This is a genomic window from Hominimerdicola alba (genome assembly GCF_900109655.1).
Lineage (GTDB): Bacteria > Bacillota > Clostridia > Oscillospirales > Ruminococcaceae > Hominimerdicola > Hominimerdicola alba_B.
This window is the reverse complement of sequence record NZ_FOAT01000001.1, coordinates 115,344-173,014: the sequence shown is the minus strand read 5'-3', so window position 1 is coordinate 173,014 and position 57,671 is coordinate 115,344. Positions and strand designations below refer to the sequence as shown.

The window sequence follows — 57,671 nt, the reverse complement described above, 5'->3', positions numbered from 1 at the left end:
GACTGCACCGGCAGGATATCCACCCTTGATGCGGTATCGAACCTTGTTGAAAATGCCATCGTGGACGAACCTCCCGCAAATGTCAAGGACGGCGGAGTTATCCGTGAGGGCTTCAACGAACAGCTTGACGGTCTGAGAAATATCATTTCGGGCGGTAAAGGTCTGATCGATGATATAGCCGAGCGCGAAAAGGAAAAGACAGGCATCAAGAATCTGAAAATCGGCTATAACAGGGTCTTCGGATATTATATAGAGGTCACAAAATCCTACTACGATCTGATACCCGATCATTATATCAGAAAACAGACTCTTGCCAACTGCGAAAGATTTATAACCGATGAACTGAAAGTTGCTGAGAACACCATTCTCGGTGCAAGTGACAAGATACTTACCCTCGAGCAGGAGATCTTCGGCGAGGTAAGAGAGTTCATCGCCACTCAGCTTAGACTAGTTCAGGAAACTGCTACCGCTGTGGCTGAGATAGACGTTCTCTGCTCTTACGCGACTGCGTCGATCAAGAACAATTATACCAAGCCCGAGATCGCTATCGACGGTATCATCAATATCAAAAACGGCAGACACCCTGTTGTTGAACTGATGCAGCAGGACGAAGTTTTTGTGCCGAATGACACCTATCTTGACCTGACTGGCAACCGTATGGCTGTTATAACAGGTCCGAATATGTCGGGTAAATCCACATATATGCGTCAGGTTGCACTGATAACCCTTATGGCGCAGATAGGCTGTTTTGTACCTGCGGACTATGCAAAGATCTCGGTAGTTGACCAGATATTCACGAGAATAGGCGCATCCGATGACCTTACCGCAGGACAGTCAACATTTATGGTTGAAATGAGCGAGGTAGCTGACATCGTAAAGCACGCCACAAAGAACAGCCTTGTCATTCTCGATGAGGTTGGCAGAGGTACTTCTACTTTTGACGGAATCGCCATAGCCCGCGCGGTATCGGAGTTTATCTCAACTTCCCGCTCTCTTGGATGCAAGACCCTTTTTGCTACCCATTACCATGAGCTTATTGCTCTTGAAGACGAACTTGAAGGTGTGAAGAATTATTCCGTTGCGGTGAAGCGCCAGGGAGATAATATCAAGTTCCTGCGTAAGATAGTAAAGGGTGGAGCAGATGAAAGCTTTGGTATAGAAGTTGCTAAGCTTGCGGGTCTGCCGAACAAGATAATCGGCAGAGCAAAATCGCTCCTTGGAGAAATGGAAGCTGAGTCAATAAAAGCGAAAGCTGCAGTTGCAGAAAGCGACAGCGGACAGATATCCTTCGACAGGATTAGCGACAGCATAGTTACGGACAAACTCCGCAAGACCAACATCGACGAAATGAACGATGAGGAACTCAGGGAGTTTGTAAAAGATCTGCTGAGGTATGTATGAGACTTAAAGATATAAACATATTCTGCCGCAGTGACGATAAACAAGAAGACACAAAGCTTGTGCGAAGTGAGTCGGCTCATGTGGCGGATATGTTTGTAAAGCTTATGAGATACTATGAAAATGACAGCTGTAAAATGCTCAATATCTGTATGGATGCTTTTGCTGACAGTGAGAGTTTGGAGCAACAAGAAAGCTTTCCCATATTGCATATCCCCTTTGACAATTGCTCATATCTGAGCTTGGATAACTCCGAAAAAAGCAGTTTCTGGCTCAGAACGATCATGGACGCTGTTCAGTTTTACGGCGGTGAAAGGGGCTGGGATATGTCTTTTTTCGAACGTGTGAAGAAACAGATAGCCGAGAGCGGATTTGTCAATCATTTCAGGTACGGGAAGTATGTCACCTCACCCGATAAAAAGCATAAGGCAGCTGTCGAGGTCGAGCAGAGCATTAACTGTGCGAAATTGTATTTGGTTATATATAAAGGCAGGAAAGAGCTTTGTCGGATGAGATATGCTTCATCGAGTGCCCCATGGTAAAGTTATACTGACAAATTGGGAACACTCGAATGGCAGGATGAAAATGAGGTCATAATCCGTGACCGAAAGGGTAATGAATTATTCAGATATAGGCTTTGAGCCATAGAACAGGAATGTAAAATGTCAGAGATAAGAGTTTTGAGCAAGGAAGTTTCCGAACTTATCGCCGCGGGTGAGGTCATCGACAGACCCGCCTCGGTGATAAAGGAACTTCTCGAAAACGCCATAGATGCAGGTGCAACAGTCATCACCGTTGAGATAAAGAACGGCGGCAGGACTTATATGAGAGTGACCGACAACGGCAAAGGCATAGCACCCGAAGATCTGCCCACAGCCTTTCTTCGTCATGCCACCAGTAAGATATCTCAGAAAGATGACCTTGACCGCATAATGACCCTTGGTTTCAGAGGTGAAGCTCTTGCTTCTATTTGCGCGGTAGCAAAGGTCGATGTGCTGACAAAGCGCCGTGATGACAATTACGGCACTCATTATTCTATTGAGGGCGCAGTTGAAAAAACGAGCGAACAGTGCGGCTGTCCCGACGGCACAACTTTCGTGGTCAGAGATATTTTCTATAACGTTCCCGCAAGGCTGAAATTTCTGAAAAAGGACAGTTCCGAAGCAAATCACGTAGCCGACCTTGTTACAAAGCTGACCCTTTCACACCCTGATGTTTCTTTCAAACTCATACGTGATAACAAAGCCGAGATAATCACAGCGGGAGACGGCAAGATATATTCCGCAGTTTATTCCGTTTACGGCAGAGAATTCGCAAACAGCCTTATCGAAGTTGATTACACATGGCAGGGGATACACGTTTACGGCTACACGGTGAAGCCACTTTCTGCAAAGCCTAATCGAAAGTTTCAGAATTTTTTCGTAAACAGCAGATTTGTAAGGTCAAAAGCCTGCGCAGCTGCCATCGAAGAAGCCTACCGCAACAATATTATGGTTGGCAAATTTCCCGCCTGCGTGCTTTATATCGATGTCCCGCCCAACACCATTGACGTTAACGTTCATCCCACAAAAATAGAAGTTCGTTTTTCTGATGAAAAGCTGATACATGAAGCGGTCTATTTTGCGGTGAAGAACTGTCTTATGGAGAAGGACGAGCCTAACGAGCTGAAACTTGAAAACCACAGGAATTTTACCGATCACGAGCTTTATGATTTTCCACCCGAGGACAAGAGTGTTCAGTTGGAATTTACTGTTGAGGAAGAAACTCTCCCCGATGCTGACAAGGTTTTGCAGGAGATCACTGAACAGCCAGCACAGAAGCCTGTTCAGGTGCAGTTAGTTCCCGAGCCTGTAGCAGCAAAAGAGATACCTCTCCCGGAACCGCCCGAGCCCAAGTTTTATCAGCCGAAGATAACCAAAGTGGAGAACATCCCCATCGATGAAGAAGCAAGGAAATCGGGTGAAGACCTTTTCCTTGCCAGTCTTGAACAGCCTGTTCCTCAGCCTGAGCCTAAAAAGCCCGAAAGGATAACTGTCGAGGAGATAAATAAGGTACTTCAGGATATCCCACTCCCGGAGGCCCCCGAAGAAGAGAAAAAAGATGAAAGCTTCCACTTTATAAATGACAGAAGCTTTATCCGTTCCGTAGTTCAGGAAGTCAAAAAAGAACCTGAAAAGCCAAAGCCTGTAGTCATCGGCGAGCTTTTCAGAACTTACGTTGTTGCTCAGGTCGGTGATGAGATGCTGCTGATGGATAAGCACGCCGCCCACGAGAGATATATTTTTGAAAAGATAAAAAGTGATCTCAGTGAGCTGGAAACTCAGATGCTTCTTGAACCTGTGATGGTCATGCTTTCATATGAGGAATTTGATGCACTGGCAGCTAATGTTGACAAACTTGGCAAGCTTGGATTTGAAGTTGAGCCCGATGTTGCACCGACAGTTGCAGTTAAGGGCGTTCCGATAATTCTTGGAGATTCGGAAAATCCCACGGATATAATCACCGAGCTTGCAAGGAATTTCATTCAGTGTAGGAATGACCCACAGCTGGAGATCTTCGATGACCTTTATCATTCCATTGCCTGCAAGGCGGCAATAAAAGCAAATGACAACAACAGCACTATCGAGCTTCAGGCTTTGCTGAATGCCGTCTACGGAAACGAAAATATTAGGTATTGCCCCCACGGCAGGCCTGTGCTGATAACCCTCAGCAAAAAGGATATAGAAAAGCAGTTCAGAAGACTTGTATGACAGGTATACTATTATAATATATAGAGGTGAGCGCATGGATAAAAACAAAATACCGCTTCTTGTCATAGCAGGGCCTACCGCCTCTGGCAAGACAGCCCTTGCCGTTGAAATGGCGAAGCTTTATAACGGCGAGGTAATATCCGCTGATTCCATGCAGATATACAAGGGTCTGAACATCGCCACAGCTAAGCCCACCGTTGAAGAGATGCAGGGGATACCTCATCATTTGATAGATTTTCTTGAACCCGATGAACCTTTCAGCGTGGCAGACTATGTTTCTCTGGCAGGTCAGAAGATAAGAGAAGTCAGGGAACGAGGCAAACTTCCTATAATATGCGGCGGAACAGGTCTTTATATCAGCTCACTGGTGGATAATATAATATTCGATGACACAGGCAGTGATCCCGTTATCCGTGAGAGACTTGAAAAACAGGCAAAAGATGAGGGCGCACACGCTCTCTGGCTGAAGCTTAAAGATATAGACCCCGAAACAGCGGAGAAAGTTCATGAGAACAATCTTCCTAGAGTCATCAGAGGCATTGAAGTTTTTGAACTTACGGGAACAAAGCTATCTGAGCATAAGGTAAACAGCAGGAGAGAGGAATCTCCTTATAAGGCTTGCATTATTGGTCTTACCGCCGAAAACAGACAGTACCTCTATGACCGCATCGAAAAAAGAGTACGTATAATGGCAGAAAACGGCATGGTGGAGGAGTGCAGGGAAGTCTGGCAGAAAGGCGGACTTGCAACTGCGGGGCAGGCGATAGGCTACAAAGAGCTTGTGCCTTACTTTGAGGGCAAAGCCGAACTAAATGATTGTCTGGAAAAAATAATCCTCGAAACAAGGCATTATGCTAAAAGACAGCTCACCTGGTTTAGGCGAGTTGCTGATATTTCGTGGGTGAAAATTGATAATTTTGACGAATCGAAAAAAATAATTGAAAATGTTCAAAATATAGTAGCCAAATCCGAAATAATGTGTTATAATATAGTGTGATGTATAATAAAATGCATCTCTATGGTTTGAATGCCGCCGTTGGTTTCTTTTGCGGTATTCGTATGGTATGGTGAGCATATTTCTGCACACCCTATTTCAGACACACGAAGATAAAGAGAAGGAGTGTTTATTGTGAATAAGAATATCAATCTTCAGGACGTATTTCTGAATCAGGCAAGAAAGGAACAGGTGATGGTCAAGTTCATTCTGATGAACGGCTATCAGTTTAAGGGTATAGTAAAGGCATTCGACAGCTATGTAGTATTTCTCGATTGCGAAGGCAAGCAGAACGTTGTGTACAAGCACGCGATATCTACAATAGTTCCAGACCGTTCCATCAATATCCTTGATGCAGCAAAGAACGAACATACAGAAGGATAAGGAAGTAATGCACAGATGAATTCATTGACCGTAAAGATACTTGCGGCTCTGGTTTCACTTTTGATGCTGACCACCATATGTACTCAGGTCTACTATTTTCTGCACGATAAACACGATACCGAAGAAGCAGTGCTTGCCACTGTAAATGAAGATATCGTCTTCGACGGAATAATAGTCAGGGACGAGAGCGTGGTAACATATAACGGCACAGGAATACTTGATTATAAGTATCCCGACGGCAGCAAAGTCTCGGTGAACAATACTATCGCTGAGGTATACACATCTGAAAAGGCTATATATGCCAAGGACAGAATAGCCGAGATAGATGCTGAGATAGAACAGCTTGAAAAAGCTCAGGATCCCGCAACTACCAATTATGCCGAACCCGATGCGCTTATTTCGGGAGTAAAGAACGGTTATAACGATCTTCTTGAAGCGGTGGAGAACAGGGAACTTGACAGGATACCCGATATAAGATCAAGGATAGCGCTGAACAGTAATATGTACAGCGTGATTACAGGTACCGAAGCAGGATTTTCCGAAGCTATCGATACACTTAAGTCCGAGCGGAACAACCTTATTGATATGGCAACCGAGCCGGATGATGTTATAAAGTCTGACAGGACAGGATATTTTGTATCCTATGCAGACGGCTACGAAGATAAACTCAAGACTTCCGATGTTGGAAATCTGAGCGAAAGTGATATTCGTGATGTCATAAAGGGTGGAAAATCAGCACCTGCCAATGCAATAGGCAAGACCTTCGACAGTTATAACTGCAAGATCGTCGGTATAGTAAAGGCAGATTCAAGGATCACTGACGACGCTGAGGTATCACTCAAACTGAATTCTTCAAGAACAGTATATAACTGTAAAGTAGATTCTGTGAAATCCAGCGGTGATAATATGATCATCGTACTTGACTGCGACAGAGTTGATCAGACTCTCGTAGATTCCAGAGTTCTTTCCGCAAAGCTTATTTTTGACGAATATCAGGGCATCAAAGTGCCAAGAAGCGCTCTCAGGTTCCAGGGAGACGAAAAGGGCGTTTACGTGATACTAGGCAAGGATATCTCCTTCAAGAAGATCAAGGTCATATATGAGGGCGACGATTTCGTTCTTTCGGAGAATACTTCTGATCAGGATTATCTGTTGCTTTATGATCAAATTCTGCTAGAGGTGGTATCAAATAAAGATGTGTCAGTCAACAGTGAGACCGAAGGGGACACAGTGTCCTCAGAATGAGTTCGGTGAAGTATTGGAAAACTACAAGCGAATTTGTGATAATGTGGAAAACGCTAGAGCAAAGTATCGCAGCAGTGATGAAAAGATAGACATTATGGCTGTGACAAAGACTGTTGCTCCCGAAAAGATCAATTTCGCGATAGAGCAGGGAATTACTCTGCTGGGTGAGAACAGAGTACAGGAATATCTTTCAAAAAAAGACAGTTATATCAAAACGGCGCAGGTGCATATGATAGGACGCCTGCAAACAAATAAGGTCAAATATATTATAAACGAAGTCTCAATGATACAGTCAGTCGACAGTATCAAGCTCGCAAAAGAGATAAACAGACTCGCCGCAAAGAATGACAGGACCATGGATGTTCTGCTCGAGATAAATATCGGCGATGAAGCGAGCAAGAGCGGTGTTGCAGAAGAGGGGCTGGATGAGCTCATCTATGAGACCGCACAGCTGGAAAATGTCCGCATCAAAGGACTTATGGCTATACCGCCCGTGGGCTGCGGTGAGGATATGTTCGACCGTATGCACAGCATCTTTCTCCGTGTAAAGGAAAGATCTGTGCCCAACGTTTCCATGGAGATACTCTCGATGGGAATGTCCGGAGATTATGAGCTTGCAATAAAGCACGGCTCAAACCTCGTACGTATAGGTACCGCACTGTTCGGTGCCAGAAATTATTTGGAGGGTTAGATAATGGGCATATTAAAAGGTTTTACAAATCTTTTTATAGGTGAAGACGAATCCGACGAAGTTGATTTCGGACAGGATTTCGGTTCGCCTAAGAGCAGCAAAGGTTCATCAGCAAAAGACGGCTTCTTTGATGATAATGATTTCAGCGGTTCAAAATCCAAGTCAGGCGCACGTTCAAAAGAGAATGATGTCTTCACAGAAAGACCATTTACTTTTGAAGAAAGCTTTACAAGATCCAAGACCGGGAGCGAGTCCTCATTCAGTACAGGGACAAGCTCAGCAAACAGATATGAGGGGGAGCACACTATGAGCTTTGATCAGACAACTACTTTACAGATCGTACTTGCCAGACCTGTTGATTTCTCCGAGGTAAGGAGCATCGGCGACGATATAAACGCGTACAAAACGGTAATACTTAATCTTGAAATGGTAAAGAGCGATGACGCTAAGAGAATACTTGATTTTCTCTCGGGCGTTGCTTACGCTAACAAGGCTCAGATAAAGATGATGGCACAGAAGACTTTTGCCATCATGTCAAAGAATGTAAAGTTCGACGGCAAAGATCTGCTGACCGAACTTGAAAATAACGGTTACAGCTTCTGATGAAGCTTAGGAATTTTTCATTCCTTAATGAACTGAGCGATGACGATAAGCGCCTGCTTTCAACTTTTCTTGACTGGACGGAAATGGCAGAAGAAAAGTACATAACAAAGTATTCAGCATTTCTCGATGAAAGGCAGTGCAGGCTTTGCGAAAAGGTCATGGCTTCGGTAAAATACGAAAATTACTTGCTGTGGGGCGGATATGAAAACGCTGAGAGAAAAATGCTCTGCGTGTATCCGCAGTACAGCGATGAAAATATCATTGAAACATTCCCGATGCAGGCGGTGACATTCAGATTTCGTCCCGAGGACAAGCTGAGCCACAGAGATTTTCTGGGTTCACTTATGGCTTTGGGCATTACCCGCGGCTGTGTCGGTGATATCCTTGTAAGCATTGGTTTGGCTACGGTATTTGTTAAAGATACTGTTGCACGGGACGTTCTCGGGATATCAAAAATTGGCAGAGTTGGTGTCAAGACTGAAGAAGGCTTTGACGCACAGTCTGTTAAAGAACCCGAATTTCGGGAAATAACGGGTACAGTTGCTTCGCTAAGACTGGACAGCGTGCTGTCACTTGCACTTAGGATCTCGCGTGAAAAGGCTTCCGGCCTGATAAAAGGCGGGGTTGTCGAAGTTTCTCACGAAAAAACAGATCAGCCAAGCAGAACTGTTGAGTCTGGGGATAAGATCTCCGCAAGAGGTCACGGAAAGTTCCTGCTCAGATCCGTTGACGGTGTAAGTCATAAGGACAGAATTCATATCACTATTTGTAAATATATTTAGGAGGACATAATAATGATGACAGCAAAAAGTATCAAAAGCGCAGCTTTTGAATCTGAAAAAAATGGTTACAGCCCGGCGCAAGTAGACAGATTTCTGGCTGAGGTAGCAAAAGAATTTGCAGCACTTGAAGCAGAAAATGCCGACAGCGAAGCTAAGATATCCAAGCTGGTAGAAAAAGTCAGCGAGTATAAAGAGGACGAGGACGCTATCAAGGGTGCTCTTCTTTCTGCACAGAAAGAAGCAGCCAAAATAATCAACGACGCTAAGAACAAAGCAGCTGCAATCGTTGACGGTGCTAAGAGCGAACAGAGAAAGCTGGCTGAGCAGTCCGCAGCAGAGTGCGAAAAGATCGTAAGAGAGCACAAGGAAAGATGTGCTGCACTCATCAAGGAGAACACCGAGATCACTGAGCAGAAGATCAATGCTCTCAGAGATGCTTATGATGAGGAAAAAGCAGCTTACGACGAGCTGAGAGCCGAGGTTACTTACTTCAAGTCCGAACTCACTTCTCTCTATCAGGAGCAGATCAAGCTGGTCATGAAATTGCCTACACTCACCGACGAGGAGCTTGAAGCTTACGAAAACGGCGAAGGTGAATATTACGATGACGAAGAAGAGTATGAGGACGCAGCTGACATGACAGAAGGTTTCGGTGACGAGCCTGTCCAGGAACAGCCCGTTCAGCAGCCCGTACCTGTTCAGCAGGCAGCTCCCACTGCATCCACAGCAGAACTTGACAAGGTACTGAACACAGGCTCTTTCGACCCCGTAATACACAAGCCCAATCCTGAAGATCTCCAGTTCGGCAAAAAGAACGGTTAATAGGTCTATGAAGGCTCTGTTTTTGCAGGGCCTTTTGATGGTTTAAAATACTCTCGGAGGGCAGGTGTGAAATGTTCGCACTTTCACTTTTGCTTGCGGCATTTCTGATCGTTACAGATCAGGTGCTGAAAGTAGTTGTAAATAATAAGATCGAACTTGGCAAAGTTATTGAAGTTATCAAGTTCGGTGATGCAAAGATATTCAGCTTGACACATATAAGGAACTCAGGTGCAGCGTGGAGCATTATGTCAGGAAAGACCTGGTTTCTGGTGTCACTGCCGATAATCGTGTGCATTGCAGGCATATTCTATATGTACAAGGTGCGCAAAGGCAGTAAACTTGAAATAGTTTCGGTGGCTATGATAATCGCGGGCGGTGTAGGCAATCTCATCGACAGAGTGAGGATGCATGAGGTCATTGACTATATCAAATTTGAGCCCATAGATTTCCCGATATTCAATTTTGCAGACATCTGTATAGTGCTGGGAGCTATAGCTTTCTGTCTCTCAATCGTTATTTCAGATGTCAAAAAGAGTAAATCAGATAAACTTGATAAGAAAAAGGTAAAAGCAGATGCCTGATCGTTTTGAATTTACCGCAGTGACTGAAAATATCGGCGAAAGGATAGATAAAACTCTGTCCGAACAGCTGTCTGATATGTCGCGGTCGGCACTGCAAAAACTTGTGACCGAGGGATGTGTTCTTGTTAATGGCAAAGCTGTCAGCAAGAATTACAAGATGAAAAACGGTGATAACGTTACTGTTGATATCCCCGAGCCCGAAGAACTAAAAGCCGAACCACAGGATATCCCGATAGATATCGTATACGAGGACGACTCGCTGTTAGTGGTAAATAAGCCTCAGGGAATGGTAGTCCATCCCGCGGCAGGCAATCCTGACGGTACTCTCGTAAACGCGCTGATGTTCCACTGTAAAGGCAGATTATCTTCTATCAACGGCGTTATCCGCCCGGGTATCGTCCACAGGATAGATAAATTCACAAGCGGTCTGCTGATGGTTGCAAAGACCGATAAGGCTCATAATTTTCTTGCCGAACAGATCAAAGATCACAGATTCACCCGTGAATACAACGCCATATGCGTCGGCAGGTTCAAAGACTTGACAGGTACTGTCAACGAACCGATAGGCAGAAGCAAGTTAGACCGCAAGAAAATGTGCGTGACTTATCAGAACTGCAAGGAAGCTGTTACTCACTACGAAGTTCTCGAAGACCTGGGTCAGTATTCACTGGTCAAATTCAGACTTGAAACAGGGCGTACTCATCAGATAAGGGTTCATTCCGCCTTTATCGGACATCCCGTAATTGGTGACGATGTCTACGGTAAGGCGTATAAAGGACTTGCAGGTCAGTGTCTTCACGCTAAAAAGCTGGGATTCATTCACCCCGAAAGCGGTGAGTATATGGAGTTCGACAGTGAACTGCCAGAATATTTTGTCAAGGTGCTTGATAAGCTAAGGAAAGGATAACATTTTTAATGTTTGAAGATATATACAAGGTACTGCTTATAACCGATATGGACGGTACATTTCTGCCGTCAAGCAAAATACCGGGACAGCGAAGCATTGAAGCGATAGCAGATTTCCAGAGCAAAGGCGGAAAATTCTCTATTGCCACAGGCAGAGCTATTCAGGCAGCACAGCAGTATTTTGAATCTTTCAGTGTCAATTGTCCCATAATCATGAGCAACGGCGGAATGGTCTACGACCTTGACCGCCAAAAGCAGATACATGATGTTTTCGTACCAGATTTCACCAGGGGTATCGTCTCAGAGATACTCAGAGATAATCCCGATGTTGGGTGTGAAGTACTTACACTTGATGCTGTATATGTACCGCAGATGACTCCGCTGGAAGCAAAACACAATGTCATCTGTAAAGTAAAACCCGTTCTATGCGGGGTAGATGAAATGCCAGGCGATTGGTACAAAGTGCTCTTCGCCATTGAACCCGAAAAGATGGATAGACTTATGGATTACGTAGAGAAACGCGGCTGGACAGGCGTAGACTTTGTCCGAAGCGCTCCCGAGTATTATGAGATCCTTCCACAGAATATCTCGAAGGGTTCGGCTCTTGAAAAAATGCGGTCGCTCTGCGGCATGGAGGATTACACCTTCGTTGCTATGGGCGATTACAATAATGATATTGAAATGCTCCAGGCTGCCGATGTGGCAATATGTCCTTCAAACGCAGTAGAGGAAGTCAAGAAGGTCTGCGACCTTGTGCTTGATGTTTCCTGCGAAGAGGACGCTGTTGCAGCGGCACTTGAGTATATATACGGACGTCTGGGTATATGACTGTAAGGCATAGAAGCCGCGTGTATGTGAAGCCATGTGTGCTCGGCTGAATGTATGCGTATCTTCTTGCCACAGCATTACAGACAATCCGAAACAATCAGATAATTTGGAGGTTTTTTTATGGACGCTACACTTAAAAAACAGCTTGAGATAACTGCCACCAAGGTACGTCTCGGCATCATCGAGGGCGTTTATAACGCTAAGTCGGGTCATCCCGGCGGCTCTCTTTCGATAGCCGATCTGCTGACCTATCTTTATTTTGCAAAGCTTAATGTATATCCCGATAAGCCCGATGAGGCTAGCAGAGACAGATTCGTTCTGTCCAAGGGTCACACTGCACCCGCACTTTATTCCACACTGGCTCAGAAGGGATTTTTCCCCGAGGATGAACTCAAGAGCCTTAGACATATCGGTGCTCTGCTCCAGGGTCATCCCTGCATACATATCCCCGGTGTTGATATGTCTTCCGGTTCTCTCGGACAGGGCGTATCCGTAGCCGCAGGTATGGCACTTTCCGCTAAGTATCAGGGCGCTGATTACAAGGTTTACACTGTTCTCGGCGACGGCGAGATACAGGAAGGTCAGGTATGGGAGGCTTCAATGTTCGCCGCTCACTACAAGCTTGACAATCTCGTTATGATCGTTGATAACAACGGTCTCCAGATCGACGGTAAGGTAAGCGATGTAATGTCTCCTTATCCGATAGTTGACAAGTTCAAGGCTTTCGGTCTTCACGTTATCGAAGCTGATGCCCACGACTTTGATTCCCTTGACAAGGCTTTCAACGAGGCTGAAACTGTCTGCGGACAGCCCACTGTCATCGTTATGAAGAGTACAAAGGGCAAGGGCGTTTCCTTCATGGAGGATAACGTTTCGTGGCACGGTACTGCACCTAATGCCGAGCAGTATGCACAGGCTGTTGAGGAGCTTACCGCACATCTGAAAGAACTGGAGGGCTAAGTCATGGCTGATGTAAAGAAGATAGCAACTAGAGAAAGCTACGGCAACGCGCTTGCTGAGCTTGGTGATAAGTACGATAAGCTGGTAGTTCTGGATGCCGACCTGGCAGCAGCTACCAAGACAGGTATCTTCAAGAAGAAGTTCCCTGACAGACATTTTGACTGCGGTATCGCAGAGAGCAACATGATGAGCGTGGCTGCCGGTATGGCTGCAACAGGTCTTATACCTTTCGCTTCCACATTTGCAATGTTCGCAGCAGGCAGAGCTTTCGAGCAGGTAAGAAACTCCATCGGTTATCCTCACCTGAACGTTAAGATCGGTGCTACTCACGCAGGTATCTCTGTTGGTGAGGACGGCGCTACACACCAGTGCAACGAGGATATCGCCCTGATGAGAACTATCCCAGGCATGACCGTTATCAATCCTGCTGATGATACCGAGGCTAGAGCTGCCGTTGAGGCTGCTATCCTCCACGAGGGTCCTGTATATATGCGTTTTGGCAGACTTGCTGCTCCCGTTATCAATGACCCTGCAACCTACAAGTTTGAACTTGGCAAGGGCGTTCAGCTGAGAGATGGCAAGGATATCGCAATATTCGCAACAGGTCTGATGGTAGGCGAGGCTATCGAGGCTGCCAAGACTCTGGCTGATGAGGGCATCGACGCTGCTGTTATCAATATCCACACCATCAAGCCCATCGATGAGGATATCATCGTAAAGAACGCGCAGAAGTGCGGTGTTGTTCTGACTGTTGAGGAGCACAGCATCATCGGCGGTCTGGGTTCTGCTGTTGCAGACGTTCTGACTGCTAAGTGCCCCACAAAGCAGTTCAGAATTGGCGTTAACGACGAGTTCGGTCACTCCGGACCTGCAGTTGATCTGCTGAAGGAGTTCGGTCTTTGTGCTGAAAATATCGTTGCTAAGGCAAAGGAAGCTGTAAAGGCTAAGTAATTTTCCATAAAATATCACACCCCTGTGTATTTCTGAGTAGAATACACAGGGGTGATTTTTTTGAGCAGAAAAAGAATATCGCGAAAATGCAAAGCGTCATACATCTTTCTTGGGACGCTGATCGTTATAGCATTGGTGGGAATATGTATAATCGGGGAACTGCGGGAGCATTTAGCCGAGATTACCGAGTACCGCGGCAGGGAAGCCGCCACCGATATCATCACATCGGCGGTGGAAAGAACTATCTCACAATGTCCCTGCGAGGATATATACAAGCTTACCACCGATGGGAACGGCGCTGTAATTTCTGCGAAGCTGAATGCCGATTCAGCAAACCGCGTAAAAAACATACTCACCGAGGAAGTAGAAAAGGGGATAGACAAACTGGGCGAAGATGGCATAGCCATACCCATAGGCACGCTGATAGGCATACCTCTGCCGGCGGTGGGGAACAACTCCGTTGACCTCAGTGTTCAGCAGATAGGTGCTGTAAAAAGCGAGTTCCGCTCCACCCTTGAAACTGCGGGGATAAACCAGTCACGGCTGACGGTATACGCTGTTGTCACGGTGGATATCCGCGCCATATTGCCCGACGGTCACACGGATATCAGCGTTACCGAGGAACATATCATCACCGACTGCCTTATCGTTGGGGAAGTCCCGCAGTCATATTTCGGGGGATAGATAGATCAGTACGCCAAACATTGTAATAATTTGGTAAAATTTATAAATATTTTACACATAATGAGCTCTAAATCTTTGAATTATTATGTCCGCTTTATTAATATCACTAATGATACAGCGCAATCTTTGTATCATTCCTACAAAGATTCTGATTAATTAACCTTATACCGTTGACAACCCAGTTAAGTTGTGATATATTTATTAATATGAAATACAAAATCTGTCAAAAGTATTAAGATTCATTGATAGGAGTGTGAGTAAATATGCTGTTAAATTGTTATCAGACTAACATCAATATTACATCACGCTGTTTTGTATATCATAAGTCAGGTCTGCGCTCTGCGGGATAGCTTTGTCCCTTGGGGCGCTGTTTATAAATAACTGAACAAGGAGGACGTCGGAATGAGAAATTTAAAACTTCCTAATGTAGCGGTGCGAGCCGCGAACGTTTGGAAAATGAGTTAATAGTCTTAAAAAAATTGAAAGGACAGGTGAAATTATTATGGCAAGGAATTTATCTAAGGATCTAAAAAGGTTAGTTGCAGGTTTATGTGCGGTTCTGGTAGTAGGCGGCGCTGTGCCTCTGCAGCCACTGGTTGATTTCAGCAGCACTATAAAAGCGGCGGCTATTAATAGTGAAGCTACCTACACCAAGAACAGCCCCGAACTTGTTGATGGCGTAACACTAAAAAAAGGTGAGTCGATAGATTTAACAGGTACGACACATCAATGCCGCTTCTCTATTGAAACAAAAATCGACTTTTATTCTGACGGGTCTAATATTGTTAATAGGAGCTGGTGGGCTGGTGTTACCAGCATATATGTCGATGATCAGGGTAATGTCAAGGCTGATGTTAATCCTGGTAATAATCCATATACATCTACTTTCATTCCAGAGAACGGCTACACTTTCAAGATTAAGTATAACGCTCAAAATAATTGTATCGATGTTGAGCAGGTGCTCAATTATGTAAAGGCAGAATCTATTTCTGATCTTGATAAAATGATGTATTGCCCAAGTGAAGGTGATGCATTTGATTGGGCATATAGGCACTTAAATGAGGTCGGTCCCGATTCAAACTTCCTGGTAATAGTAAGAAAATTAGAGGGTAACTACGATGTTTTTTGGTATGATCCCTCAGAAAAACATATATTACACCTCAGTGCAACTGAAACAGATATTTCCGAATATATGGATGGAGGCAACACTGTCTATTATATCCCCAATGGTGTAAATACAGCCACTTTATCACCCAGTGGTTTTGTAGAAGGTGAAGACTATGCGGTTGTAGATAATGTTACTGAAGTATCTCCCGGAGATGTTGTAACTATCTATTCCAATAAGAAGTTCAAAACCGACAAGGACTATACTACTCTTGATTTTGAAAAGAATCCTGATACAGAGGGTGATTATGAAGATTTCAAGTACAAGTGCACAATGAGAGTTATCGATCAGGCAACTTTCGGTGAAAACGAAGTCATTTCCTTTATCGAAGAACCTAAGGTCGATTTTGAATTCGTAGATCTGGAAGATACAGATTATGTAGTTGTAGAAAAGATGGATACTCCCGAAGATGACGGCGATAACAGCGTATACGTTACCGAGCACGCTGATATATTCACCAAGAAGCGTATCGATCTCGATGAGAGAATCTTTCAAAATTCACCTGTCAGGTTCGTTGACTGCGTGAAAGAGATACCTGAAGATGGTTTCTTTACCGTAAATAATGAGAACTATCTGTACAGATATCACGTAACATTCCCTGATTACCCATACCCCGAAGGCATCACCGCTACTTTCACAGCTGAAAAGAACGTTGATCTGGAATTCGAGAATATGGCAGAGAACAAGAAGTTTGCAGTTAAGGGCGACTTGCCTTATGCATATGTTGCCGATGGTTCTGTTATCTACTCCGACCAGACAATAGCAGGCGATATCAGCCAGGTTCAGCTGAAAGAGAGCACAACTTCCGGCGGTTATGAGTATAACGGCGAGACTTATAAGTATAAGTACGAAGCTACTTATTCCGATGAACTGGCAACCGGTGAGACCGTAACATTCTTCCACGTTCACGAATTCGGCAATCCTCATGTTGATATCGAAAAACAGCCCGACATAATCGTAGCTGATTGTACTGGTGAGAAGGGCGAAGACGTTGGTACAGTTGAGATAGCACAGCTCAAGCCTGATGAAGTTTACTATTACGGCGATCTGCCTACGGCGGATGATGTTGTTATCATGCCTGAACAGATGCCTAATGGTATAACCAATATTAAACCCGTCAGCCTCTCTATCAAGAAAAAAGGCAAGACTACTACCCAGGATTATTTCACCGATTTCGGCACATATGAACTTTCCGCTATCGTCAATGTTGTATGCGGCGGCAAAACATATCCTATCTCCATCACCAAGGAAGTTGAGTACGCACCCCGCGCAGTGGAAAACTGCGAATTCTTCCTGCAGGTACCTGATGATGAAGTGATGGTAGCATCTGAAGAGCAGCCCGAATCCGAGCAGCAGGAATCTTACGAACAGCAGTCCGAACCCGAGCAGCAGGAATCTGACGAGCAGCAGGGTAATTACAAATACATTCCTCTGGAAGTTGAAAACGGCATCATCACTCTGCCTGAGAATTCCTTCGTATACAACAAGGAAGAGCAGAAGCCTGTTATCGTTGTAAAGAACACCGTTAACGGCGAGGTAGTTGAACTCACCGAAGAGGAGATATCCAGCACCGTTGAAGGCAAGACAGGCGCTAACAAGGATAATGAGTTCTACGAATTCAAGATATCCGCTGTTCAGCCCGAGGGCGAAGAAGCTCCTCCCGCAAACTACGTTGACGAAGTTACCGTTAAGTGGAGAATAGAAAAGGCTGCCAACAATGTAACATTCGCCGCCAAAACCGATACAGTTTACGATGCAGAAGCTCTGGACGACACCGACTTCACATTCACCGATCCCGATGACACCCTGGAGGATTCCAACATCAAGGTCGAGGTAAAGGGTAAGGTAACCGAATTTGAGCCCGGTACAGTAACAGGAACCAGCGGCGTTATGTATTATCTGACATCTGCAGATAACAATAAGAAGCTTGGTCCTGTTGATAACGGTCAATATCGTCTGCCGGATAATTATACGTATACGGTGCATGTTAAGAGTCTAATTAATAATGAAATAAACGATTACTCATATATCGATACTAATGGTTTGCTCGGCTTATTCTGCAAATCTAATGGAGATAATAAATATGCTTGGAAGTTATCATATAACGGTGCTTCATCAGGGTTTGCAAACGAAACTTATACTATAATGGTTGAGATCGATGATGAACAACGTACAGTTGATATCACGAGATACACCCAGGACGCTTATCAGAAGATGCTGGAAGATATGAACGAGAATTATGATATCACCAGCGCAGGCACTCAGAAGGGTACTATCACCATTACTTCCGATAACTATCAGGATAAGGTAATGGACTTCGAGACCGAGATCGCCAAGAAGGAAGTTACTGTAGCTCCCAACGGCATCAAGGATAACGATACCAACACCATTACATGGGGCGAGCTTATCAAGGACAGCGATGTTCTGTACAGCCAGGACGGCGTTGTTGATAAGGATAAGCCTGAGAACGGCGAGTACAACTTCGGTCTGATCTTCACAGCTGAGAATTACAACTTTGAAGATGCAAGCAAAAACAATGTCGGCGAGTACAAACTCGTACCCAGCCAAATCTTTGCTGAGTACAACGAAGCTGATAATAACTATTATCTGGTACTGCCCAAGGAAGAATCCGAAGAGCAGGAAGAACTCGCAGAGCCTCACTATATGCTGAGTACCGAACAGGGAGAGCCCGGCGAGAGCGAAGAGGTCATTGAAGATGAGCCTGAAGAGGAGACAGAAGATGTCAAGCTCGATACCCTGACAATAGTTCCTTACGAACTGACAAAGGCTAATGTTTCCATCGTTGATACAGAGTATAAGTTTGATACCTATACAAAGACTCCTAACGTTACAGTTACTGTTCCTTACAGCGTAAAGAATTCTGAACAGCCCGAGAGCCACGAACTGTCCCTCGGAACTATCGACGATCACGCAGGCAAGGAAGCTTTCGTAAAGGGCGTAAGATACGATAATATCGTAGGCGAAAAGAACTTAGCTGTTCTTACCGACGATACCACCAGCAAGAACTTCACCGCAGGTGATAAGGGTCTTGAGTTCAAGTGGTACATCCAGAACGGTTCAATGACCATCAAGGTCGGCAAAATGATCAGCAAGATCTACGACGGCGTAGCTGTTACCGAGCCCACCGCAACTGTTACCAATCAGGTAAATGAGCCTGTTGCAAATGTTGATATCAAGAAACAGTATCAGAAGAAGGACGAAAAGACCGGCGAGTTCGGTGAAGCCTTCGATGAAGCACCCAAGGACGCAGGTACATACAGAGCAGTTGTAACAGCAAATGCTGACAGCTACAACGAAGCTGTAGAGTACTCCAAGGAGTTTACTATCTCCAAGAGAGAAGTAATAGTTAATCTGTTTGGTCTGCCTGAAGTCAACGGTTACAACGATACGGCCGTTGATTACACGATAAGTGAAGCTAATCCCGATAATCCTGATGATAACACCGGCATAATCAATAATGAAGTAAATCCCGGAGGCACTGTCACGATCAAGGCAGGCAAGAAGGATGGGGATCACATCACAAATGCTGATCTGACCAAGATAGCTGAAGCACTGGGCGATAACTACACATTCACTTATGATAAACCTCTTACTCTGAGAGATGCTAAGCTTGACAGACTTGTAGTTTATAAGGCTTACATGGACAATGGCGAGACCATCGATCCTAATGATTACTTCACTGCATACGATGAGAACGGAAAAGATATCACCGATCAGTGCAGAGTAATCAACATCGACAATATCGACCAGCTTGGCGATTACACCATCGAAGTTAACGATGGCAGTCTGGCTTATCCTCTCACCGGTGTTCTGTACGTTAAGCCCAAGTCCGATGAGATATCAGAACGCATCGCAGATCTTCCCGATCCCGAGAACGTAACTGTTGAAGACGAAAGACCTATAACAGATGCACGCGAAGCTTACGATGCACTCTCCGATGAGCAGAAAGAAAACGTAAGCGAAGAAGAAGTTAAGAAGCTTGAAGATGCTGAGAAGGCTCTCGAAGCAGCTAAGAAAGCAGCAGCAGATCAGGCAGCAGCAAAAGCAGCAGCAGATGCTATCGCTGAACTTCCCGATGCTGATAAGGTTACCGTAGAAGATGCTGACGATATCGAAGCAGCACGCGAGGCATATGATGCTCTGACAGATGATCAGAAGGCTCTGGTAGATGAAGATACCGTACAGAAGCTCGAAGACGCTGAGGAAGCACTTGAAGCAGCTGAGAAGCTTGCTGCAGATCAGGCAGCAGCAGATCCTGTTAAACAGGCTATCAACGCTCTTCCCGCAGCTGAAGATGTCAAGGTAGAAAATGCTGATGCTATCGCAGCAGCTCGCCAGGCATATGATGCTCTGACAGACGATCAGAAGGCTCTGGTAGATGAAGATACCGTACAGAAACTCGAAGATGCTGAGGAAGCTCTTGAAGCAGCTAAGAAGGTAGCAGCAGATGAGGCTGCAGCAGATGTGGTTAAGCAGGCAATCAATGCACTTCCCGCAGCAAAAGATGTCACCGTTGAAGATGCTGATGCTATCGCAGCTGTACGCGAAGCATTTGATGCCCTGACAGATGATCAGAGGGGTATGGTCGACGGCGACACAAGGCAGAAGCTTGATGATGCTGAAGAAGCTCTTGAAGCAGCTAAGAAGGCAGCTGAAGATCAGGCAGCAGCTAATGCAGCAGCAGAAGCTATCAACGCTCTTCCCGCAGCTGATAAGATCACAAAGAATGATGCTGAAGCTGTAGCTAACGCACGCAAGCTGTTTGATTCACTTACAGATGAGCAGAAGGCAATGATAGATGCTGATACCTTAAAGAAGCTGACAGATGACGAAGCAGCTGTAACAGCCAAAACACGCAAGAAGGGCGATGTCAATGGCGATGGTAAAATAAATACAACCGATCTGATGAAGGCAGCAGCTCATGCAAAGGGCAAAAAGCTTCTTACAAAAGAAGAGTTTGAACGAGCAGACATTAACGGTGACGGAAAAGTCAATAATACCGATGTCACTCTGATAGCTGCACACGTTAAGGGCAAAAAGCTTATCAAGTGAAAATCCAGATAATTTCTCATTTTTCACGTCCTACTAACTTATAAGACATTCCCCCGTGTTTTCACCTCACGGGGGAATGTCTTTTATCTGTCTATTTTATAGTGTGATCAATTTGATATTATTAATCCTCTGTCCAGATATCACTGCCGCACTTTTCTATGATGGCTGCTTTTAACTTCCAGTCTATCTTCTCATTATCACATAGTACCAGACGTTTATTATTCGCAGTCTTAGCAATGACTTTGTATGTGTAGTATGTTTTTCTCGACGGCTTGGATCTGGTATGCGATGTTTTCTTTACACAGATCTCTTTGATATCTGTATACTCCACCGCCGTAATACCCATGTTCGTACCAATAACTATTTTCGGCGTGATATACACTTCGTTATCCTTTATCCATTCCGATGCAGGAAGATTTGCCTGATCATCTATCTCTTGGTGGGTGTATCTGACGCTTCCACAGGCAGGTCTCAGATTTTTAATAGCATTTCGTGATTTCGAAACCACTTCCCAGATTAACGCTAAAACCAGTACAAAAATTCCGAATGCCATACCGACACCATGATCTTTTTGCAACTTATCTCTAAAATCTATTCTATCGCAAGACAAATAAAAGCTAGAATAATTTGAGCTCTCCTTGTTGGAATAGCCCTTATTGATAAAATAATTTAGTGAATCGATAAATAATACTAAATCACTTTTATTTTCTCGCACAACACCTTTTACTTTGACATAGCCGTTCGTATTCAGTTCTTTAATTTCATCATCTATGTTCGTCATCAGGATCAATTCTTCACCTGTTCTAACAGCATAAAAGCCCTCATATATCTCAACAGGTGGTTCGGTTATCTCGTATGTGTAGATAGTTTTATCATCCTGTACTATATTGTCGAAATCTATCCTTCTTTCGACGTATATATCTGAATATGTCCTGTATATACTCAAAGCTATCAAAAATAGACCTAACAGGAGCATACCTATAGTGATGCGGAAACATATCGCATACATCCGTACAGTTTTTTGTATGTTTTCATTTGTATATTTGTATTTCACTTTGGTCACCTCGTTATAAGTGCTTTTTCAATCATGTTTCTTCTCTGTTCTCAATATCAAATCATTTTGAAATTTAAATATAATTATACCACACTCGTCTAGAAACGTCAATTGATATCGAAAATAATATAGTTATTATCTTAACCTTGATTTTTCGGGGATATTATGTTATACTAAATCAAAAGCTTTATCGAAAGGCGGCAGGAAAAATGTCTGAAAAAGAAAACGCAAAAAAACGCATAGATGAACTTGTTGAGACTCTCAATTATCATGCACATTTGTATTATGTTGAGGACAGGAACGAGATTTCCGACTATGATTATGATATGCTCCAGAACGAGCTGAAAAAACTTGAAGCTGAAAATCCAGAACTTATCCGTCCTGACAGCCCTACTCAGCGTGTGGGCGGTGAGGCTGTATCCGGTTTTGAAAAAGTCACCCACAAAGTGCAGATGGGTTCTTTGCAGGACGTTTTTTCCTTTGAGGAAGTCAGAGATTTCGTTGACAGAGTAAGGGAAAGTGTCAGCGACCCGAAATTTGTAGTTGAACCCAAAATAGACGGTCTATCTGTTTCACTGGAATACCATGAAGGTCAGCTGACTGTTGGTTCGACCAGAGGTGACGGATTTGTTGGCGAGAACGTAACCGAGAATCTCAAAACTGTCCGCTCGATACCTGTTACTATCGACAGCACACTGCCGATGATAGAAGTACGCGGCGAGGTTTATATGCCGAGAAATGTCTTTCTGAAACTTATCAAAGAGCAGGAAGATAACGATGAACAGCCTTTCAAAAATCCTAGAAATGCGGCAGCAGGTTCACTTCGTCAGAAAGACCCCAAAATAGCCGCCAAGCGTAAGCTGGATATTTTTGTATTCAACGTTCAGCAGATAGAGGGCAGAGAGATAACCGCTCACAAGCAGTCTCTCGATATGCTGAAAGAGCTCGGTTTCAAGACCGTCCCCGATTACAAGCAGGTGACCACAGCCGATGAAATAATCGACCGTATCAACGAGATAGGGGAGAGCCGTTTCGAGCTTCCTTATGATATCGATGGCGTTGTTATCAAGGTCGATGATTTCAAGCACCGTGATGTCCTCGGTTCTACCGCAAAAGTTCCGAAGTGGGCAGTTGCATACAAATTCCCGCCCGAAGAGAAGAATACAAAGCTTCTTGACATCGAACTGAATGTTGGCAGAACAGGCGCAGTGACCCCCGTTGCAGTATTTGAACCTGTTTTTCTCGCAGGCACTCAGGTATCTCGTGCGACCCTGCACAATCAGGATCTTATAATCGAGAAAAACATCAATATCGGCGACACAATACGTGTCCGCAAAGCGGGGGATATCATTCCCGAAGTCCTTTGCTCAGTGGAGAAAAATTCCGAGGGTGCATTCATGTTACCCGATGAATGTCCCGTTTGCCATACAAAGCTTGAAAGATCCGATGACGAAGCAGCAGTGCGCTGCCCCAACGTTGAATGTCCCGCCCAGATCTTCAGAAGCATAGTACACTTCGCCTCAAAGGGCGCCATGAACATCGATGGTCTCGGACCTCAGATAGTTCGTCTGCTTCTGGATAAGGAACTGATTTCTTCCGTTGCTGACCTTTACCACATCAAGGAAGATGACCTTATGGCTCTGGAAAGCTTCAAGGAAAAATCAGCCCATAATCTTGTTACTGCCATAGAGAAATCCAAGTCCAACACCCTTGACAGACTTATATTCGGTCTCGGCATCAGGAATATCGGTCAGGCATCGGCAAAACTTCTCTGTGCAAAATTCGGTGGACTTGACAGCATAATGTCAGCGACGGCAGAGGAGATATCGGAGATCGACGGTTTCGGTGATGTAATGGCGCAGAGCGTTTACATCGCTTTCCATGAAGAGCACATGATATCCCTTATACAGCGCCTGAAAGACTGCGGAGTGAATACCGAGTACGAAAAAGTTCAGCATGACGACCGCTTTGCAGGCAAAACCTTCGTCCTCACAGGAACTCTGCCGACGCTGAAAAGAAATGATGCCAAGGAGCTTATCGAGAAATTCGGCGGAAAGGCAAGCGGCTCTGTTTCCAAGAAGACCGACTACGTCCTCGCAGGTGAAGAAGCCGGAAGCAAGCTCACAAAAGCACAGCAATTAGGCATAAAGATCATCACCGAGGAAGAATTTATGGAGATGATCAAATAACCGTAAAATACAGTAAAAACACTGTCCCCGAGCTCATTGCTTCGGGGACTTTTTTGCGTAAAAAACAGAATGCTACTGTGCATAAATTTTATATATCTTGACAAAATCAATAAAATGTGATATAATACAAATTGTTAAAACACCAAACAAATATTGATCCTACTAAGGAGGTTAATTGCAATGAATCATCGTTTAGGTCGAAAGGCTGCCGCAGGCATACTTTGTCTGGGGCTAGTCTGCCAGAATGCAGGACTTATCCCTGCTTCCGCTGCTTCAAGCAGTGTAACCATCAATGAGGTCTGCTCAAAGAACACGACTATTGCAGCTCCCGACGGAAATTTCTATGATTGGGTCGAGCTGTACAACTCAGGCAACTCTGCTGTTGATCTGTCAGGCTGGGGACTTTCTGATAAGGCTACCAAGCCTTTCAAGTTCAAGATACCCAACGGCACAAAGATCGCTGCGAAGTCCTATCTTGTGATCTACTGTGACAGCACAGCAGGGGAGACCAACACTTCTATCGCGCCTTTCGGTATGTCAGGTTCGGGTGAGACCCTCACTCTCTCCGATGCAAACGGCAACGCCGCCGATACCCTGACTTTCGGTTCCATAGCTTCTGATACTTCATACGGACAGTACCCCGATGGCAGCGGCAATTTCTTTGACCTTACCTGCACACCGGGCAGAACTAATGTTGCTCCACAAGGTTCTGCGGCTGTTGCTACTCCTGCTTTCTCTCTTGAAAGCGGCTACTATGAGGCAGGAAAGACCGTATCAATTCAGGTACCCTCAGGCACAACGGTTTATTATACAACTGACGGTACTGTTCCTACAACTTCTTCCCAGAAATACACATCGCCCTTTACACTTAACGATGTATCCAACAACACAAACAAACTCAGTGCTGAGAGAAATATTTCTACATACAGCTACAATCCACCCTCTTCGCCTGTTGACAAAGCGAACATCATCCGCGCAGTTGCAGTGGATTCTCAGGGCCGTGTAAGTGATGTCATCACCAGAACATATTTTGTCGGCAAGACAAATTCGGGCTACTACAAGGATATGAAGGTAGTTTCCCTTGTAACAGACCCAGATAACCTGTTCAATTATGATACAGGTATCTACGTACTTGGCAAGCACTATGCTGAAGATAATTCCACCGGTGGCAATCAGGGTGGAAACCAAGGTGGCTTCCCCGGAGGTATGCCCGGCTGGGGCGGCGGAATAGGCGGAGGATTCAGCTTCAAGCAGCCATGGGAGATGGAAGCTAACTACACCCAGTCAGGCAAGGAGTGGGAGCGTCCTGCTACCATGACAGTTTTCGATAAGGGTAAGAAAGTTATCGATCAGGACGTTGGTATCCGCATCAAGGGCGGTGCTTCACGCCATAACGCGCAGAAGAGTTTCAACATCTACGCAAGACTTGATTACGGCGCTCCTGAAATGACTTATGATTTCTTTGACGGCACTTCCGTAAAGGCAAAGAACGGTAAGACTATCAAGAGCTATACCACCATCTCTCTCCGTGACGGCGGCAACGATAATAACAACGCTATCTTCCGTGATTCTCTAAATCAGAGCCTTGTTGCAGACCGCGACTGCGCTCATCAGGCAATGAGCGAGTGTATCGTCTTCATCGACGGCGAGTTCTGGGGTATCTATCAGATATGCGAAAAGCTGAATGATGCATACATCAGCGATCACTACGGTGTAAAGAAAAGCGATGTGGCTATGGTTAAAGAAGGCGAACTTGAGGAAGGCTCAGATTCCGATCTTCAGGACTGGAACAACCTGGTACAGGGCGCTGCAAACGGCAGTCTCAGCTATGCACAGATATGCGAAAAGATAGATATCCAAAGCTTTATGGATTACTTCGCTTCGCAGATCTACTGGTCTAATCAGGACTGGCCAAAGCGTAACATAGCTTCATGGCGCTCCAATACTATCGACAGCTCTAATCCTTATGCAGATGGCAAGTGGCGCATGATCTTCTTTGATACCGAGTACGGTCAGGGACTATATGGCAGCCAGAATACTTCTGCAAATTACGATAATTTCAGCCGTCTTGCTCAGGATCAGAGTGATGTGAGCAAAATGTTCAACGCTCTCCTCAAAAACGATCAGTTCGCCAAGGACTTCGCACGTACCATGATGGATCTGGCAAACTATAACTTTGAGCCCAACAGGGTTGCTGAAAAGGCGAAGTACTACTCTGATAATTTCAGCCAGCAGGCAGCTGATACATTCAAGCGCTTTGGTTCAAACAATAATGCACAGTCTTATCAGAACCAGTGGAACACCATTGTGAACTTTTACAGACAGCGTTTCGATCCCGCTGAGCGTTCTCTCCGTCAGGCTGCTAAACTCTCCGCTGAACCATCAACTCTCACCGTGCAAAACAGTAGCAATTCAGGCGAGATACAGCTCAACACTCTGAAACTTGGCGCAATAAGCAGTTGGTCGGGCAAGTACCACAAGGATTATGACCTTACTCTGACAGTTGCACCAAAGGAAGGCGTTTCCTTTGACCACTGGGAGATCAGCGGTGCACAGCTGACAAGCGGTTCCAAGAATTCGGGCACTATAAAAGTCAAGCTCACAAGCTCGAACGCTACAGTCAAGGCTGTTTACAGCGGTCAGGGCGGCGGACAGACCGTTAAGACAAATTATCCTACAAATATCAAGGTAAATTACAACTCTCAGTATCACCAGATACAGTTCCTTTGGGACAAGGTAGAGGGTGCTGACAAGTACGGCATCGCTGTATACCTGGCAGGTAAGTGGAGAGTTCAGACTTCCAGCATTACTACAAACAGTTATATTACTCCTAAGAACCTGACTCCCGGCATGACCTACAAGGTAGCTATTGCTGCAAGAGTTAATGGTCAGTGGAATACAACTGATCCTATCAAGAATGCTGTAACAGTTACTGTTAAGTAATTTACAGTTTCACAGAACCCAAAACGGCAGTTTCCAATGAAACTGCCGTTTTTATTATATAAGAAATATCACTCTTCCGTACCCTTTACATATTCAATGAACTGCTTTGCAACACGGGGCGAACGTCCGCCCTTTGAGAGTGCAAAAGCTTCAGCTTTTATCTCCAGTTCGTCACGGCTTGAGCTGATCTCATACTGATCTGCAAGCTTGTTCACAAGGTCAAGGAACAGCTTTTTGTCAGGTTTCTGGAAAGTTACCGTCAGACCGAATCGGTCAGAAAGTGAAAGAAGTTCCTGAACGGTATCCTTGAAATGTATCTCGTCGCCCTTACGGGAAGTAAAAGTCTCACGTACCAGATGCCTACGGTTCGATGTAGCATATATCACAAGATTAGATGCCGTAGAAGCCACGCTGCCTTCAAGTATGGCTTTAAGTGCCGCATAGTCATTGTCGTCCTCGGTGAAAGACAGATCGTCGATGAAAATAATAAATTTCAGCGGGTTCTTGCTTATGGTCTCCACAATGTTGGGTATCTCATGGAGCTGTTTCTTTTTCAGTTCGATAAGTCTCAGACCATCACACGCAAATTCGTTTGCGATAGCCTTTACCGTCGAAGACTTACCTGTACCGCAATCGCCGTAAAGCAGAACATTGTTCGCAGGTTTACCCGCGATTAGAGCCTTGGTGTTAGCAATGACCTGACTGCGCTCATTCTCATAATTATGCAGCTGAGAGAGCCTTATAGGATCAGCGTGCTCAACAGGAGTCATAACACCATCTTTGATTATGAAAATATTGTACTTAGAATATATGCCATAGCCGATCTTTTTGATCTCATGCACACGCTGAGCATATATCTGGGAAAAATCTCTGGGACTGATCCTGTATTCGGGCAGGAAACCGTCATAGTTTATTCTACCAATGAACTCACTGCTGGGGATAGTTGCCAGTTCTTCCAGAAAAGCAAGCTCGTTTGCAAGACAGTTATCCAGCATAGTCCCGGTTTCAAGCCCCTCGCCCTTTTTGAGTATAAAAAGGTTCTCGTCTTCCAGGATTATCTTCATGATGTATTCAGTAAGGTCGTCGCCCGACTTGTAAAGGTCGCCGCACATATCGCAGTACCACTCTACAGCCATCTCTGTGTTTTCCTCACAAATGCTTATCATCGTCTGTATCATATCGGTGATAACGTCGTTTTTGCGAAGTTCTTTGAATATCACAAGGCTTCTTATCTGTTTGAGAATACGATTAAAATCCGTCATTTTTACTTACCTCCGTTTGCGGGTAAAGCCCTTTCAGTGCAGATCACAGAGCTTTCAGCTGACATTCTCAAATCACAATCTGCTCCGTGACTCTTGCTTACATTATATAACATTTTTCCGTATAAGTCAATGTTTAATAATTAAGTCATTGACAAAGACCCCCAAGATGTAGTATAATATATTTTACATGGATACATTTTGTATAAATTAATCTGTAAAGGAGCTGCTGATATGTCAGTATACAGAATTTATGTAGAAAAAAAGCCGGAATTTGCAGTTGAAGCTGATTCGCTGCTTGGCGGTATCAAATCTGCACTGGGTCTTGAAAACCTCAAAGGTCTGCGCGTTATAAACCGCTATGACGCCGAGGGTCTGCCAGTTAAGGATTTTGAACTCGCTATCCCCGTGGTATTTTCCGAACCCGCGGTAGATGTTACCTATGATCATCTTCCCGCTGTTGGTGAGGACGAGCAGATATTCGCAGTTGAATATCTTCCCGGTCAGTTCGATCAGAGAGCTGATTCATGTGCGCAGTGTATCTCACTGCTGACTGCGGGCAAGCGACCCGTTATCAAGTCCGCACGCATTTACATAGTAAGCGGCACCCTTTCCGATGAGGAGCTTGCACAGATCAAGCAGTACATGATAAACCCTGTTGAGTCGAGAGAAGCTTCTCTTGATGAGTTTGAAACTCTTGATATCAAGTACGATATCCCCACAACTGTTGATACTGTAAACGGCTTCATCGATTCTTCTGAGGACGACCTCAAGGCTATGCTTGCAGACCTTGGTCTTGCTATGGATCTTGATGATATCAAGTTCTGCCAGAAGTATTTCAAGGAACAGGAGAACCGCGATCCCACCATCACTGAGATCAGAATGATCGATACCTACTGGTCTGATCACTGCCGTCACACAACATTCTCGACAATCGTTGATAATGTTTCTATCGAGCCCGATTATATCGCAGCTACCTTTACCGATTATATAAATGCAAGAAAAGACCTCTATGCAGGCAGAACAGACAAGCCCATCACACTTATGGATCTTGCCTGCTTCGGTGCAAAGCAGCTTAAAAAGGCAGGTCTGCTGAAAGACCTTGACGAGAGCGAAGAGATTAACGCTTGCTCCGTAAAGATCAAGGTGGATGTAGACGGTGTTGACGAAGACTGGCTGCTGATGTTCAAGAACGAAACTCACAACCACCCCACCGAAATCGAGCCTTTCGGCGGTGCTGCTACTTGTCTGGGCGGAGCAATCAGAGATCCGCTGTCGGGTCGTTCTTATGTATATCAGGCTATGCGTGTAACTGGCGCAGGCAATCCTCTTGTTCCTGTTGAGGATACCATCGCAGGCAAGCTGCCCCAGAGAAAGCTGGTAGTAGGCGCTGCAAACGGTTATTCCTCCTACGGCAACCAGATCGGACTTGCTACAGGTCATGTAAACGAAATCTATCACCCCGGCTACGTTGCTAAGCGTATGGAGATCGGCGCAGTTATAGGCGCAGCTCCCGCTTCCAATGTAAGACGTGAAAGACCTGCCCCCGAGGATATCGTTATACTGCTGGGCGGCAAAACAGGCCGTGACGGCTGCGGCGGTGCAACAGGTTCTTCCAAGTCCCACACCCTGCACTCTCTTGAAACCTGCGGTGCTGAGGTTCAGAAGGGTAATGCACCCGAGGAAAGAAAGCTCCAGAGACTGTTCAGAAATCCTGAAGTTACAGCTATGATAAAGCGCTGCAATGACTTCGGTGCAGGCGGTGTATCCGTTGCTATCGGCGAGCTGGCTGACGGTCTTCAGATCAACCTCGACCTCGTTACCAAGAAGTATGACGGTCTTGACGGTACAGAGCTTGCTATCTCCGAATCTCAGGAGAGAATGGCAGTTGTCATCGCCAAGGAAGACCTTGAAAAGTTCATGGCTGAGGCTGCAAAGGAAAACCTGGAAGCTACAATGGTAGCAAGAGTAACCGAAGAGCCCAGACTGAGAATGAACTGGAACGGCAACACCATCGTAGACCTGTCCAGAGAGTTCCTCAACTCCAACGGTGCCGAGAAGCACACCGATATTGAAGTGCCCACCCCCGTATTCGCAAATGATGACGGCGGTGAGGATAATGCAGACCGCTGGGAAGCTATGATATCAAACCTGAATATCTGCTCGCAGAAGGGTCTCGTTGAAAGATTTGACTCCACCATAGGCGCAGGCACAGTGCTGATGCCCTACGGCGGTAAGTATCAGAATACTCCCACACAGGCTATGGCTTGCAAACTCCCCGTACTCAACGGTGAGACCACCACTGCTTCAATCATGGGCTGGGGCTTCAACCCATTCCTGTCCAGTGTAAGCCCCTACCACGGCGCTATGTCCGCAGTAGTTGAGTCTGTGGCTAAGGTAGTCGCAACCGGCGGTTCCTACAAGCATTGCTGGCTGACTTTCCAGGAGTATTTCGAGAGAACTCAGAACAATCCTTCCAGATGGGGCAAGCCTTTCTCCGCTCTGCTTGGTGCATATAAGGCTCAGATCGAACTTGGCTGCGGTTCTATCGGCGGTAAGGATTCCATGTCAGGTACATTTGAGAACATCGATGTTCCTCCTACGCTGGTTTCTTTCGCAGTTTCCACTGCTAAAACCGATAAGATCATCTCTCAGGAATTCAAGAAGGCAGGTTCAAGAGTTATACTCATCAAGCCTGAATACGATGAAAACAACATCGTTAAGTTTGACAGCCTGAAAAAGGTATTCGAGAAGGTTGAGAAGATGATAGCCGATGGCAATGTACTTGCTTGCTGGTCTGTTGCTTACGGCGGTGTTTCCGAAGCTGTTGCCAAGATGGCATTCGGTAACAAGATAGGTTTCAAGTTCACTGATAAGGTAAGTTCCGCTGAACTCTTCCGTGCTTGCTACGGCAGCTTCGTTATCGAGCTTGCTCACGGTGTTCAGACAGCTGAAAGAGTTATCGGTGAGACAACTCAGGCTTACACCATCGAGAACAACGGTTATACCATTGACCTCGAAAAGATACAGGATCTCTGGGAGAAGAAGCTGGAGCCTGTTTATCCCGTACACGTTAAGGAACCTGCTGAGAAGCCCAACAAGTACAGCTTCAAGGCTGATGAGAGAAAAGCTCCCGCTATCAAAGTGGCTAAGCCCAAGGTTCTTATCCCTGTATTCCCCGGCACTAACTGCGAGTACGATACCGCAAGACAGTTTGAAAAGGCAGGCGCAGAGGCTGAGATATTCGTAGTAAGAAACCTCTCTGAGCAGGCTATCAAAGAATCTGTTGACGCTATGGAAAATAAGATCAAGCAGTCTCAGATAGTTATGCTGCCCGGCGGTTTCAGCGGCGGTGACGAGCCTGACGGAAGCGGTAAGTTCATCGTATCATTCCTGCGCAATCCCAAGCTGACTGATGCTATCCACGATCTGCTGAAGAACCGCGACGGTCTGATGCTGGGTATTTGCAACGGTTTCCAGGCACTTGTAAAGCTGGGTCTTGTACCTTACGGCGAGATAGTTGATATGCGCGATGATTCTCCTACGCTTACATTCAACACCATCGCTAGACACCAGTCTAAGATGGTAAATACACGTATCGCTTCAAACAAGTCGCCCTGGCTGGCTGCTTGCGAAGTTGATGATATCCACAGCATCGCAATTTCTCACGGCGAGGGTCGTTTCGTTGCTTCCGCCGAGGAAATCGCAAAGCTGGCGGCAAACGGTCAGATAGCAACCCAGTATGTTGACTTCGACGGTGAGCCCACCTTCGATATCCACTGCAACCCCAACACCTCTTTCGACGCTATCGAGGGTATCACATCACCCGACGGCAGAGTACTCGGCAAGATGGGTCACTCCGAGAGAATGGGCAACGGTGTATGCATCAACGTTCCCGGTGCAAAGGATCAGAAGCTGTTCGAGAGCGGCGTAAAGTATTTCAAGTAATGTCACCGCAGGCGGCAGTTCTGCTGATTGACAATTGAATTGTACTATGTTATAATTAAGGCAGTACCGTATAGGCGGTGCTGCCTTTTATCTTTATATACGGGTGAGTGAATATGGACGATAAGCAGCTTCTGATCGAAAAGTACCATCTTATTCATGAAAACAACGCATGGTATTCGGATAGAGAAAATTCCCACAAACATCTGATCTTCAAGGATTCTTTCTATGAGAAAAATGATGTGCTGGGACTTCTGTTTCGCATCAACAAGCTCTGTGGTGCCAAGGTCAAGTATTTCCGTGCAAATATCGATAAATTCGAGCCGCTGAAATATGATTACAAAAATGGTTTCGTTTCCGTTCCACTATGGGATGCTGATTTTCTGAAACACCGTGCATCGGGATATATTCTGGATTTCAGATATTTACAGACGATCACCGTGTACGAAGATTTTGTCGCTCTTTGTGAAGAGCTTGAAGGCCGTTAAATAGCATATTATCATCAATATAAATATATTCAAAAGGACGAAAATGCTTGTTTGAGCATTTTGTGCCTGTTTCCAAGAAGGAGGTCTACTTATGGAAAAACTGCTTAATCTTCTGAAGTCAAACGCAAGGCTGACAAATGCCGAGCTTGCTGTAATGCTCGGTAAGACTGAGGCTGAAGTCGCCGCGGAGATAGAAAAGCTGGAAAAAGACGGCATCATCACAGGCTACACCGCCATCGTCGATGAAGCTGTTTACGATCCTAATTCCGTTACCGCGCTTATAGAGCTGAAAGTTACTCCACAGTCCCAGTCGGGCTACGATGATATAGCAAAGTCCATAGCCGCCTACGAACAGGTTGAATCGGTACGACTGATGTCGGGAGCTTATGATATTCTGGTATCTGTAACAGGCACAAATATCCGAGAGGTATCCCGCTTTGTAGCAGAGAATCTTGCCGCCATAGATGCCGTACAGTCCACCGCAACCCACTTCTTGCTGAGAAGCTACAAGGTCAACGGCATATCCGTTACCGCTAATGAAAAAGATGAGAGAGGACTGATGTTCCCATGATAGATTATAGCAAGGTACTTTCGCCTGCCATCGTGAACATGAAGCCCTCTGGCATACGAAAGTTTTTCGACATCGCTCAGCAGCTGGAAGGTGTTATATCCCTTGGCGTTGGCGAACCCGATTTCAAGACACCCTGGGTGGTAAGACGTGAAGCGATTAATGTTCTGGAAAAGGGCAGGACTTCATATACAGCAAATGCAGGTCTTGCCGATCTCCGAAAGGAAGCTTCCCGATATTTCAGCGACCGCATAGGTGTGGATTACGATCCCAATGATGAGATCATAATTACCGTCGGCGGTTCTGAGGGCATCGATCTTTGTATCAGGTCGATTGTAACAGCAGGTGACGAGGTACTTATAGTTCAGCCCTCTTTTGTCTGTTACTGCCCCATAGTTACACTTAGCGGGGGAGTCCCCGTCCCTATTGAGACCAAGGCTGAAAACGAATTCCGCCTTACTGCCGAAGAATTGCGCAGCAAGATCACCGACAAGACAAAACTTCTGGTTCTGCCTTATCCCAACAATCCCACTGGTGCTATCATGCGCAGGGAAGATCTTGAAGAGATCGCAGATGTTCTGCGCGGCACAAATATTCTGGTACTGTCCGATGAAATATACTCCGAGCTTACATACAGCGGCAAGCACGTTTCATTTGCATCACTGCCGGATATGAGAGAGCGGACTATAGTTATAAACGGATTTTCCAAAGCTTACGCAATGACAGGCTGGAGACTAGGTATCGCAGCCGCACCCAGAGAGCTTACTTCACAGATGCTGAAACTGCACCAGTACGCAATAATGTCATCACCGACGGTGAGCCAGTTCGCGGCTATAACAGCTCTAAGGGAATGTGATGAGGATATTGTAAAAATGCGAGATGAATACGATATGCGCAGGCGCTATCTGGTTGACGCATTCAACAAACTGGGTCTTGACTGCTTTACACCCCAGGGCGCGTTCTACGTTTTCCCCTGCATTAAAAGCACGGGGCTTTCCAGCAGTGATTTCTGCGAAAAACTGGTTTACAGCAAAAAAGTCGCAGTTGTACCCGGCAACGCTTTTGGCGAATGCGGCGAGGGCTTCGTGCGTGTATCCTACGCATACTCCCTCAGCCATCTGAGAGAAGCTATCAAGCGCATCGGAGAGTTTTTAGAGGAGCTTAAAAATGGCACTTTATGATAATATAAAAGTCAAGGCATACGGAAAAGTCAATCTTCTGCTGGATATAATCGGCAGACGCGATGACGGCTACCATATGCTCAACACCGTTATGCAGAGCGTCAGCGTTTATGATACCCTTGAATTGTCCATAGATAGCACAGCCCCTGAGGGCATGGAGATAATCTGCAACAAGGAGGGCTTTCCACTTGACAGCAGTAATCTTATCTGGAAAGCGGCTGATGTTTTCAAGGAGCAGACGGGCATAACTTATGGCGGAAAGCTTATAGTCAAGGTCGAGAAAAATCTTCCGTCACAGGCTGGCATGGGCGGCGGAAGCGCTGACTGTGCCGCTATGCTGAAAGCAATGAACACATTTTTCTGCACGCTGAAAGATGAAGACGAACTATGCGAGATGGGCACTAAGCTAGGGGCTGATGTACCTTTCTGCATCAGGGGCGGAACAAGGCTTTGTCAGGGGATAGGTGAGATAACAAACAAACTGCCGTCTCCGGACTGCGCTTTTGTTATTGTCAAGCCCGATGTCAGTATCTCTACTCCCGAAGCTTACAAGCGCTATGACCTGATGAAGTCGCCCCCAAGAAGTAATCTAGACTATTTCCTCAAAGCCCTTGCATCGGGAAATGTCTTCTCCACAAGCATTTACCTCTTCAACGTGTTTGAAGCTGTTATGGATATGCCGGAGATAGCGCAGGCAAAGCAAGACCTTAAAGAAGCAGGTGCAATGAATACTCTTATGACGGGAAGCGGCTCAGCTGTTTTCGGCATTTTTGAAAAGGAAAGCTTTGCTGTGGAAGCTGCTGCAAATCTGGCAGGGAAGTACAGCTACTGTAAGTCTTGCGTACCTGTAAAGAGCGGATACGAGCTTATGTGGGTGAACAGATAGACTAAGAAAGGTCGGCAATAGTATGAATTACAAATGCAGATTCTGCGGATACAGATTCAAAGACAAGGACGAACAGATTTGTCCCGAATGCCTTACAGCCCGCGAAGAGGATATATCCTGCGGTATTTTCGGTGAAGACGAACACAGTCATCAACAGTATGATGACAGCTATTTTCCTGACAACCGTTTTGTGAGAAGTGATACTTTCAAGGACGGCAAAGCAGATTTTCTGAGAGAGGAAAGACGCGAGGAAAACCGTGTTGAAGCGGCGAGGTATGAGCGCAAGAACGGCGGCGATATCAACGTTGAGGCTACTCCATCAAGGCAGTCCTACAACAGACCGCAGTATAAAACACCACAAAATGTATATAATCCCAATAATGGAAAAGCCGCCCAGAAACCCGGCGGCTGCGGCAAGGGATGCGCCATACCCCTTATAATACTGATAACCTTAGGTATGATATTGAAGAACGATCCCGAACTGATAAACACCATTAAGGAAAAACTTGAAGGCGCTGTTTCCGATACGTCAGTATCTTCCACCGCTTCTGAAAAGAAAAAATACGAGATCGACAGGGAAAATTCTTTAGAGGGTGTAAAAACAGTTGACTGCGATATTGATGCATTTCTGACAGAGTACACAATCAGTGAAATAATGTCAGACGACGAAACCATTAATTCTTTCCAGAAAAAAAATCTATTCTATTTTGAAAACGATGATTGGGTTGAAAGTACCGAATTTGATCCACGCGAACTCTATGTGGTAAATCTTACTTTGGAATTTGAATATTCCGATCACAGATGCCTGGAAAGCGGCGATGTGGATATCAAAGGCATTTACCTTCAGAGTGTTGATTCTGACGGTAATGATATCAGCTACTATGAAGGATTCATGTCGGACAATTTAATTTACTGCATCGGCGACAGATCAAACATGAATCCTAAGCTATTATGTGATAAAACTTCTGACGGCGCGTATATAACAGTCGATCTTGAATACAAAGGACAAGAAGTAGCTTACGGCTTTTACATTGACCTTAACGAAAAATGAGTAATATGAATATATTGAACAAATGTATGCTCTGCCCCCGTAAATGTGGGGCAGACAGACTTTCAGGAGAAAAAGGATTCTGCAGTGCGGGTTCTGATATAAAGATCGCACGGGCAGACCTGCATATGTGGGAAGAACCTCCCATAAGCGGAACCAACGGCTCGGGAACTGTGTTTTTCTCGGGGTGCAATCTGCAGTGCTGTTTTTGTCAGAATCATGAGATCTCCGCTGAGGGAAAGGGTTTTGAACTTACGGTTGATGAGCTTGCTGAGACATTTCTTATGCTTCAGGAAAAGGGCGCTCACAACATAAATCTTGTAACTGCCGCACCTTACGTCCCCCAGATAATCGAAGCACTTGGCATAGCAGGGGACAGGCTGACCATACCGATCGTTTACAACAGCGGCGGTTATGAAAGCCTTGAAACTCTTGAAATGCTGAGGGGCAAAGTAGATATTTTCCTTCCCGACCTAAAATATTATTCGGACAAACTCTCGGCTGATTATTCGGGAGCGGCAGATTATTTTGAACGTGCTTCCAGAGCTCTGATAAAGATGCATGAGCTTGTTGGTGCGCCTAAGTTTGATGAAAAAGGCATTATGAAAAGGGGAGTTATCGTAAGACATCTGGTACTGCCCGGCTGCCGTCATGATTCGGCTAAGATAATCGGGTGGCTGGCTGATAATTTTGCTCCAAATGAAATTCTTATCAGCCTTATGAGCCAGTATGTGCCGATGTACAAGGCAAAGGATATCAAGGCACTTTCACGCAGGACTTCCACATTTGAATATGAGTACGTTTGCAGCCTTGTGGAAGGCTGCGGATTTGACGGATTTTTCCAGCAGAGAAGTGCCGCCGAGGACAAGTACGTCCCTGAATTTTTTGACAAAAAATACTACTGATATCGGAGAGGTAAGATGAAAGAATTTCGTTTGCAGCCTTTGAGGTTATGCGCAGGCTGGAAAGTTGCGTATAACAATTTTTCGGAATATGACCCTGCCTGCGACGGTGAAGAATATTCCTACGAGTTGTGTGAAGATCTTTTACAGCTTGAAAACGATAATCTGCTTATCGACCTAGGCTGGTATCGTTATGGCGATATAAACGGCAGCTACAAGATTTATCTGGTGGATACAAAAAGGGAAGCACCCTATGAAAGACCACTGGAGGTCTTCTCGTCAAGATCCAAAGCCGAGATACTTGACAAGCTGGAATATTGGACACAGCCAGGCTTTTATGCAAAGTATAAAGTAAAATATCCAAAGTAGTTAATTACAACAAACTAAAATGTTAACCAACTTGTAATATCTGACTATTGACAATCATATAAAAATGCGTTATAATTACAATAAGAACTATGAATTAGTTCTTATCACAAAACAAACACATAATGATTAATGTCAGATAAAGAAAAGAGGGAATGCCGATGTCCAAAGCAATGGGTTCAAGATATTCCGTTGAGACCTCGAAGGAGAGCAGAGAGTATTTTGAATATGTCAAGGATCTGCTTGACAATGAAGTAGTTAGTGAGATGAAGAAATTCAGACACCACTACAGCACTACCTGTTACCAGCATTGTCTTAATGTATCGTATTATAACTATATCGTCTGCAAAAAGCTTGGTCTGAACGCGAAAGCCGCTGCGAGAGCCGGTATGCTCCATGATCTGTTTCTGTATGACTGGCGCGATGAGCCAAGGAAAAAAGGAGAGCTGCCCCATGGCTTTACACACCCAAGGATAGCCCTTGAAAATGCCAAGGAACATTTTGAACTGGGCAAGATCGAGCAAGACATGATAATCAAGCATATGTGGCCGCTGACAGTTAAACTGCCAAAATATGCAGAATCCTACGTTATCGTTATGATAGATAAATATGCTGCTATGCTGGAATTCGGTGTACACTGCAAGAACGTTCTTTCAAACACCGTAAGCAACATAAAGCATAAAAAGGCAGCCTGATACAGTAAAAATGCAACAAGTCTCCTGCGCTGATCCCGCAGGAGACTTGATTTTTTCTATCAGTTTCCGAATACAAAAAAATGAGTAAGTCCAAGCCATTCACGAACCCAGTAGGTCGCGATATATTTGGGCTGGGTGTTGGCAGAATAAGCAGTCACATTATTGGCACCCTCCTGCTTTGCAATAAGGCTTGCGCGGTACTGATGGAATCCATCGGTGACTATGGTGATATCTCTGCCGCAGCCTAGTTTATCGGTTATAGCAAAAGAAAACTTGATATTTTCAAATGTTGTGGTAGACTTATCCTCCATAATAAGTCGGCTTTCGTCTGCACCTTTTTCTATCAGATATCTGCGCATACACTCAGCTTCCGAAATCTTTTCATCACTGCCTTTTCCACCGGAAAGAACTACAAGGGCGTCGGGATTTTTCTGCATAGCTTCATATGCGGCATCAAGTCGGTAACGAAGCATACGAGAAGGTCTTTCGCCCTTTACCTTACAGCCGAGAACGATTATCAGCTCGGTATCTTTCGGTTCATTTGTCTGAGCTTTATACATCTTAAAGGAAAGTATCCCCACATAGGTGAATCCTACGATCAGGAACAGGCTCACAGCAATTATTATACCTTTGCCCCACATGTGAGCCCACATAGTTTTCAGCAGCTTGAAAAACTGGCGATGAGCCACTGTGGCAGCTATCATAAGCGTGAAAAATCCGATACCTGCCACATTTCCAGCATTAAGTATCGGTAATGGTGCGATGAAGATCAGCAGAAAAAATATCTCCGCTGCTAGGATAACATATTTTATTGTCATTGTTGTTTTCCTTTCTGATTTTTTATTATTATAACACATTGCGGCCAAGATTGCAACTCGGTCTGATATATTTGATATCCGTAAACAGGATAAATCGTTAGTCGGTATCTTTACTTTTTCTTCAAACTGTGTTATAATAAAGGTTACGCACAGGAGGTCTGTAACTATGGATTATTGTTTTGAAGCCGACAGCTGGGGAGCATCTTTCAGTTTCCCGTGGGCAACGGCAGGCGGATATATAAAAAACTGCAACGAAACTCAGATCAAAATTCTTCTCTGCATACTTGCGGGTCCGAGATATACCGATTCTGCCATGCTTTCGGCGGTATCAGGTTTTTCTGAGGCTGATGTGGATTCGGCTGTTGCTTACTGGCAGGAAAAAGGAGTTATAAAGGTAAACGACGAGATATCTGCTGCAGTAAAGCCCGAAGTACCCCATACTTTTTCGGGAAAGAATGAACCTGTTTCGCTTGTTGAATCTGTAAAACCAACAAAGGCTGCAGCTGTTGAGAGGAAGATAACCGTTAAATACTCTCAGCGTGAGATGCAGCAAAAGGCTGAAAATGATGCAGCGCTGAAAAGTCTCATTAACGAGATACAGTCGCTCCAGTTTTCGATAAACGGAAGTGAGCTTGCCAAGCTGATCGAGCTTTACGAACTTTACCGATTTGATGCACCCTCCATACTTCTTGCAGCCGATCATTGTCGCGCGGCAGGGAAGTGCAGCATTGCCTATCTGCATACCGTCATGATAAGCTGGTACAACGAGGGTATAAATTCCTATGCGGAAGTAGAGCAGGCGATAATCACAGCTTCGGAAAGAAGATCTTACGAAAACAAGATACTTGGTATCTTTGGTATGGAGAATCGTCCCTCAAAGAAACAACAGCAGTATATGACGGAATGGAAGCGCCTTGGATTCAACAGTGATCTTATAGAGCTTGCCTACAATAAATGCCTCGATACCAAGAGCAAACTTAGTTTCAGCTACATAGACGGCATACTGAAAAACTGGGCAAAGGTCGGCGTCAGCAGTGTTGAAGAGGCAGAAAATTCTGATAAACAGCACAGGAAGAAATATACTGCTGTAAGCGAAGACAAGCCCTCTTACGACCTTAACGAGTATGAGAACTTCGCAAGAAACTATGATTTCGGTGACGCTCCATGGAACGTTAGAAAGGAAGAAGATCAATGAGATATACCGAGAAAGCTTTTGACCGCGCCGAGTTTGAACTCAGACAACGGCAGGACAAAGCCAACGAGGAGCATCAGCGAAGGCTTGATGAGATTGCGCAGAAGGCTCCCGAGATATACCGTATGCACAGCGAAGCCATAAGGCTGAACTACGCGCTTCTCGGCAACATTGGCAAGGGCAAGAGCAGTGCTGATATATCTAAAAAGATCGCCGAGATCAAAGAGAAAAACATCAGTCTGCGCCACACCATGCATGAAATGCTGAAAGCCTGCGGATATCCCGAGGACTACCTGCAAATGCACTATCAGTGCGAGATATGCAGCGATTCTGGTTACCATGACGGCGTAAGATGCGAGTGCATGAAAAGGCTTCTGAAAAAATATACCACAGAGGAAATAAACGCAAACTGTTCCATAGAACTTCACGATTTTTCGGATTTCAGAGCTGAGTATTACAGCGATATGCCCGTTAACGGTGAGATCCCCCGTGTGAAGATGCAGACGATCTTTGAAAACTGCAAGAATTACGCTACTCGTTTTGAGCCCCACACAAGCTCGCTGATATTCTTTGGTAAGACAGGTCTGGGCAAAACGTTCCTTTCGTCATGTATCGCAAAAGAGCTTATCTCACAGGGCTGGAACGTTGTATACGGTTCCATGCTGAAGCTTATGCGACAGGTTGAAGACGAGCGTTTTCACAGGGCTGAGGGTGACACCATGAGCGTAATGCTTGAAGCCGACCTGCTCATTCTTGATGACCTTGGTTCTGAATTTCAGACACAGTTCACTGATTCTGTGCTTTATGAACTCATCAATGAGCGCATAAACGAACGCCGACCTACTCTTATATCGACAAATCTTACCGTCAATGAAGTCGGCAAAAAATACAACGACAGAATAGTTTCACGAATAACTGGCTGTTTCAGACCATTCTTCTTTGCCGGCAGTGACGTTAGGCTTGTCAAGCTGAGAAACGGTATTATTTGAGGTAACTATCGTGAGAAAGATAAGATTGTTGTTCGACCAGTTTCTGATACTTTGCCTATGCAATTCCGTCATTTTATGGACTGTGGTGCAGTTTTCCAAGCTAGTCAAGATACTGACTATCGTCGGACTGGTGCTGTTTTACTTTGTCTATCTTTTAACTGCGGGCGGACGTGCCGACAAGGATAAAAAGCTCTGCCGCATAGCAAAGGGCTCGTTCCTGATCGATGGCGCTGTAATCTCCCTTGTTTTGCATACGGCTGTGGTGCTAGCTTTTATAATCATAGGCGGATTCGACCCATGGCGGATGTTCGCAAATGCTCTTACGGGATATGCTATCATCGCCCTTGGTGCTCTCGTCGGGATAATCAGGCTCCTGATATCTTCAAGACAGGTCAAGATAATTAAGTACATAGCGCTGGTATTTACCTGGTATATGCCTGTGGTGAATATATTCGTGCTGAGGACCATATCTAAATCGGCGAAGAAAGAGTTTCGCTTTGAACAGGCAAAGCAGGAACTTGACGATATGCGCAAGGAAAATGAAGTCTGCAAAACAAAATATCCCATACTTATGGTACACGGCATATTTTTCCGCGACTGGCAGATGTTCAATTACTGGGGCAGAGTTCCCAAGGAGCTCGTGCGAAACGGTGCTGAGATATACTACGGAGGTCAGCAGTCAGCGAACCTGATATCCGTCAGCGCAGGGGAGCTTAGGGATAAGATAGAGGAAGTCATAAAAGAGACAGGAGCTGAAAAGCTGAACATAATCGCCCATTCAAAGGGCGGACTTGATTCAAGATACGCTATCTCAAAGCTGGGAATGGACAAGTACATTGCAAGTCTGGTAACGATAAATACTCCCCACTATGGCTGCAATTTCGTTGACGATATACTGGCTAAGGTTCCCGATGGTCTGCTGAAATTTGTGGCAAGCAGATACAACAAGCTCTTCACTGTTCTCGGTGATACCGCTCCCGATTTTGAAAAGGGTCTGCGGGAACTCACTCATACAAACTGTGCCAAGCTTGACGAGGAGATACCAGACAGTCCCAACGTATACTACCGCTCGGTTATGTCGGTTATGAAAAATGTATTCTCGGCGGGATTCCCTCTGAATCTCGGATACATGATTAACCGCAAGGACGGCACAGGCAACGACGGTCTTGTAGTAAAAGAATCCGCACTGCGCGGCGAGAATACACTTATGATAAACCACAAAGGCAGGAGAGGTCTTTCACACGGTGATATGATAGATCTCTTCCGTGAAAATATAGATGGCTTTGATGTACGTGAATTTTACGTGGATATAGTCAAAGACCTGAAAGAAAGAGGATTGTAATATGAACCCAATGGCAGTAGTCAAGCTGAAACCCCTGCTTGAAAAATTCAGAGAGAACCACCCGAAGATACCTCAGTTTATGCAGACAGCTGCAAGCGGCATGGAGGAGGGCGGCGCTCTCGATCTTAAAGTTACCAATGCGGCAGGTCAGAAGATCGAAGCGAGCATAAAGCTAAATGCCGACGATATCGAACTTCTGAACGCTCTGCGTGAACTGCTTGCTCAGGCAGGCGGACAGTTCTGACATGATTATAAAAAATCCCCGAGGACAGCTATCCTCGGGGATTTTATGTTATTTTAGTTCGATCACGGTAACACCGTCTTCGCCCTCGCCGTAAACTCCGGGTCGATAGTATTTCACCGACGGGTGTCTACGCAAATGATTTCTAACCGCATTTTTAAGAACACCTGTACCGATGCCATGTATAACAGTCACCATGCTGATGCCGGACATTACGCAGTTATCGATAAAGCTGTCCATCTCGTGGATACCCTCATCGCTTGCATAACCCCTGATATCTAGCTCGGTAGAAAAGCGCCTTGTCATGCGGTTCTCAACACCTTTGGTGGAAACGCCGCGCTGTTTTTTCTTCTGCTGAGGAGCCTTGTTGGGCTGTTGTTTTTCCACCAGCCTGAGCTTTTTCACATCGATCTTCGTCTTCATGATACCTGCCTGAACAAAGCACATACCCTTGTCATCAGGGGGAGTAACCACGATACCGTTGCGCTTGGTATCGGTGATAAGCACCGTATCACCCTTTTTGAGGGGTCTCGGAAGAACATAATCATCATCGGGCTGTTCTGAAACAGGATTAGCTTCAAGATAAAGCTTGTTCATCGTAGAGCGCTGTTTCTGTCTTGCATCGATGGCTTTCTGTGTAAATCCGTTCTTCTCTTTCTCCTTGCGAAGCTTGTCCAGTTCGTCCACAAGCGCCTGAGATTCACGCTGAACGCGATTCACGATATCACTTGCCTGACGTCTTGCCTTTTCAAGCTCAAACTCCTTTTCTTCAAGGAATTTCTGCTTCTGCTCGTTAAGCTCGTTACGCAGGCTTTCAGCCTCTTTGCGATATTTTTCGGCAAGAAAATTATTCTCTTCAAGACTTATCCTTGCCTTTTCAAGGTCATCTATTATATGTTCAAAACGCCTGTTATCCTCAGAAATCAGTGACTTAGCATAGCTGATTATATCATCATCGATGCCAAGATTTTTAGATATAGCAAAAGCGTTTGACTTACCCGGTGAACCGATCACCAGCTTGTATGTCGGACGCATTGTCTCAACATCGAACTCGCAGGATGCATTTTCCACTCCGTCCGTATCAAGTGCATACATCTTTATCTCCTGATAATGTGTGGTAGTAACAACAGTTGCACCCACCTGACGCAGTCTTTCGATGATCGAAACAGCCAGCGCAGCACCCTCCACAGGATCAGTACCCGAACCAAGCTCATCAATCAGCACAAGACTCTCATGATCGGCTTTGTCAATTATATCCTTGACCTTGCCCATGTGTGAGGAGAAAGTCGAAAGGCTCTGCTCAATGGACTGTCTGTCACCGATATCTGCAAGGATATTCTTGTATACCGAGATTTTACACCCGTCAGATGCGGGTATCATCAGACCGCACATTGTCATCAGTGTCAGCAGACCAACGGTTTTCAGCGTAACAGTCTTACCGCCCGTATTCGGACCTGTGATCACAAGGACATTATAATCAGTACCCGAGCGGAAGTTTATGGGCACAACTTTGTTCTCATCGATAAGAGGGTGTCTTGCCTTGTTCAGTACGATTATACCATCATCGGATATCTCGGGATCTACAGCTCTCATCTTTGCACCGAGATTAGCCTTTGCAAAGTAGAGATCGAGCTTAACAGCCGCATCATAGTTTGATTCTATCTGGGGCTGCATCATGGCACATTCTTTGGAGAACTCTGTTAGTATGCGGTGTATCTCGTCCTGTTCCTTGCCCTGAAGTATCCTGACTTCGTTGTTTGCTTCAACTACTGAGATAGGCTCAATGAAAAGTGTCGAGCCTGTTGCGGAAGTACCGTGAACCAGACCGCCCACGTTGCCTTTGAACTCGGTCTTAACAGGTACAACGAATCTGCCGTCACGCATGGTAACGATGGATTCCTGAAGATACTTCTGTGTGGACGGCGATTTTATCATCTTGTCCAGAGTTTCGCGTATCTTCAGACCAGCCTTTGCTATCTTGTTTCTGATAGACCTGAGCTCAGGGCTGGCATCATCTGAAAGATTCTCGCTGTCCAGTATAGCTGTTTCCAATCTCTGCCAAAGTGACTTGTTCGGGAAAAGCTGTTCAAACAGGTAGGACAGGGGAGTGTTCTTATCCTCGTTCTGGTCGAACCATTTGCAAAGCTCATTGGTCTGACCGAGAACTTTTTTTATCTCCAGCAGTTCGCCGAGAGAAAGTGTACCGCCCGCCTTTGCTCTGTTCAGGCTTGCGGATACGTTGTTTATGCTGTAAAAAGCAGGTGTACCGTTTTTGATGGACATATTCAGCGCACTAGCCGTTTTAGCCATCTCGGTACGCACAGTATACAGGTCATCCGATGGCCTTACAGCCAGTGCCGCCTGTCTGCTGTCTTTGCTTGAACATAGCTCTGAAAGCATTTCCAGAACCTTATCAAGTTCAAGGATCTCATGATTTATATTTTCAAGTCCCATTTATGTAAATAACCTCATTTCAACATCTTGTAAAATTCCAGCGCACCGAACTTTTTCCTGAAATGATAACCCACGTATCTCTCTGTGAATTCGGTGAGCTTTTTCAGATATCGGTCGCTTATATTAAAGTAAAATAGTTTTTCATACTCCGTCAGCGCGATATAACGCACGATATAAAGAAGCTGTTTGTCAAGTATCATAGTATGTACGCTTTCGGGATTGGGGCAGCAGCTTTCACATTCAAGTCTGTCTTCCAGAAAATTGAAGTGCATCTTATCGTCTTCGTATTTAAAGCAGAACGCACAACCCACAAGCTTCGGACGCATACCTATCTCGCATAGAAGCCTGAATTCAAACACGCATTTTAGCAGGTCGGGCTGCATTTTGCCCTCGTCCAGAAAATAAAGAGTGTTCAGCGCGAGCCGCATGACTTCATTACATTCCTGACCCTCAGTACCGGAATAGATCAGCAGTTCCGAAAAATATGACGCAAGTGCAACTTTAGCCGCGTCGAGTCTTATATTATAAAACAGCTTGACAGGCTCGCTGCTGTTCAAATAGCGGCTGACCTGTCCGTTAGCATTTTTCTTTTCTTCAAAGCAAAGCTCGGAATAGCTGAATGACTGGGTGGCTGAAACAGTCTTTGTGCTTTTTCTTCCGCCCCTGACGTAGATATAGATAACGCCCATTTCCGCCGTCAGCACGCATATCGATTTGCTGGATTCACCGCTGTCAGTTTCTTTCAGGATAAGTCCTTTCAGGGTCGTCATTCGCATCAGTCCTTTCAGCCCTCGCATAGGCGAGATAATCCTTTATACTGCCGCTTTTCAAAAATTTCTCCCAAAGCTTCAAATCGCTCACCGTCCTTTTAAAGATAGCTTTTGCTCAAAAGAACGAAATATGAGCGGAACATTTTTCCAATCAGGAAAGTCCAAAATTCTTTATCATGCCCTCGCGGTTGCGCCAGCCTTCCTTGACCTTAACCCAGCACTGCAGATTGACCTTTATCTGAAAGAAATCCTCCAGATCAGCTCTTGCGTCCTGACCTATCTTCCTCAGCATTGAACCGCCCTTGCCGATGATTATTCCCTTGTGGGATTCTCTTTCGCAGAAGATGGTCGCGGTTATGTCAAGTATAGCTTCACCGCTTCTGTCCTCACGTTCACCAAGCTGTTCGATAGTTACAGCTACGCCGTGAGGAACTTCATCGTTAAGATTCCTGAGAGCCTTTTCACGAATTATCTCCGCCATGATGACTTTCTCAGGCTGATCGGTGAACTTATCGTCGGGAAAGAAATGAGGACCCTCAGCCGCATTCTTTTCCAGTATATCCATGATGATATCCAGTCCGTCATTCTGAACAACGCTGATCGGGACGACTTCCGCAAAATCGTATAGCTCCGAATATTCAGCCAGCTTTGCAATAACCTCTTCCTTGTTATCAAGAAGATCTATCTTGTTAAGCGCCAGTATTACCTTGCTTTTACCGCCCTTGAAGCTTGCTATCAGGCTTTTCTCATTGTCGGATATCTTCTTGGTGCAGTCGCACATAAGGATTATCATGTCAACGCCTGTTATAGTTTCGTTGACGGTGTTCACCATATGTTCGCTGAGCTTGTTTTTCGCCTTATGCATACCGGGAGTATCCATGAAGACGAACTGAGTTTCGCCCTTAGTCAGAACTCCGGTTATCTTTGTTCTTGTGGTCTGCGGTTTGTCGCTGACAGCCGCTATCTTTTCGCCGACGAGAGCATTCAGCAGGGAAGATTTGCCTGCATTTGCTCTGCCTGCTATGGTAACAAAAATATTCTTTGTCATTTTATTTTTCCTTTACTTTCTTGGTCATTATATCCCAGCACAGAAAATCACCGTTATCTGTCATAACGGTCCTGTACTCGATCTCTGTGTATCCTCTTTTCAAATATATCTTTTTCGCCGCAAGTGATGCGTCGAGTATTATCTCGGAATAACTTCTGCTTATCACATTTTCTGCAAAATCAAGAAGTGCTTTGCCGTACCCTTTACCCTGAAATTCAGGCAGTACAAAAAGTCTTCCGATGTCATTTTCTTTTATCGTCACAGTACCGACCTTATTACCGTCATCGTCAATACATAGAAAAGTCCTGTGTTCTCGGATATCCTCGGATATATTCTCACCACTGTGATAATTCAGAAAGAAATCCACCGCTCCCGAAGGATAATACTTCGGATAAACAGTCTTTATCGTACTGTAGGTGATATCCTTAACGGTGCCGATGTCGGAAGATGTTGCTTCGACTATTTTCATCAGTGCCCTTCAATGTTATCAGAAAAAGGCGCAGACTTTACCATTCGACAAAGGTAGTTGCCGTCATCGTTTTTTGAAAATCTGACGCTTCCATTTTCTTCGCAGTCAATGAAATAACAGCCATTTGCGCCAAGATAGCTTTCCTTGCCCATCTTGTCGGAAATTGCAGATACCATATCCCTTTCTTCCATCGCAGAAGAAAAAGTTATCTCAGATACACATTCAACGTGATTACCGTTGCCTGTGTTGCCAGTCCATGAATTCACATTAAGTATCTCAATGTCATTCACCGAACCCGAAAGTGCATCACGAAGAACGCCTGTCTGCTTGTCGGTGCTGGCATGATTAACGCCCATTCCGATAAGTTCATATAGAAAAATCAGTGTTGCAAGAACATAGGGCAAAAGCAGAAAGCCAATGCCGACCTTTTTCCATGTTTTCATTTTCAATCACCTTTAATGATCTGACTGTCCCAATAATTCTTTTGCCCGCATAAGAACAGGCAATTCTCTGGCAGCTATCAGTCTGCCGATCTTTGAGTTTCTGCTGTTTTGGTATTCCTCAACAGCATCATCGAACGTGAGCTTCAAAGTCGAAAGATGGAAATCTGTGATCTCCTGTTCGGTAAGATCATTGGCACCGAAGCTTTTAACTTTGCAGAGAAAATAGTTGTTGATGTTATGCCTGTGGATAAGATTGTAGTAATCGCTTACCACGCCTATCTTGCATATGATATCAACTTCTGCTCCGAGTTCCTCGCGGAGTTCTCTGATTATAGCGGTCTCGGGAGTTTCATTTTCCTCAACACCACCGCCGGAAGTTTCTATAAACACAGCCTTGCCGAAATCATCATCACGCTCAGCTCTGACAAAATAGAAATACCCATCATCATCGAACACTATCGCTCTTGCGATTGATCGGTCGTGGTCGGTATACTCAAGATCCCATTCGGTATCCCGCAGTTCTATCATCAGTTCTTTATTTTCAGTCATCTTTATTCTCCCTGAAACAGAAAAAGACCCACCAGAACCACAGTCCGAAATAAAGCACCGCAGCTATGATAAGTTCGGGATATTCTGCAAAACAGCCTAATATGTACAGTATCCTCCTGCCAAAAACAACAGCTGCAACGCAAGCCGCAGCTATGCAGAATAACAGCACTGCTCCCGCAGCACAGTCCTTGGCTGCTTTTGCTAGTTCAGATGGTTTTGTCTTAGCGGCAAGGTTAACTGCGTTTTCGATAGCAGTGTTAACACATTCAAGCGCAATAACACCGCCGACGGTCAGCAGCAAAGCAAGCTCCTCAGCAATGCTGACACTGCACAGTATCGCAACGATAGCTACAGCCCCCGCAGCGCCAATATGGAAGCGCATATTTCTCTGTGTCTTTATACAGCGGATTATCCCGCTCGCCGCATATCTGAAGCTCTTAAAGAACTTCAAAAGTTCATTCTTTATGTTCATGTTCCTCTACAAATGTCTCATCTCTGGAAATTCCCAACTGTGCGAGAATAGCTTCTTCCTTTTCACGCATTATGCGCTCCTGCAGGCTGCTTTCTTCATGATCATAGCCCAGCAGATGCAGCATGGAATGAACAGTCAGGAAGCCGACCTCACGCTCAAGGGAATGACCGTATACCTGAGCCTGTCTTGTTGCAGTTTCAAGGCTGATTACGATATCGCCAAGAAGACAGGCACCTGTTTCGTAATTTACGTCGTACTCGCCGTCTTCGCCAAGAGGGAAGCTCAGCACGTCAGTGGGTCTGTCGATATTTCGATGCTCCTTGTTGAGTTCGTGTATCTGTTTGTCATTTATGAAAGATACAGATACCTCAGCATCTTTTCCGAATCCCTCATATTCAAGAACCGCATGACAGCAGCGCCTAACCAGCATCCTAATGCCAACGGGTATCTTAATCTCTGACTGATTATTAGTGATCATTACCTTGACTTTGTCCATTGTTTTTCCCATTCCTTTTTGAGTATTTTTCGTATGCCAGTATGATATCCTGTACCAGCTTATGTCTGACTACATCCTTATCGGAGAATCTGTTTATTTTTATATCGTCAACGTCCTTTAGAACGTGCATTGCCTGTATAAGTCCAGACTTACGGTTATCGGGCAGGTCTATCTGAGTTATATCGCCTGTTATAACTATCTTTGAATTGAATCCCAGTCTCGTCAGGAACATCTTCATCTGTTCGTTGGTGGTGTTCTGGGCTTCATCCAGTATTATAAAAGCGTTATCCAGCGTTCTTCCTCGCATATATGCCAGAGGAGCGACTTCGATACACCCGCGTTCCTGCTGTCTTGCAAAGGATTCGGGTCCCAGCATCTCAAATAGTGCATCATACAGCGGTCTTAAATAGGGATCGACCTTGTTCTGAAGATCACCGGGAAGAAATCCAAGCTTTTCACCCGCCTCCACCGCAGGTCTGGTAAGGATTATCTTCTCCACCTCATGAGCTTTGAAAGCCTTCACCGCCATCGCCACCGCAAGATAAGTCTTGCCCGTGCCCGCAGGACCGATACCAAGAACTATGGTATTCTTGCGGATAAAATCAACATACCGCTTCTGTCCAAGAGTTTTGGGCTTTATTACCTTGCCTGTTATCGTCACGCAAATACCGTCATCGCTGAGATTATTCAGCTCGTATTGTCTGCCCTCGCGAACCAGAGCAAAAACGTAACGTATACTTTGTTCGGTGAGCTTTTCACCGCTGTTTATCATAGTAATCAATCCGTTGATCGCTTCGCAGGCGTTAAATACGCCCTGTTCGTCGCCTGTGACCTTGATATCCTCACCGCGTCCCAGTACAGCAACACCGTATTCGCGCTGTATCAGATTCACATTTTCATCATAGCTGCCGAACAAGCTCAGCATAGTTTCCATGCTGTCAACGGCTATCAGTTTTTCTGCCATTAGGATACACTCCGCTCAATTTTACATTCTGATACTCATTATAACACATTCTTTAATGGAATGCAACAAAAAAAATCAAATTTTTAATTAAATGCAACAAAAAATATCAATAATTTTCACTATCTTGCACATTTTCTTTTGTAACTGCTTCCAAATCGGGTACAATGTATTTTGGTATGAAGAAATCGCTCTCTTTACAGAGATTTCCATAAAGCTCATAAGTAACCGTAAGCCTTACTCCGTCATCAGTAAATTCGGGTTTTGCAGACCTTCCGCGTATTTTATATGGGGTAAGGAAGTTCTGTTCGTATCTATAGGCAGCTTGTTCTGCTCGGGAGAGTGCTTCTTCCTTATCAAGCACCTGACTTCTAATGTCATATTCTCTCAGATCGATCTCTGTAAATCCTATGGGCAGAACGAAACCTCCTATCTCCGGAAAATGCTTTTCCTCTTTTTCTGTCTCAAAATAGCCGTCGTATATTTTGGTATGAAGTGGTATCCTAGCGCTGAATATTTCAAGATAGGAAAGCTTTCTCTTTTCGCCCGTCAGCACCTTTTCTTCGGCATCAAAGGGCTGCTCAAAAACCATCGTCCTTATGAAAGTGCCGCGTATCTTGCCTATGCTCCTAACATACCTCGTTTTCGATGTTACGACCTCGCCGTCTTTTGTCCATTCGGAATCCTCAGTAACAATCTTTCCACTCACAACTATCTCGCCTTTCGTAACACCACTGCCAAGGCATTTCATCAGCTGTCCGTCGATAAGTTCAATTTCCTCGATAACTCCGTCCTCGCAGGCAACAAGATGGCAGGGCATACCAACGGTGATACCTTTTTCCGCTTCGACCGCTTCAAGTATATCCACAGCTATCCCCGAACCTGTGCGGCTGATACCAGCCCATGCGACTTCGTCTATCTTACTTTTCAGCGAACGTTCCTCAATTACAAGATCGATATCCGGAAGATATGCGCCGGCTTTTACACCGTCAGCATTCAGCACATCGATTATTTTTCCGTAGATGATCGGGTCATCGGTATCCACTTTGATAGTCAGGATTACATTGGAATAATAAGCCATCAGCAGCACTGATATCACTGCACCAACAATAATTCCGGGACGTTTTACAATACTTCGGTAAAATCTCAGCATACCATGATATTCTATTCTTTTAGGCTCAAAGCCCTCATTTCTGCACAGCCTTTCAAAGCTAAAACTGTGCTCAAAAGAAATGTTCATAGTCAGGCTGTCATCAGTCTCCCGAAGTTCTGAATAGATAAGTTTTTCTTTCGTGAAAGCGTCGAGAAGTTTCGCAAAACTCTTGCCCTCGATCCTGTAATCAATGCTTCCCAGAGTCATCCTAATTCCTCCTGTTTACCCGTGAAACCAGTTTCACCTGTTCTATCGTCCCGCGTACTTCCACACTGTTTTCCGCATAAGAACTCAGCATCAGCCCGCTGCCCCAGAGTTCTATCTCAAAACTGCCTGTCAGAAGCCTTACACAGACTTCTGTACATTCATATATCTGCCGACAGTTTTCTACCAACGCCGATGTGTTGTCGTTTATCCGTATGTAGGACTGCAAATACATAAGTTCACGGGTCTTTCCGAAAAAACTTATACCCGGTATTCTTGCCATTGCGATCACTCCCTCCGTCACAAATATTATATTACGCTTGTTAACGGCATATACTTGTCTTGGAGGTAATACCTATGAAACGAGAAAACATATCCAAGCTGAAAGACTTTTTATTTTGCATATCACTGACCCTTATCTCTGCGGGAATGGCACTTTATCCTGCGGAGGTATCCTCAGCTGTTAAAGAATCTGTCATGCGGTGCCTGAATATTCTGATACCATCACTTTTCGCATTCATGGTATCAACTTCAATGCTTGTGAACAGCGGGTGTATACGAAATCTTACCAAACCATTCCAGTGGATACCACTGGTACTTTTTCGTATGCCGGAAAGTATTTTCTCAGTATTTCTGATAAGCACTTTTGCTGGATACCCAGTTGGTATAAAGACACTTTCCGATATGCTGGATAGAGGTGATATCGACGCGAAAACAGCCGAAAAAGCTGCCTGTTTCTGTTACTGCGGAGGTCCAGCATTTTACAGCGGTGCCATCGGACTTACGGTCTTTGGCAGTGCAAAAGTTGGAACACTGATATTTTTATCGATATTGTTATCAAATCTTATTGTTGCATTTATCACGTGCAGGTTTTCTGAACTTGCAGTAAAAAATTCAATTCATGCACATAAAAATGAAAGTCTTCTGGTCGGCGGGATAACTTCGGCAGGGAAGTCAATGGGTGTCATCTGCATGACAGTGGTATTCTTTTCAGCAATCATGGCTGTGCTGAAAGCCAGCGGAGCATCAGACTGGATACGACGTATTTTCGGACTTTCAGGGAACGAATCGGTTATACTCTCCGCATTTTTTGAGATAACTTCACTTTCCGAACTTCAAGGCACACCTTACAGACTTCTGCCGCTCATCTGCGCAGTCTGTTCTTTCGGGGGAGTATGTATCATCATGCAGTTATTTGCTCTGAAATCAGACAAATTATCTCTGTTCAGATTTATTAAACTTAGACCTTTTGCCGCACTGTTATCAGCACTGTTCTGTAAAATATTACAGCCCCATTTGATAGATGAATCTGTAACAGCTGTTTCATATAGCCGCAGCTTCGTCAAAGTCAACAATTTAAGTGCATCCATATGTCTAATATTAATGATTTTTCTACTGAATTATAAAAAAGGTCTGGTATTTTCAGATCGAGTGTGATATAATATATATAATTCAAAACTTGAAAATCATATCTTTTTTTGCAAAGGAGTTGCATATAAAATGGCAAAGAAAAGTTTTTTCGGTAATAAAATAACACCGTCATGTTCATACTGTAAGTTCGGCAACAAATCTAAAGAGGGCAACAAGGTACTGTGTGAAAAGCAGGGTCTCGTTGATGCCGATTATGCCTGTAAAAAATGGGATTACGACCCCATAAAGCGTGTTCCCAAGAAACAGCTGAACATTCCTAATCAGGAAGACGATATAATCTGATATCAAAGGCGGGAGGATATCCCGCCTTTTTGTATTATGTGCTTTTTACTGCCAATACTACTACCGAAAAAATTTTTCGGGGTGAAGAAATGAAAAAACTGCTGAGACTTTTTACGGTCGGTGTATTCGGTGCTATATGTTACGGAAGCATTGAAATGCTCGAAAGGGGATACTCCCATATCTCTATGGGATTGCTCGGGGCTCTTGCGATGATAGTGATACATGAACTTAACAGTGAACGCCGTGCAGGACGCCTGACCTATATCTGTGCGCTGTTCATATCAATGCTTTTTATCACATCGGGCGAGCTTCTTGCAGGAGAGATACTGAACCGCCGAATGGGCATGAAGATTTGGAATTATCACAGCATGCCATATAATTTTGACGGACAGATATGTATTCGCTATTCGGCGATCTGGTTCGTTCTTTCTCTTTTTGGTATGGCATCAGATAACTTTATCAGGCGGTTCATATTTTGTGAACCAGCCTAAGCGGTCACAACAATAAAAAAATGTTCTATCACACCTCTATTGGACATATTATGTAGCAAAAGGGGTGTGAACAATGTTTAGAACCGATAAGGAAAGGGCTGTGCTTTTCGGCGAATTTATGATCAGCCGAAAAGCAACTGTCCGAGCCACCGCAGCTGAATTCGGAGTTTCAAAATCCACGGTACACAAAGATCTCACCGAACAGCTGCCGAAGCTGTCATCCTCTCTTTACAGCGAGGTGCGGAAAATACTTGAGGAAAACAAAGAGCAGCGTCATATACGCGGTGGTCTTGCGACTAAACAGAAATATGAGAATGCTCAAAAATAAACATCAGCCGATAAGATATACTACATACTGTAAGCCGTTCTTCCGCAATGCGTTTGAGCGGCGTATTGCTGTTGACAAACTCGCAGATCTCAGCTATAATATGATAATGGATCACGGTCATTTATGCGAGGTGTACATATGACTATCATTTACGGATTTATGATACTCGCCCTGCTGTTTGCATCGGGCAGTATGCTGGGATGGACGCTGGAAGTCTTTTATCGGCGGTTCAAGCCAGCCAACAAGGAACGTGTCTGGATAAACCCCGGTTTTCTCAACGGTCCCTGTCTTCCGCTTTACGGTTTCGGACTGACGGCGCTTTACCTTATGGCAATGCTGGAAAGGTTCATACCGATAGATGATGACGGAATACGAAAAGGCGTACTTTTCACTGTCATGGCTGTGGCAATGACAGTCATCGAGCTTATTGCGGGTGAGCTTTTCATTATAAGGCGTCATCTTAAGCTGTGGGACTATTCGGAACTGAGATTCAACTACAAAGGCATAATCTGTCCCAGATTTTCATTCTACTGGGCTTTGCTTGGAGCAGGTTATTATTTTTTCATTCATCCGCGAATTTTATCGGGACTTGAATGGTTCTCTCACAATCTGCTTTTCTCATTCGTGATAGGATTTTTCTACGGGATACTTACGATCGACCTCGTAATGTCATTCAGCCTTACGGCGAAGATCAAAGCTTTTGCATCCGAAAACAAAATGGTCATTCGCTACGACGAACTGAAAAAACACATCCGCGCCGAAGCCAGAAGGCAGCGCAGGAGATACCGTTTCATCTTCGCAATGCATACCGAACGCGATTTTCTTGAGGAACTTCGCAGCTATATGGAAAAACAGCTTGAGCAGGCAAAAAGCGGCAAGATAAACGATATGATATCATTTTTCAAAAAAGAACTTTGAATTTAATATTTTTATAAAGCTTCCAAATATCACATCGTTTTTGTGATTATTTGGAAGTTTTTTTCAAAAACTATTGATTTTTTATAAAAAATATTGTATACTATAAAAGATAATACTATTATATGTTAAAAGGGAGGTCGTTTTTTATGAACAGACCCACTGAGATCGCTCTGATAGCTGCCGGAATTGATGAAGAATATCAGCGCGGTGTCATCGACGGAGTAATCGAATATGCTAAAGAAAAAGATATCAACATCTCTTGTTTTTCCTGTTTCTGCGGAGTTGTTTCAGACCGCGGTTTCGATTTAGGCGAAAACAATATCTACAACCTGATAAACTACAAAATGTTCGATGGTGTTATCCTTATGATAAATACTATCCCCGATGTTGAAGTCAAACAGAAACTCGTTTCTGTAATTAAGGCTTCAATGCTGCCCGTTGTGGTTTTTGACTGCGATGAATATCCGCAGTTCATGAATGTTACCATTGATAACAAAAAGGCTATGTCGGAGCTTGTCAGCCATATCATTGAAGTTCACGGCGCAAATGACATCGCTTATCTTTCGGGAGCCCAGAGCAATCCCGAGGCAGTGAAAAGATATGAAGCTTTCTGCGAGGTAATGACCGCAGCAGGGAAGACCATTGACCCTGACAGAGTCATGTTCGGAGAATTCCGTCCCTCCGATGGAAAGGTCATGGCTGAAAAGCTGATGAAGAGCGGCAGAAAGCTTCCTGATGCACTGATATGTGCTAATGATGCTGCGGCGCTTTCAGCTATAAAGGAATTTGAGGACAAAGGATATACTGTCCCGAATGACATTATCGTGACCGGATTTGATAATATCTATAATGCCCGTCACCACTATCCTGCGCTGACAACTGTTGAAAGACCACTCGCGGAAGCCGGATATTCTGCCTGCGAGATACTTCTCAACGCGATAGAGGGCAAATCATGGGAGAAAGTCAGGAACCTTGACGCTAAGCTTGTACTGTCGGAAAGCTGCGGATGCGTATCTACTGAGCTTACCGATATCAACGCTTACCGCAGGTATACATATAATATACTTGACTACAACAGATCGAAAGTTCGTCTGCTGAACAGTATCATATCCGAAACTGCTGAAACCGAGACCCCCGAGGAGTGCATGAGAGTGATCGGTAATAAAGTTTCCGAGCTCGACTGTGACCTCTTCTGCATTTGCCTTTGTGATGACTGGATAAGCAATTATTCTGTTAAGATCGAAGATTCTCTCATTCGCGGCTACACCCCGAAGATGTCTGCGCCGCTGATATGGAACAAGGGCGAGATATCCGAAGTCAAGTGCTTCAGGAGCTCCAACATCTCTCCCAGAAACTTTGACACAGGTGGAAATATCAGCTACTATCTTCCTTTGCATTTCCGCGAGAGATGTCTCGGCTACGCGATAATCACAAACAGTGAATTCCCTACAAGAAGCATGGTCTGTCATTCACTGATAATGAGCATCAGCCAAAGCCTCGAAGATATACGCAAGCTGATAAACCTCAATAATGTTATAGATGAGCTGGATAAACTCTATGTCATCGATCCGCTATGTAATATCTACAACAGAAACGGCTTTATCCGTGCCGCTGATTCGTTATTCAACGAATGCAGGATGCTTGGACAGAAACTGCTTATAAGCTTTGTCGATATGGACGGACTAAAATACATAAACGATAACTTCGGACACAGCGAGGGCGATTTTGCTCTTAAAACCCTTGCCACAATAATCAGCGAGAGCTGCGAAGAAGGCATGATATGTGCAAGATTCGGCGGCGACGAGTTTATCGTTATCGGTCTTAACGCGGAAGAAGATGACATCGAAAAGGTTGAAAGCGCCATAAAGAACCGCGTTGAACATACCAACAAGATAACCGGAAAGCCTTATCAGGTCGAATGCAGCATAGGTACACTTGTTACCAGGATAGCTGACGATATGACACTTTTCAAACTGATTACCAAGGCTGACGAAGTAATGTACAAAGAGAAAAAGCGCAAGAACTACTCGCGCTACCTAAGAAGATACTGATATAAAAATCCCGGAAAGCACAGTTCAAAGCTTTCCGGGATTTGTTATGTATCATGTCTTGTGGAAACCCACTGTCTTCACTACCGCAAGAGGTTTGCCGGTGCTGTCATTAACTCTTACTATGTAGGTGCAAACCGATCTGCCATCTTTTACAAGCTCGGTCTCGGCGTATATCTTATCTGTTGAAGGTACTCCGATAAAGGATATATCCGAATCAAGTGATACCGT

53 protein-coding genes (2 of these 53 cut by a window edge) are annotated in these 57,671 nt (G+C 44.8%); 38 read left to right on the top strand and 15 right to left on the bottom strand.

Annotated elements, in window-relative coordinates; all coding sequences use genetic code 11:
• From mutS to BMY75_RS18330, 17 genes are all read left to right on the top strand, one after another.
• Positions 1 to 1,401: the 3' portion of a DNA mismatch repair protein MutS gene (gene mutS / locus BMY75_RS00815; protein ID WP_074828229.1), read on the top strand. 1,215 nt of this gene lie to the left of the window's left edge; 1,401 of the gene's 2,616 nt are visible here — the last part of the coding sequence; its start codon lies beyond the left edge, outside the window; the stop codon is at positions 1,399 to 1,401.
• On the top strand, positions 1,398 to 1,940 hold the full coding sequence (locus BMY75_RS00810) for a hypothetical protein (RefSeq protein ID WP_074828226.1): 543 nt from the start codon (positions 1,398 to 1,400) through the stop codon (positions 1,938 to 1,940). Before mutS ends, BMY75_RS00810 begins: the two co-directional genes overlap by 4 nt.
• A gap of 120 nt (positions 1,941 to 2,060) precedes the next feature.
• A complete protein-coding gene (gene mutL / locus BMY75_RS00805; protein ID WP_074828223.1) occupies positions 2,061 to 4,148 on the top strand; it encodes a DNA mismatch repair endonuclease MutL in 2,088 nt (695 codons plus the stop codon).
• 34 nt (positions 4,149 to 4,182) lie between these two features.
• Positions 4,183 to 5,145 carry a tRNA (adenosine(37)-N6)-dimethylallyltransferase MiaA gene (gene miaA, locus BMY75_RS00800; protein ID WP_074828222.1) on the top strand — a complete coding sequence of 321 codons (963 nt, stop codon included), beginning with the start codon at positions 4,183 to 4,185 and terminating at the stop codon, positions 5,143 to 5,145.
• A 132-nt stretch (positions 5,146 to 5,277) separates the two neighbouring features.
• Positions 5,278 to 5,526 (top strand): RNA chaperone Hfq, encoded by a 249-nt coding sequence (hfq, locus tag BMY75_RS00795; RefSeq protein ID WP_013498645.1) that lies wholly within the window; start codon positions 5,278 to 5,280, stop codon positions 5,524 to 5,526.
• Between the two features lie 15 nt (positions 5,527 to 5,541).
• On the top strand, positions 5,542 to 6,771 hold the full coding sequence (locus BMY75_RS00790; protein ID WP_074828217.1) for a biotin/lipoyl attachment domain-containing protein: 1,230 nt from the start codon (positions 5,542 to 5,544) through the stop codon (positions 6,769 to 6,771).
• Positions 6,722 to 7,462, top strand: coding sequence for a YggS family pyridoxal phosphate-dependent enzyme (locus BMY75_RS00785; protein ID WP_074828212.1), 741 nt, complete (start codon positions 6,722 to 6,724; stop codon positions 7,460 to 7,462). The genes BMY75_RS00790 and BMY75_RS00785 overlap by 50 nt, the downstream gene beginning before the upstream one ends.
• 3 nt (positions 7,463 to 7,465) lie before the next feature.
• The gene (locus BMY75_RS00780) at positions 7,466 to 8,065 is read left to right on the top strand and encodes a cell division protein SepF (protein WP_074828211.1); all 600 of its coding nucleotides are present in this window, start codon (positions 7,466 to 7,468) and stop codon (positions 8,063 to 8,065) included.
• Positions 8,065 to 8,847 carry a YlmH family RNA-binding protein gene (locus BMY75_RS00775; RefSeq protein ID WP_074828209.1) on the top strand — a complete coding sequence of 261 codons (783 nt, stop codon included), beginning with the start codon at positions 8,065 to 8,067 and terminating at the stop codon, positions 8,845 to 8,847. The genes BMY75_RS00780 and BMY75_RS00775 overlap by 1 nt, the downstream gene beginning before the upstream one ends.
• A gap of 12 nt (positions 8,848 to 8,859) precedes the next feature.
• Complete coding sequence (locus BMY75_RS00770) at positions 8,860 to 9,669, top strand: DivIVA domain-containing protein (protein ID WP_074828206.1); 810 nt, start codon at positions 8,860 to 8,862, stop codon at positions 9,667 to 9,669.
• A gap of 71 nt (positions 9,670 to 9,740) precedes the next feature.
• Positions 9,741 to 10,250 (top strand): signal peptidase II, encoded by a 510-nt coding sequence (gene lspA, locus BMY75_RS00765; protein ID WP_074828203.1) that lies wholly within the window; start codon positions 9,741 to 9,743, stop codon positions 10,248 to 10,250.
• On the top strand, positions 10,243 to 11,157 hold the full coding sequence (locus tag BMY75_RS00760; protein WP_074828199.1) for an RluA family pseudouridine synthase: 915 nt from the start codon (positions 10,243 to 10,245) through the stop codon (positions 11,155 to 11,157). The genes lspA and BMY75_RS00760 overlap by 8 nt, the downstream gene beginning before the upstream one ends.
• Before the next feature lie 8 nt (positions 11,158 to 11,165).
• Positions 11,166 to 11,984, top strand: coding sequence for a Cof-type HAD-IIB family hydrolase (locus tag BMY75_RS00755; protein WP_074828195.1), 819 nt, complete (start codon positions 11,166 to 11,168; stop codon positions 11,982 to 11,984).
• Between the two features lie 120 nt (positions 11,985 to 12,104).
• Complete coding sequence (locus BMY75_RS00750; protein WP_074828193.1) at positions 12,105 to 12,944, top strand: transketolase; 840 nt, start codon at positions 12,105 to 12,107, stop codon at positions 12,942 to 12,944.
• Positions 12,945 to 12,947: 3 nt separating this feature from the next.
• On the top strand, positions 12,948 to 13,895 hold the full coding sequence (locus tag BMY75_RS00745) for a transketolase family protein (RefSeq protein WP_074828190.1): 948 nt from the start codon (positions 12,948 to 12,950) through the stop codon (positions 13,893 to 13,895).
• A 60-nt stretch (positions 13,896 to 13,955) separates the two neighbouring features.
• Positions 13,956 to 14,579, top strand: a complete 624-nt coding sequence (locus BMY75_RS00740) for a sporulation protein YunB (protein WP_074828187.1) — start codon at positions 13,956 to 13,958, stop codon at positions 14,577 to 14,579.
• A gap of 502 nt (positions 14,580 to 15,081) precedes the next feature.
• A complete protein-coding gene (locus tag BMY75_RS18330) occupies positions 15,082 to 20,817 on the top strand; it encodes a dockerin type I repeat-containing protein (RefSeq protein WP_074828184.1) in 5,736 nt (1,911 codons plus the stop codon).
• 121 nt (positions 20,818 to 20,938) lie between these two features.
• Here BMY75_RS18330 and BMY75_RS00730 read toward each other — a convergent pair whose 3' ends face one another.
• Complete coding sequence (locus BMY75_RS00730; RefSeq protein ID WP_074828179.1) at positions 20,939 to 21,871, bottom strand: hypothetical protein; 933 nt, start codon at positions 21,869 to 21,871, stop codon at positions 20,939 to 20,941.
• Between the two features lie 209 nt (positions 21,872 to 22,080).
• Here BMY75_RS00730 and ligA point away from each other — a divergent pair, with 209 nt between their 5' ends.
• Positions 22,081 to 24,060, top strand: coding sequence for an NAD-dependent DNA ligase LigA (gene ligA / locus BMY75_RS00725; protein WP_074828176.1), 1,980 nt, complete (start codon positions 22,081 to 22,083; stop codon positions 24,058 to 24,060).
• Between the two features lie 180 nt (positions 24,061 to 24,240).
• Entirely contained in the window at positions 24,241 to 27,003 is a 2,763-nt protein-coding gene (locus BMY75_RS00720; RefSeq protein ID WP_074828174.1) for a CotH kinase family protein, read from the top strand.
• Between the two features lie 68 nt (positions 27,004 to 27,071).
• Here BMY75_RS00720 and BMY75_RS00715 read toward each other — a convergent pair whose 3' ends face one another.
• Positions 27,072 to 28,265 carry an ATP-binding protein gene (locus BMY75_RS00715; protein ID WP_074828172.1) on the bottom strand — a complete coding sequence of 398 codons (1,194 nt, stop codon included), beginning with the start codon at positions 28,263 to 28,265 and terminating at the stop codon, positions 27,072 to 27,074.
• Between the two features lie 231 nt (positions 28,266 to 28,496).
• On the opposite strand from BMY75_RS00715, the gene BMY75_RS00710 reads away from it, so the two are divergent.
• From BMY75_RS00710 to BMY75_RS00670, 9 genes are all read left to right on the top strand, one after another.
• Positions 28,497 to 32,210, top strand: coding sequence for a phosphoribosylformylglycinamidine synthase (locus tag BMY75_RS00710; protein WP_074828168.1), 3,714 nt, complete (start codon positions 28,497 to 28,499; stop codon positions 32,208 to 32,210).
• 113 nt (positions 32,211 to 32,323) lie between these two features.
• Entirely contained in the window at positions 32,324 to 32,695 is a 372-nt protein-coding gene (locus BMY75_RS00705) for a hypothetical protein (RefSeq protein WP_074828166.1), read from the top strand.
• 91 nt (positions 32,696 to 32,786) lie between these two features.
• Positions 32,787 to 33,266: an Lrp/AsnC family transcriptional regulator gene (locus BMY75_RS00700; protein ID WP_074828162.1), complete on the top strand. Its 480-nt coding sequence runs from the start codon at positions 32,787 to 32,789 to the stop codon at positions 33,264 to 33,266.
• Entirely contained in the window at positions 33,263 to 34,444 is a 1,182-nt protein-coding gene (locus BMY75_RS00695) for an aminotransferase class I/II-fold pyridoxal phosphate-dependent enzyme (RefSeq protein ID WP_170844227.1), read from the top strand. Before BMY75_RS00700 ends, BMY75_RS00695 begins: the two co-directional genes overlap by 4 nt.
• Positions 34,431 to 35,330, top strand: coding sequence for a 4-(cytidine 5'-diphospho)-2-C-methyl-D-erythritol kinase (gene ispE / locus BMY75_RS00690; RefSeq protein WP_074828157.1), 900 nt, complete (start codon positions 34,431 to 34,433; stop codon positions 35,328 to 35,330). Before BMY75_RS00695 ends, ispE begins: the two co-directional genes overlap by 14 nt.
• A gap of 22 nt (positions 35,331 to 35,352) precedes the next feature.
• Entirely contained in the window at positions 35,353 to 36,381 is a 1,029-nt protein-coding gene (locus BMY75_RS00685) for an FmdB family zinc ribbon protein (protein WP_074828154.1), read from the top strand.
• A 5-nt stretch (positions 36,382 to 36,386) separates the two neighbouring features.
• Positions 36,387 to 37,283, top strand: coding sequence for a radical SAM protein (locus BMY75_RS00680; RefSeq protein WP_347499898.1), 897 nt, complete (start codon positions 36,387 to 36,389; stop codon positions 37,281 to 37,283).
• Between the two features lie 15 nt (positions 37,284 to 37,298).
• Complete coding sequence (locus tag BMY75_RS00675) at positions 37,299 to 37,649, top strand: hypothetical protein (protein WP_074828146.1); 351 nt, start codon at positions 37,299 to 37,301, stop codon at positions 37,647 to 37,649.
• 158 nt (positions 37,650 to 37,807) lie between these two features.
• Entirely contained in the window at positions 37,808 to 38,341 is a 534-nt protein-coding gene (locus BMY75_RS00670) for an HD domain-containing protein (protein WP_074828143.1), read from the top strand.
• 59 nt (positions 38,342 to 38,400) lie between these two features.
• Here BMY75_RS00670 and BMY75_RS00665 read toward each other — a convergent pair whose 3' ends face one another.
• Positions 38,401 to 39,159, bottom strand: a complete 759-nt coding sequence (locus BMY75_RS00665; RefSeq protein WP_074828139.1) for a YdcF family protein — start codon at positions 39,157 to 39,159, stop codon at positions 38,401 to 38,403.
• Between the two features lie 166 nt (positions 39,160 to 39,325).
• On the opposite strand from BMY75_RS00665, the gene BMY75_RS00660 reads away from it, so the two are divergent.
• From BMY75_RS00660 to BMY75_RS00645, 4 genes are read left to right on the top strand one after another with little or no spacing between them, the layout of a single operon-like run.
• Entirely contained in the window at positions 39,326 to 40,354 is a 1,029-nt protein-coding gene (locus tag BMY75_RS00660; protein WP_074828132.1) for a DnaD domain protein, read from the top strand.
• On the top strand, positions 40,351 to 41,340 hold the full coding sequence (locus BMY75_RS00655) for an ATP-binding protein (protein ID WP_074828130.1): 990 nt from the start codon (positions 40,351 to 40,353) through the stop codon (positions 41,338 to 41,340). Before BMY75_RS00660 ends, BMY75_RS00655 begins: the two co-directional genes overlap by 4 nt.
• Before the next feature lie 10 nt (positions 41,341 to 41,350).
• Entirely contained in the window at positions 41,351 to 42,682 is a 1,332-nt protein-coding gene (locus BMY75_RS00650) for an esterase/lipase family protein (RefSeq protein ID WP_074828128.1), read from the top strand.
• 1 nt (position 42,683) lies between these two features.
• Positions 42,684 to 42,926, top strand: coding sequence for a hypothetical protein (locus BMY75_RS00645; RefSeq protein WP_074828126.1), 243 nt, complete (start codon positions 42,684 to 42,686; stop codon positions 42,924 to 42,926).
• Between the two features lie 48 nt (positions 42,927 to 42,974).
• Here the strand turns inward: BMY75_RS00645 and BMY75_RS00640 are convergent, their stop codons facing one another.
• The 11 genes from BMY75_RS00640 to BMY75_RS00590 form a co-directional block, all read right to left on the bottom strand.
• Complete coding sequence (locus BMY75_RS00640; protein ID WP_074828123.1) at positions 42,975 to 45,377, bottom strand: endonuclease MutS2; 2,403 nt, start codon at positions 45,375 to 45,377, stop codon at positions 42,975 to 42,977.
• Between the two features lie 14 nt (positions 45,378 to 45,391).
• Positions 45,392 to 46,147, bottom strand: a complete 756-nt coding sequence (recO, locus tag BMY75_RS00635) for a DNA repair protein RecO (RefSeq protein WP_074828122.1) — start codon at positions 46,145 to 46,147, stop codon at positions 45,392 to 45,394.
• Positions 46,148 to 46,298: 151 nt separating this feature from the next.
• Positions 46,299 to 47,195, bottom strand: a complete 897-nt coding sequence (gene era, locus BMY75_RS00630) for a GTPase Era (RefSeq protein WP_074828121.1) — start codon at positions 47,193 to 47,195, stop codon at positions 46,299 to 46,301.
• 1 nt (position 47,196) lies between these two features.
• Entirely contained in the window at positions 47,197 to 47,664 is a 468-nt protein-coding gene (locus tag BMY75_RS00625; protein ID WP_074828120.1) for a GNAT family N-acetyltransferase, read from the bottom strand.
• Positions 47,664 to 48,107, bottom strand: a complete 444-nt coding sequence (locus BMY75_RS00620; protein ID WP_074828118.1) for a hypothetical protein — start codon at positions 48,105 to 48,107, stop codon at positions 47,664 to 47,666. Before BMY75_RS00620 ends, BMY75_RS00625 begins: the two co-directional genes overlap by 1 nt.
• A gap of 12 nt (positions 48,108 to 48,119) precedes the next feature.
• The gene (locus BMY75_RS00615; RefSeq protein WP_074828116.1) at positions 48,120 to 48,656 is read right to left on the bottom strand and encodes an NUDIX domain-containing protein; all 537 of its coding nucleotides are present in this window, start codon (positions 48,654 to 48,656) and stop codon (positions 48,120 to 48,122) included.
• The gene (locus BMY75_RS00610; protein WP_074828113.1) at positions 48,649 to 49,128 is read right to left on the bottom strand and encodes a diacylglycerol kinase family protein; all 480 of its coding nucleotides are present in this window, start codon (positions 49,126 to 49,128) and stop codon (positions 48,649 to 48,651) included. Before BMY75_RS00610 ends, BMY75_RS00615 begins: the two co-directional genes overlap by 8 nt.
• On the bottom strand, positions 49,112 to 49,624 hold the full coding sequence (ybeY, locus tag BMY75_RS00605) for an rRNA maturation RNase YbeY (RefSeq protein ID WP_074828111.1): 513 nt from the start codon (positions 49,622 to 49,624) through the stop codon (positions 49,112 to 49,114). Before ybeY ends, BMY75_RS00610 begins: the two co-directional genes overlap by 17 nt.
• On the bottom strand, positions 49,596 to 50,588 hold the full coding sequence (locus BMY75_RS00600; protein ID WP_074828109.1) for a PhoH family protein: 993 nt from the start codon (positions 50,586 to 50,588) through the stop codon (positions 49,596 to 49,598). The genes ybeY and BMY75_RS00600 overlap by 29 nt, the downstream gene beginning before the upstream one ends.
• Before the next feature lie 106 nt (positions 50,589 to 50,694).
• A complete protein-coding gene (locus BMY75_RS00595; RefSeq protein ID WP_074828106.1) occupies positions 50,695 to 51,945 on the bottom strand; it encodes a sporulation protein YqfD in 1,251 nt (416 codons plus the stop codon).
• Position 51,946: 1 nt separating this feature from the next.
• Complete coding sequence (locus BMY75_RS00590; RefSeq protein WP_074828104.1) at positions 51,947 to 52,225, bottom strand: YabP/YqfC family sporulation protein; 279 nt, start codon at positions 52,223 to 52,225, stop codon at positions 51,947 to 51,949.
• 74 nt (positions 52,226 to 52,299) lie between these two features.
• Here BMY75_RS00590 and BMY75_RS00585 point away from each other — a divergent pair, with 74 nt between their 5' ends.
• The 6 genes from BMY75_RS00585 (at position 52,300) to BMY75_RS00560 (ending at position 57,443) form a co-directional block, all read left to right on the top strand.
• A complete protein-coding gene (locus BMY75_RS00585) occupies positions 52,300 to 53,379 on the top strand; it encodes a nucleoside recognition protein (protein WP_074828101.1) in 1,080 nt (359 codons plus the stop codon).
• Between the two features lie 63 nt (positions 53,380 to 53,442).
• The gene (locus tag BMY75_RS00580) at positions 53,443 to 53,655 is read left to right on the top strand and encodes a hypothetical protein (RefSeq protein ID WP_074828099.1); all 213 of its coding nucleotides are present in this window, start codon (positions 53,443 to 53,445) and stop codon (positions 53,653 to 53,655) included.
• Positions 53,656 to 53,744: 89 nt separating this feature from the next.
• Entirely contained in the window at positions 53,745 to 54,146 is a 402-nt protein-coding gene (locus tag BMY75_RS00575) for a putative ABC transporter permease (protein WP_074828960.1), read from the top strand.
• A gap of 73 nt (positions 54,147 to 54,219) precedes the next feature.
• Positions 54,220 to 54,474, top strand: a complete 255-nt coding sequence (locus BMY75_RS00570) for a sporulation transcriptional regulator SpoIIID (RefSeq protein ID WP_074828097.1) — start codon at positions 54,220 to 54,222, stop codon at positions 54,472 to 54,474.
• A 138-nt stretch (positions 54,475 to 54,612) separates the two neighbouring features.
• Positions 54,613 to 55,392: a putative ABC transporter permease gene (locus tag BMY75_RS00565; RefSeq protein WP_074828095.1), complete on the top strand. Its 780-nt coding sequence runs from the start codon at positions 54,613 to 54,615 to the stop codon at positions 55,390 to 55,392.
• A 146-nt stretch (positions 55,393 to 55,538) separates the two neighbouring features.
• Entirely contained in the window at positions 55,539 to 57,443 is a 1,905-nt protein-coding gene (locus tag BMY75_RS00560) for a GGDEF domain-containing protein (protein ID WP_074828092.1), read from the top strand.
• 51 nt (positions 57,444 to 57,494) lie between these two features.
• Here the strand turns inward: BMY75_RS00560 and BMY75_RS00555 are convergent, their stop codons facing one another.
• Positions 57,495 to 57,671: the end of a PaaI family thioesterase gene (locus BMY75_RS00555; protein ID WP_074828090.1), read on the bottom strand. The gene runs 216 nt beyond the window's last position; only the last 177 of its 393 coding nucleotides appear in the window; its start codon lies off the right edge, out of view — the gene reads right to left on this strand; it ends in the stop codon at positions 57,495 to 57,497.

Excerpts from the sequence above, each read along its gene's own strand:
- BMY75_RS00770 (WP_074828206.1), top strand. The coding sequence starts at position 8,860 with ATGATGACAGCAAAAAGTATCAAAAGCGCAGCTTTTGAATCTGAAAAA.
- BMY75_RS00560 (WP_074828092.1), top strand. The coding sequence starts at position 55,539 with ATGAACAGACCCACTGAGATCGCTCTGATAGCTGCCGGAATTGATGAA.
- BMY75_RS00750 (WP_074828193.1), top strand. The coding sequence starts at position 12,105 with ATGGACGCTACACTTAAAAAACAGCTTGAGATAACTGCCACCAAGGTA.
- BMY75_RS00695 (WP_170844227.1), top strand. The coding sequence starts at position 33,263 with ATGATAGATTATAGCAAGGTACTTTCGCCTGCCATCGTGAACATGAAG.
- BMY75_RS00620 (WP_074828118.1), bottom strand. The coding sequence starts at position 48,107 with ATGAAAACATGGAAAAAGGTCGGCATTGGCTTTCTGCTTTTGCCCTAT.
- BMY75_RS00580 (WP_074828099.1), top strand. The coding sequence starts at position 53,443 with ATGGCAAAGAAAAGTTTTTTCGGTAATAAAATAACACCGTCATGTTCA.
- BMY75_RS00595 (WP_074828106.1), bottom strand. The coding sequence starts at position 51,945 with ATGACTCTGGGAAGCATTGATTACAGGATCGAGGGCAAGAGTTTTGCG.
- BMY75_RS00590 (WP_074828104.1), bottom strand. The coding sequence starts at position 52,225 with ATGGCAAGAATACCGGGTATAAGTTTTTTCGGAAAGACCCGTGAACTT.
- BMY75_RS00720 (WP_074828174.1), top strand. The coding sequence starts at position 24,241 with ATGAATCATCGTTTAGGTCGAAAGGCTGCCGCAGGCATACTTTGTCTG.
- BMY75_RS00760 (WP_074828199.1), top strand. The coding sequence starts at position 10,243 with ATGCCTGATCGTTTTGAATTTACCGCAGTGACTGAAAATATCGGCGAA.
- BMY75_RS00640 (WP_074828123.1), bottom strand. The coding sequence starts at position 45,377 with ATGGGACTTGAAAATATAAATCATGAGATCCTTGAACTTGATAAGGTT.
- BMY75_RS00600 (WP_074828109.1), bottom strand. The coding sequence starts at position 50,588 with ATGGCAGAAAAACTGATAGCCGTTGACAGCATGGAAACTATGCTGAGC.
- BMY75_RS00570 (WP_074828097.1), top strand. The coding sequence starts at position 54,220 with ATGTTTAGAACCGATAAGGAAAGGGCTGTGCTTTTCGGCGAATTTATG.
- BMY75_RS00575 (WP_074828960.1), top strand. The coding sequence starts at position 53,745 with ATGAAAAAACTGCTGAGACTTTTTACGGTCGGTGTATTCGGTGCTATA.
- BMY75_RS00705 (WP_074828166.1), top strand. The coding sequence starts at position 32,324 with ATGGACGATAAGCAGCTTCTGATCGAAAAGTACCATCTTATTCATGAA.
- BMY75_RS00610 (WP_074828113.1), bottom strand. The coding sequence starts at position 49,128 with ATGAACATAAAGAATGAACTTTTGAAGTTCTTTAAGAGCTTCAGATAT.
- BMY75_RS00775 (WP_074828209.1), top strand. The coding sequence starts at position 8,065 with ATGAAGCTTAGGAATTTTTCATTCCTTAATGAACTGAGCGATGACGAT.
- era (WP_074828121.1), bottom strand. The coding sequence starts at position 47,195 with ATGACAAAGAATATTTTTGTTACCATAGCAGGCAGAGCAAATGCAGGC.
- BMY75_RS00675 (WP_074828146.1), top strand. The coding sequence starts at position 37,299 with ATGAAAGAATTTCGTTTGCAGCCTTTGAGGTTATGCGCAGGCTGGAAA.
- BMY75_RS00680 (WP_347499898.1), top strand. The coding sequence starts at position 36,387 with ATGAATATATTGAACAAATGTATGCTCTGCCCCCGTAAATGTGGGGCA.
- BMY75_RS00665 (WP_074828139.1), bottom strand. The coding sequence starts at position 39,159 with ATGACAATAAAATATGTTATCCTAGCAGCGGAGATATTTTTTCTGCTG.
- BMY75_RS00565 (WP_074828095.1), top strand. The coding sequence starts at position 54,613 with ATGACTATCATTTACGGATTTATGATACTCGCCCTGCTGTTTGCATCG.
- BMY75_RS00655 (WP_074828130.1), top strand. The coding sequence starts at position 40,351 with ATGAGATATACCGAGAAAGCTTTTGACCGCGCCGAGTTTGAACTCAGA.
- BMY75_RS18330 (WP_074828184.1), top strand. The coding sequence starts at position 15,082 with ATGGCAAGGAATTTATCTAAGGATCTAAAAAGGTTAGTTGCAGGTTTA.
- BMY75_RS00585 (WP_074828101.1), top strand. The coding sequence starts at position 52,300 with ATGAAACGAGAAAACATATCCAAGCTGAAAGACTTTTTATTTTGCATA.
- BMY75_RS00625 (WP_074828120.1), bottom strand. The coding sequence starts at position 47,664 with ATGAAAATAGTCGAAGCAACATCTTCCGACATCGGCACCGTTAAGGAT.
- recO (WP_074828122.1), bottom strand. The coding sequence starts at position 46,147 with ATGACGACCCTGAAAGGACTTATCCTGAAAGAAACTGACAGCGGTGAA.
- BMY75_RS00790 (WP_074828217.1), top strand. The coding sequence starts at position 5,542 with ATGAATTCATTGACCGTAAAGATACTTGCGGCTCTGGTTTCACTTTTG.
- BMY75_RS00745 (WP_074828190.1), top strand. The coding sequence starts at position 12,948 with ATGGCTGATGTAAAGAAGATAGCAACTAGAGAAAGCTACGGCAACGCG.
- ispE (WP_074828157.1), top strand. The coding sequence starts at position 34,431 with ATGGCACTTTATGATAATATAAAAGTCAAGGCATACGGAAAAGTCAAT.
- BMY75_RS00670 (WP_074828143.1), top strand. The coding sequence starts at position 37,808 with ATGTCCAAAGCAATGGGTTCAAGATATTCCGTTGAGACCTCGAAGGAG.
- BMY75_RS00810 (WP_074828226.1), top strand. The coding sequence starts at position 1,398 with ATGAGACTTAAAGATATAAACATATTCTGCCGCAGTGACGATAAACAA.
- BMY75_RS00700 (WP_074828162.1), top strand. The coding sequence starts at position 32,787 with ATGGAAAAACTGCTTAATCTTCTGAAGTCAAACGCAAGGCTGACAAAT.
- ybeY (WP_074828111.1), bottom strand. The coding sequence starts at position 49,624 with ATGGACAAAGTCAAGGTAATGATCACTAATAATCAGTCAGAGATTAAG.
- BMY75_RS00755 (WP_074828195.1), top strand. The coding sequence starts at position 11,166 with ATGTTTGAAGATATATACAAGGTACTGCTTATAACCGATATGGACGGT.
- miaA (WP_074828222.1), top strand. The coding sequence starts at position 4,183 with ATGGATAAAAACAAAATACCGCTTCTTGTCATAGCAGGGCCTACCGCC.
- BMY75_RS00715 (WP_074828172.1), bottom strand. The coding sequence starts at position 28,265 with ATGACGGATTTTAATCGTATTCTCAAACAGATAAGAAGCCTTGTGATA.
- BMY75_RS00645 (WP_074828126.1), top strand. The coding sequence starts at position 42,684 with ATGAACCCAATGGCAGTAGTCAAGCTGAAACCCCTGCTTGAAAAATTC.
- BMY75_RS00615 (WP_074828116.1), bottom strand. The coding sequence starts at position 48,656 with ATGACTGAAAATAAAGAACTGATGATAGAACTGCGGGATACCGAATGG.
- BMY75_RS00785 (WP_074828212.1), top strand. The coding sequence starts at position 6,722 with ATGTGTCAGTCAACAGTGAGACCGAAGGGGACACAGTGTCCTCAGAAT.
- ligA (WP_074828176.1), top strand. The coding sequence starts at position 22,081 with ATGTCTGAAAAAGAAAACGCAAAAAAACGCATAGATGAACTTGTTGAG.
- lspA (WP_074828203.1), top strand. The coding sequence starts at position 9,741 with ATGTTCGCACTTTCACTTTTGCTTGCGGCATTTCTGATCGTTACAGAT.
- BMY75_RS00780 (WP_074828211.1), top strand. The coding sequence starts at position 7,466 with ATGGGCATATTAAAAGGTTTTACAAATCTTTTTATAGGTGAAGACGAA.
- BMY75_RS00660 (WP_074828132.1), top strand. The coding sequence starts at position 39,326 with ATGGATTATTGTTTTGAAGCCGACAGCTGGGGAGCATCTTTCAGTTTC.
- BMY75_RS00710 (WP_074828168.1), top strand. The coding sequence starts at position 28,497 with ATGTCAGTATACAGAATTTATGTAGAAAAAAAGCCGGAATTTGCAGTT.
- BMY75_RS00685 (WP_074828154.1), top strand. The coding sequence starts at position 35,353 with ATGAATTACAAATGCAGATTCTGCGGATACAGATTCAAAGACAAGGAC.
- mutL (WP_074828223.1), top strand. The coding sequence starts at position 2,061 with ATGTCAGAGATAAGAGTTTTGAGCAAGGAAGTTTCCGAACTTATCGCC.